Annotated in this window: 63 protein-coding genes and 1 tRNA gene (2 of these 64 only partly in view); 25 read left to right on the forward strand and 39 right to left on the reverse strand. The window is 41.4% G+C overall.

Going from position 1 to position 57,671, the window contains the following annotated elements:
- Positions 1-197, reverse strand: partial view of a 50S ribosomal protein P1 gene (gene rpl12p, locus CMAQ_RS08790; RefSeq protein WP_012186751.1) — the 5' portion only. Its footprint begins 130 nt before the window's first position; 197 of the gene's 327 nt are visible here — the first part of the coding sequence; its start codon is at positions 195-197; its stop codon lies off the left edge, out of view.
- A 139-nt stretch (positions 198-336) separates the two neighbouring features.
- Here rpl12p and CMAQ_RS08795 point away from each other — a divergent pair, with 139 nt between their 5' ends.
- Genes CMAQ_RS08795 through CMAQ_RS08815 form a run of 5 tightly spaced genes read left to right on the forward strand, consistent with a single transcriptional unit; the run spans position 337 to position 4,466 of the window.
- Positions 337-903: a 2-oxoacid:acceptor oxidoreductase family protein gene (locus CMAQ_RS08795; protein WP_012186752.1), complete on the forward strand. Its 567-nt coding sequence runs from the start codon at positions 337-339 to the stop codon at positions 901-903.
- A gap of 43 nt (positions 904-946) precedes the next feature.
- Positions 947-1,174, forward strand: coding sequence for a 4Fe-4S binding protein (locus CMAQ_RS08800; protein ID WP_048063062.1), 228 nt, complete (start codon positions 947-949; stop codon positions 1,172-1,174).
- Entirely contained in the window at positions 1,175-2,398 is a 1,224-nt protein-coding gene (locus tag CMAQ_RS08805; RefSeq protein ID WP_012186754.1) for a pyruvate ferredoxin oxidoreductase, read from the forward strand.
- Between the two features lie 2 nt (positions 2,399-2,400).
- Complete coding sequence (locus tag CMAQ_RS08810) at positions 2,401-3,315, forward strand: 3-methyl-2-oxobutanoate dehydrogenase subunit beta (protein ID WP_012186755.1); 915 nt, start codon at positions 2,401-2,403, stop codon at positions 3,313-3,315.
- 50 nt (positions 3,316-3,365) lie between these two features.
- Positions 3,366-4,466, forward strand: a complete 1,101-nt coding sequence (locus CMAQ_RS08815) for a glucose 1-dehydrogenase (protein ID WP_012186756.1) — start codon at positions 3,366-3,368, stop codon at positions 4,464-4,466.
- 2 nt (positions 4,467-4,468) lie between these two features.
- Here CMAQ_RS08815 and CMAQ_RS08820 read toward each other — a convergent pair whose 3' ends face one another.
- Positions 4,469-5,422: a DHH family phosphoesterase gene (locus tag CMAQ_RS08820; protein ID WP_012186757.1), complete on the reverse strand. Its 954-nt coding sequence runs from the start codon at positions 5,420-5,422 to the stop codon at positions 4,469-4,471.
- Positions 5,423-5,474: 52 nt separating this feature from the next.
- On the opposite strand from CMAQ_RS08820, the gene CMAQ_RS08825 reads away from it, so the two are divergent.
- Positions 5,475-5,846 (forward strand): hypothetical protein, encoded by a 372-nt coding sequence (locus CMAQ_RS08825; protein ID WP_012186758.1) that lies wholly within the window; start codon positions 5,475-5,477, stop codon positions 5,844-5,846.
- On the forward strand, positions 5,827-6,435 hold the full coding sequence (locus tag CMAQ_RS08830) for a hypothetical protein (RefSeq protein ID WP_012186759.1): 609 nt from the start codon (positions 5,827-5,829) through the stop codon (positions 6,433-6,435). The genes CMAQ_RS08825 and CMAQ_RS08830 overlap by 20 nt, the downstream gene beginning before the upstream one ends.
- Positions 6,436-6,464: 29 nt before the next feature.
- Here CMAQ_RS08830 and CMAQ_RS08835 read toward each other — a convergent pair whose 3' ends face one another.
- Positions 6,465-7,397 carry an Mrp/NBP35 family ATP-binding protein gene (locus CMAQ_RS08835; protein ID WP_012186760.1) on the reverse strand — a complete coding sequence of 311 codons (933 nt, stop codon included), beginning with the start codon at positions 7,395-7,397 and terminating at the stop codon, positions 6,465-6,467.
- Positions 7,398-7,560: 163 nt separating this feature from the next.
- Between CMAQ_RS08835 and CMAQ_RS08840 the strand changes: the two genes are divergently transcribed.
- Both CMAQ_RS08840 and CMAQ_RS08845 read left to right on the forward strand, forming a co-directional pair.
- A tRNA-Ile gene (locus tag CMAQ_RS08840) sits at positions 7,561-7,649 on the forward strand.
- Between the two features lie 386 nt (positions 7,650-8,035).
- Positions 8,036-9,070, forward strand: coding sequence for a zinc-binding dehydrogenase (locus tag CMAQ_RS08845; RefSeq protein WP_012186761.1), 1,035 nt, complete (start codon positions 8,036-8,038; stop codon positions 9,068-9,070).
- A 67-nt stretch (positions 9,071-9,137) separates the two neighbouring features.
- Here CMAQ_RS08845 and CMAQ_RS08850 read toward each other — a convergent pair whose 3' ends face one another.
- A complete protein-coding gene (locus tag CMAQ_RS08850) occupies positions 9,138-9,803 on the reverse strand; it encodes a helix-turn-helix domain-containing protein (RefSeq protein WP_198002073.1) in 666 nt (221 codons plus the stop codon).
- Positions 9,804-9,899: 96 nt separating this feature from the next.
- Between CMAQ_RS08850 and CMAQ_RS08855 the strand changes: the two genes are divergently transcribed.
- Positions 9,900-10,886 (forward strand): glycoside hydrolase family protein, encoded by a 987-nt coding sequence (locus CMAQ_RS08855; RefSeq protein WP_012186763.1) that lies wholly within the window; start codon positions 9,900-9,902, stop codon positions 10,884-10,886.
- 50 nt (positions 10,887-10,936) lie between these two features.
- Here CMAQ_RS08855 and CMAQ_RS08860 read toward each other — a convergent pair whose 3' ends face one another.
- Entirely contained in the window at positions 10,937-11,413 is a 477-nt protein-coding gene (locus tag CMAQ_RS08860) for a hypothetical protein (RefSeq protein ID WP_156769888.1), read from the reverse strand.
- 482 nt (positions 11,414-11,895) lie between these two features.
- Between CMAQ_RS08860 and CMAQ_RS08865 the strand changes: the two genes are divergently transcribed.
- The gene (locus tag CMAQ_RS08865) at positions 11,896-13,458 is read left to right on the forward strand and encodes an ATP-binding protein (RefSeq protein ID WP_198002074.1); all 1,563 of its coding nucleotides are present in this window, start codon (positions 11,896-11,898) and stop codon (positions 13,456-13,458) included.
- Here the strand turns inward: CMAQ_RS08865 and CMAQ_RS08870 are convergent, their stop codons facing one another.
- From CMAQ_RS08870 to CMAQ_RS08880, 3 genes are all read right to left on the reverse strand, one after another.
- Positions 13,459-14,427 carry a tRNA guanosine transglycosylase family protein gene (locus CMAQ_RS08870; protein WP_012186766.1) on the reverse strand — a complete coding sequence of 323 codons (969 nt, stop codon included), beginning with the start codon at positions 14,425-14,427 and terminating at the stop codon, positions 13,459-13,461.
- Positions 14,428-14,476: 49 nt separating this feature from the next.
- Positions 14,477-15,010 (reverse strand): NTP transferase domain-containing protein, encoded by a 534-nt coding sequence (locus CMAQ_RS08875; RefSeq protein ID WP_012186767.1) that lies wholly within the window; start codon positions 15,008-15,010, stop codon positions 14,477-14,479.
- Positions 15,011-15,132: 122 nt separating this feature from the next.
- Positions 15,133-16,368, reverse strand: a complete 1,236-nt coding sequence (locus CMAQ_RS08880) for a thioredoxin fold domain-containing protein (protein WP_012186768.1) — start codon at positions 16,366-16,368, stop codon at positions 15,133-15,135.
- 62 nt (positions 16,369-16,430) lie between these two features.
- Here CMAQ_RS08880 and CMAQ_RS08885 point away from each other — a divergent pair, with 62 nt between their 5' ends.
- Both CMAQ_RS08885 and CMAQ_RS08890 read left to right on the forward strand, forming a co-directional pair.
- Positions 16,431-16,862, forward strand: a complete 432-nt coding sequence (locus CMAQ_RS08885) for a DUF371 domain-containing protein (protein WP_012186769.1) — start codon at positions 16,431-16,433, stop codon at positions 16,860-16,862.
- Positions 16,837-17,571, forward strand: coding sequence for a diacylglycerol/polyprenol kinase family protein (locus tag CMAQ_RS08890; protein WP_012186770.1), 735 nt, complete (start codon positions 16,837-16,839; stop codon positions 17,569-17,571). Before CMAQ_RS08885 ends, CMAQ_RS08890 begins: the two co-directional genes overlap by 26 nt.
- A gap of 31 nt (positions 17,572-17,602) precedes the next feature.
- On the opposite strand, the gene rnhB is transcribed toward CMAQ_RS08890, so the two are convergent.
- The 8 genes from rnhB to CMAQ_RS08930 form a co-directional block, all read right to left on the reverse strand.
- Entirely contained in the window at positions 17,603-18,232 is a 630-nt protein-coding gene (gene rnhB, locus CMAQ_RS08895) for a ribonuclease HII (RefSeq protein WP_012186771.1), read from the reverse strand.
- The gene (locus tag CMAQ_RS08900) at positions 18,210-19,430 is read right to left on the reverse strand and encodes a glutamyl-tRNA reductase (protein ID WP_012186772.1); all 1,221 of its coding nucleotides are present in this window, start codon (positions 19,428-19,430) and stop codon (positions 18,210-18,212) included. Before CMAQ_RS08900 ends, rnhB begins: the two co-directional genes overlap by 23 nt.
- Positions 19,420-20,079, reverse strand: coding sequence for a precorrin-2 dehydrogenase/sirohydrochlorin ferrochelatase family protein (locus CMAQ_RS08905; protein ID WP_012186773.1), 660 nt, complete (start codon positions 20,077-20,079; stop codon positions 19,420-19,422). The genes CMAQ_RS08900 and CMAQ_RS08905 overlap by 11 nt, the downstream gene beginning before the upstream one ends.
- Positions 20,080-20,118: 39 nt before the next feature.
- Complete coding sequence (locus CMAQ_RS08910) at positions 20,119-21,324, reverse strand: hypothetical protein (RefSeq protein ID WP_012186774.1); 1,206 nt, start codon at positions 21,322-21,324, stop codon at positions 20,119-20,121.
- Between the two features lie 77 nt (positions 21,325-21,401).
- Positions 21,402-21,902, reverse strand: a complete 501-nt coding sequence (locus CMAQ_RS08915; protein ID WP_048062787.1) for a hypothetical protein — start codon at positions 21,900-21,902, stop codon at positions 21,402-21,404.
- Between the two features lie 69 nt (positions 21,903-21,971).
- Positions 21,972-22,526 carry a MogA/MoaB family molybdenum cofactor biosynthesis protein gene (locus CMAQ_RS08920; RefSeq protein ID WP_012186776.1) on the reverse strand — a complete coding sequence of 185 codons (555 nt, stop codon included), beginning with the start codon at positions 22,524-22,526 and terminating at the stop codon, positions 21,972-21,974.
- A gap of 172 nt (positions 22,527-22,698) precedes the next feature.
- Positions 22,699-25,872: a hypothetical protein gene (locus CMAQ_RS08925; RefSeq protein ID WP_156769889.1), complete on the reverse strand. Its 3,174-nt coding sequence runs from the start codon at positions 25,870-25,872 to the stop codon at positions 22,699-22,701.
- A 113-nt stretch (positions 25,873-25,985) separates the two neighbouring features.
- A complete protein-coding gene (locus CMAQ_RS08930) occupies positions 25,986-26,390 on the reverse strand; it encodes a hypothetical protein (protein WP_012186778.1) in 405 nt (134 codons plus the stop codon).
- 89 nt (positions 26,391-26,479) lie between these two features.
- On the opposite strand from CMAQ_RS08930, the gene CMAQ_RS08935 reads away from it, so the two are divergent.
- Positions 26,480-27,514, forward strand: coding sequence for a hypothetical protein (locus CMAQ_RS08935; protein ID WP_012186779.1), 1,035 nt, complete (start codon positions 26,480-26,482; stop codon positions 27,512-27,514).
- A gap of 54 nt (positions 27,515-27,568) precedes the next feature.
- Here the strand turns inward: CMAQ_RS08935 and CMAQ_RS08940 are convergent, their stop codons facing one another.
- Positions 27,569-28,819 carry an NADP-dependent isocitrate dehydrogenase gene (locus CMAQ_RS08940; protein ID WP_012186780.1) on the reverse strand — a complete coding sequence of 417 codons (1,251 nt, stop codon included), beginning with the start codon at positions 28,817-28,819 and terminating at the stop codon, positions 27,569-27,571.
- Between the two features lie 84 nt (positions 28,820-28,903).
- Positions 28,904-29,626 (reverse strand): exodeoxyribonuclease III, encoded by a 723-nt coding sequence (locus CMAQ_RS08945; RefSeq protein ID WP_048063065.1) that lies wholly within the window; start codon positions 29,624-29,626, stop codon positions 28,904-28,906.
- 182 nt (positions 29,627-29,808) lie between these two features.
- Between CMAQ_RS08945 and hemB the strand changes: the two genes are divergently transcribed.
- Positions 29,809-30,852: a porphobilinogen synthase gene (hemB, locus tag CMAQ_RS08950; RefSeq protein WP_012186782.1), complete on the forward strand. Its 1,044-nt coding sequence runs from the start codon at positions 29,809-29,811 to the stop codon at positions 30,850-30,852.
- A 48-nt stretch (positions 30,853-30,900) separates the two neighbouring features.
- On the opposite strand, the gene CMAQ_RS08955 is transcribed toward hemB, so the two are convergent.
- The 3 genes from CMAQ_RS08955 to CMAQ_RS08965 all read right to left on the reverse strand — a co-directional run bounded on the left by CMAQ_RS08955 (position 30,901) and on the right by CMAQ_RS08965 (position 33,436).
- Positions 30,901-31,737 carry a metallophosphoesterase gene (locus tag CMAQ_RS08955; protein WP_012186783.1) on the reverse strand — a complete coding sequence of 279 codons (837 nt, stop codon included), beginning with the start codon at positions 31,735-31,737 and terminating at the stop codon, positions 30,901-30,903.
- Positions 31,738-31,774: 37 nt separating this feature from the next.
- A complete protein-coding gene (gene psmA, locus CMAQ_RS08960; RefSeq protein ID WP_012186784.1) occupies positions 31,775-32,521 on the reverse strand; it encodes an archaeal proteasome endopeptidase complex subunit alpha in 747 nt (248 codons plus the stop codon).
- A gap of 165 nt (positions 32,522-32,686) precedes the next feature.
- On the reverse strand, positions 32,687-33,436 hold the full coding sequence (locus tag CMAQ_RS08965; RefSeq protein ID WP_012186785.1) for a hypothetical protein: 750 nt from the start codon (positions 33,434-33,436) through the stop codon (positions 32,687-32,689).
- 80 nt (positions 33,437-33,516) lie between these two features.
- Here CMAQ_RS08965 and CMAQ_RS08970 point away from each other — a divergent pair, with 80 nt between their 5' ends.
- A complete protein-coding gene (locus CMAQ_RS08970) occupies positions 33,517-34,572 on the forward strand; it encodes an aldo/keto reductase (RefSeq protein WP_012186786.1) in 1,056 nt (351 codons plus the stop codon).
- Between the two features lie 365 nt (positions 34,573-34,937).
- Here the strand turns inward: CMAQ_RS08970 and tuf are convergent, their stop codons facing one another.
- Together tuf and CMAQ_RS08980 are read right to left on the reverse strand one after the other, a co-directional pair.
- Positions 34,938-36,275 (reverse strand): translation elongation factor EF-1 subunit alpha, encoded by a 1,338-nt coding sequence (gene tuf, locus CMAQ_RS08975; protein ID WP_048062789.1) that lies wholly within the window; start codon positions 36,273-36,275, stop codon positions 34,938-34,940.
- 195 nt (positions 36,276-36,470) lie between these two features.
- Positions 36,471-37,517 carry a glycosyltransferase family 4 protein gene (locus CMAQ_RS08980; RefSeq protein WP_012186788.1) on the reverse strand — a complete coding sequence of 349 codons (1,047 nt, stop codon included), beginning with the start codon at positions 37,515-37,517 and terminating at the stop codon, positions 36,471-36,473.
- 163 nt (positions 37,518-37,680) lie between these two features.
- Between CMAQ_RS08980 and CMAQ_RS08985 the strand changes: the two genes are divergently transcribed.
- The 3 genes from CMAQ_RS08985 to CMAQ_RS08995 all read left to right on the forward strand — a co-directional run bounded on the left by CMAQ_RS08985 (position 37,681) and on the right by CMAQ_RS08995 (position 38,971).
- The gene (locus CMAQ_RS08985) at positions 37,681-38,235 is read left to right on the forward strand and encodes a tRNA intron endonuclease catalytic-like protein (RefSeq protein ID WP_012186789.1); all 555 of its coding nucleotides are present in this window, start codon (positions 37,681-37,683) and stop codon (positions 38,233-38,235) included.
- Positions 38,216-38,506, forward strand: a complete 291-nt coding sequence (locus CMAQ_RS08990) for a hypothetical protein (protein ID WP_012186790.1) — start codon at positions 38,216-38,218, stop codon at positions 38,504-38,506. The genes CMAQ_RS08985 and CMAQ_RS08990 overlap by 20 nt, the downstream gene beginning before the upstream one ends.
- Positions 38,507-38,578: 72 nt before the next feature.
- Positions 38,579-38,971 (forward strand): 30S ribosomal protein S8, encoded by a 393-nt coding sequence (locus tag CMAQ_RS08995; protein ID WP_012186791.1) that lies wholly within the window; start codon positions 38,579-38,581, stop codon positions 38,969-38,971.
- Here CMAQ_RS08995 and CMAQ_RS10785 read toward each other — a convergent pair.
- Positions 38,965-39,258 carry a hypothetical protein gene (locus CMAQ_RS10785; RefSeq protein WP_012186792.1) on the reverse strand — a complete coding sequence of 98 codons (294 nt, stop codon included), beginning with the start codon at positions 39,256-39,258 and terminating at the stop codon, positions 38,965-38,967. The two genes, CMAQ_RS08995 and CMAQ_RS10785, sit on opposite strands and share 7 nt — an antisense overlap.
- Before the next feature lie 6 nt (positions 39,259-39,264).
- Positions 39,265-40,440: a DUF1512 domain-containing protein gene (locus CMAQ_RS09005; RefSeq protein WP_232203748.1), complete on the reverse strand. Its 1,176-nt coding sequence runs from the start codon at positions 40,438-40,440 to the stop codon at positions 39,265-39,267.
- 200 nt (positions 40,441-40,640) lie between these two features.
- Here CMAQ_RS09005 and CMAQ_RS09010 point away from each other — a divergent pair, with 200 nt between their 5' ends.
- Entirely contained in the window at positions 40,641-41,231 is a 591-nt protein-coding gene (locus tag CMAQ_RS09010) for a metal-dependent transcriptional regulator (RefSeq protein WP_012186794.1), read from the forward strand.
- Between the two features lie 61 nt (positions 41,232-41,292).
- Positions 41,293-41,733, forward strand: a complete 441-nt coding sequence (locus CMAQ_RS09015; RefSeq protein WP_012186795.1) for a hypothetical protein — start codon at positions 41,293-41,295, stop codon at positions 41,731-41,733.
- Between the two features lies 1 nt (position 41,734).
- On the opposite strand, the gene CMAQ_RS09020 is transcribed toward CMAQ_RS09015, so the two are convergent.
- The 10 genes from CMAQ_RS09020 to CMAQ_RS09065 form a co-directional block, all read right to left on the reverse strand.
- A complete protein-coding gene (locus tag CMAQ_RS09020) occupies positions 41,735-42,646 on the reverse strand; it encodes a 50S ribosomal protein L10 (protein WP_012186796.1) in 912 nt (303 codons plus the stop codon).
- A 126-nt stretch (positions 42,647-42,772) separates the two neighbouring features.
- Positions 42,773-43,441 carry a 30S ribosomal protein S3ae gene (locus tag CMAQ_RS09025; protein ID WP_232203749.1) on the reverse strand — a complete coding sequence of 223 codons (669 nt, stop codon included), beginning with the start codon at positions 43,439-43,441 and terminating at the stop codon, positions 42,773-42,775.
- A gap of 44 nt (positions 43,442-43,485) precedes the next feature.
- Positions 43,486-43,833, reverse strand: a complete 348-nt coding sequence (locus CMAQ_RS09030) for an arcadin 1 (protein ID WP_012186798.1) — start codon at positions 43,831-43,833, stop codon at positions 43,486-43,488.
- A gap of 56 nt (positions 43,834-43,889) precedes the next feature.
- Entirely contained in the window at positions 43,890-44,798 is a 909-nt protein-coding gene (locus tag CMAQ_RS09035) for an SDR family oxidoreductase (RefSeq protein WP_012186799.1), read from the reverse strand.
- Positions 44,799-44,843: 45 nt separating this feature from the next.
- Positions 44,844-46,535: a dihydroxy-acid dehydratase gene (gene ilvD / locus CMAQ_RS09040; protein WP_012186800.1), complete on the reverse strand. Its 1,692-nt coding sequence runs from the start codon at positions 46,533-46,535 to the stop codon at positions 44,844-44,846.
- Between the two features lie 128 nt (positions 46,536-46,663).
- Complete coding sequence (locus CMAQ_RS09045; protein WP_048062791.1) at positions 46,664-47,023, reverse strand: hypothetical protein; 360 nt, start codon at positions 47,021-47,023, stop codon at positions 46,664-46,666.
- Positions 47,024-47,152: 129 nt separating this feature from the next.
- Positions 47,153-47,485, reverse strand: a complete 333-nt coding sequence (locus CMAQ_RS09050) for a hypothetical protein (protein ID WP_012186802.1) — start codon at positions 47,483-47,485, stop codon at positions 47,153-47,155.
- 53 nt (positions 47,486-47,538) lie between these two features.
- The gene (locus tag CMAQ_RS09055; RefSeq protein ID WP_083755308.1) at positions 47,539-48,495 is read right to left on the reverse strand and encodes a GNAT family N-acetyltransferase; all 957 of its coding nucleotides are present in this window, start codon (positions 48,493-48,495) and stop codon (positions 47,539-47,541) included.
- Positions 48,496-48,579: 84 nt separating this feature from the next.
- On the reverse strand, positions 48,580-50,013 hold the full coding sequence (locus CMAQ_RS09060; RefSeq protein ID WP_012186804.1) for an MFS transporter: 1,434 nt from the start codon (positions 50,011-50,013) through the stop codon (positions 48,580-48,582).
- A gap of 177 nt (positions 50,014-50,190) precedes the next feature.
- Positions 50,191-50,904, reverse strand: coding sequence for a hypothetical protein (locus CMAQ_RS09065; protein ID WP_012186805.1), 714 nt, complete (start codon positions 50,902-50,904; stop codon positions 50,191-50,193).
- Between the two features lie 147 nt (positions 50,905-51,051).
- Here CMAQ_RS09065 and CMAQ_RS09070 point away from each other — a divergent pair, with 147 nt between their 5' ends.
- Positions 51,052-51,774, forward strand: coding sequence for a hypothetical protein (locus tag CMAQ_RS09070; RefSeq protein ID WP_012186806.1), 723 nt, complete (start codon positions 51,052-51,054; stop codon positions 51,772-51,774).
- Here CMAQ_RS09070 and CMAQ_RS09075 read toward each other — a convergent pair.
- The 3 genes from CMAQ_RS09075 to CMAQ_RS09085 form a co-directional block, all read right to left on the reverse strand.
- Positions 51,742-52,674 (reverse strand): 60S ribosomal export protein NMD3, encoded by a 933-nt coding sequence (locus CMAQ_RS09075; RefSeq protein WP_012186807.1) that lies wholly within the window; start codon positions 52,672-52,674, stop codon positions 51,742-51,744. The two genes, CMAQ_RS09070 and CMAQ_RS09075, sit on opposite strands and share 33 nt — an antisense overlap.
- 86 nt (positions 52,675-52,760) lie before the next feature.
- Positions 52,761-54,101, reverse strand: coding sequence for a glutamine synthetase family protein (locus tag CMAQ_RS09080; RefSeq protein WP_012186808.1), 1,341 nt, complete (start codon positions 54,099-54,101; stop codon positions 52,761-52,763).
- 143 nt (positions 54,102-54,244) lie between these two features.
- Positions 54,245-54,874 carry an ABC transporter ATP-binding protein gene (locus tag CMAQ_RS09085; protein WP_012186809.1) on the reverse strand — a complete coding sequence of 210 codons (630 nt, stop codon included), beginning with the start codon at positions 54,872-54,874 and terminating at the stop codon, positions 54,245-54,247.
- A gap of 61 nt (positions 54,875-54,935) precedes the next feature.
- Between CMAQ_RS09085 and CMAQ_RS09090 the strand changes: the two genes are divergently transcribed.
- Both CMAQ_RS09090 and CMAQ_RS09095 read left to right on the forward strand, forming a co-directional pair.
- Positions 54,936-55,304: a hypothetical protein gene (locus CMAQ_RS09090; RefSeq protein ID WP_012186810.1), complete on the forward strand. Its 369-nt coding sequence runs from the start codon at positions 54,936-54,938 to the stop codon at positions 55,302-55,304.
- A gap of 37 nt (positions 55,305-55,341) precedes the next feature.
- On the forward strand, positions 55,342-56,055 hold the full coding sequence (locus CMAQ_RS09095; protein WP_012186811.1) for a prepilin peptidase: 714 nt from the start codon (positions 55,342-55,344) through the stop codon (positions 56,053-56,055).
- On the opposite strand, the gene CMAQ_RS09100 is transcribed toward CMAQ_RS09095, so the two are convergent.
- On the reverse strand, positions 56,044-57,138 hold the full coding sequence (locus tag CMAQ_RS09100; RefSeq protein WP_232203751.1) for a DEAD/DEAH box helicase: 1,095 nt from the start codon (positions 57,136-57,138) through the stop codon (positions 56,044-56,046). The two genes, CMAQ_RS09095 and CMAQ_RS09100, sit on opposite strands and share 12 nt — an antisense overlap.
- A 291-nt stretch (positions 57,139-57,429) precedes the next feature.
- On the opposite strand from CMAQ_RS09100, the gene thrC reads away from it, so the two are divergent.
- A protein-coding gene (gene thrC, locus CMAQ_RS09105) for a threonine synthase (RefSeq protein WP_012186813.1) crosses the window boundary here: on the forward strand, positions 57,430-57,671 show its 5' end (the start). The gene runs 934 nt beyond the window's last position; 242 of the gene's 1,176 nt are visible here — the first part of the coding sequence; the start codon lies at positions 57,430-57,432; its stop codon lies beyond the right edge, outside the window.

A 57,671-nucleotide genomic window follows, 5' to 3' on the forward strand; every position in this document is an offset into this window, starting at 1 on the left:
GAGGGAGCGGCAACAGGTAGTGCTGCAGCTGTCTTTATTGCCTCATCTATGTTAACCTCCTTAACCGCTGAGACTAATGCCTTAACCTTAACCTCATCTACCTGTATGCCAGCTGATTGAAGTATCTTAGTTACGTTATCCTCCGTTATTGGTTGCTTCGCATAGTGCAGTAGTAATGCTGCATACACGTACTCCATAACCACCTTTGCTGAAGAGCCTTTTTAAAGCTAACCACAATGATGCTCGATTACTATTTATTACTATATATTATATATTTAATTATATTAACTTGTGAGAAAGATTTATAAAACTTAGTAAGCCAGTCCCCTGATAGCTATGCAGATGCTAATTAGTGATACTAGGGAATTAATAATACTTGGTAGAGGGGGGCAGGGTGGGGTAACCGCCGCTAGGATAATAGTATCTGCAGCCACCAGGGATGGTAAATGGGGGCAAGCAATACCTGAATTCGGTGCTGAAAGGAGGGGTGCTATTGTTAAGTCATATGCAAGAATATCAAGTAAGCCAGTGATCTCGCATAGTGGGGTTAAGAAGGCCGACATACTACTTATACTATCTCCCGACATACTGAACCTCATTAACATTAGTGAATTAATGAAGGGGCGGGATTCAGTCATAATAATTAACTCCCCTACATCAATAAGGACAGGCTATAGAACGTATTGGGTGGATGCAACCGGGATAAGTGAGAAATTAGGTTTAGTGATGGCTGGTTGGCACATAGTGAGTACACCAATATTAGGTGCATTTGTAAGGGTTACTGAATTAGTTACACTGGATTCGGTAATATCATCTATAGGTGAATTCGTAGGGAGGGGTGATTACGTTAAATTGAACATAGAGGCTGTTAAGATGGGGTACAGTATGGTTAAGGGTGATTAATGTGAGTAATATTTACGTCAAGTACCTATTATCAAGGCCGGCCATGGGTGCCGGCGGTAAGACCGGCACGTGGAGAGTGCGTAAACCCATTGTTAACCTCGATAAATGCACTAAATGCGGCATATGTTGGCTTTACTGTCCGGAGAATGTAATAGATTGGCTTGAGGATAAGACTGTGGCAATTGATTACGATTACTGTAAAGGCTGTGGAATATGTGCTGATGTTTGTCCAGTTAAGGCTATTACAATGATTGATGAGAGGGTGGTTTAGGTGATTAATCGGCAGGACATGATTAGTAGAGGGGTTAGGAAGATAATGGTTGGTGATCACGCGGTTGCTGAGGCAGTTAAGATGGCTAGGGTTAACGTGGTTTCAGCATACCCAATAACACCCCAGACTCTAATAGTTGAGAGGCTAAGTGAGATTATTGATAAGGGGGAGTTGAAGGCCGACTTCATAAGAGTTGAAAGCGAGTTCGCAGCCCTAGCCTCGGTTTATGGTGCATCGGCTGCGGGGGCGAGGGCTTTTACCGCTACTTCAAGCCATGGATTATTCTACATGTATGAGATGCTTTGGTGGGCTGCAGCATCAAGACTACCTCTAGTCATGGCTGTGGTGACTAGGGCGCTTGGACCACCGTGGAATATTCATGATGAGCACACTGACCTATTGGCGATAAGGGATAGTGGATGGGTTATAGGTATGGCATCCAGTGTACAGGAGGCCTTCGACATGACTCTCACCGCCTTTAGGGTAAGTGAAGATGAGAGAGTCCTATTACCAGTGGCTGTGGGTCTTGATGGATTCGTGTTAAGCCACACAACGGAGCCAATCTACGTTCCTTATCAGGAGGATGTGGATGCTTGGTTACCGCCAAGGAACCCTAAGGTACCTTATGTTATTGAACCCGGTGGGGAACCGGTAACCTTAGGTAACTTGCCTAAGTCTGACCTGTACCATGAGCTTCATAAGGTTTACATGGATGAATCAATGAATGAGGCTAAGAAGGTGATTGCAGAGGCGTATAATGAGTACGGTAAATTAACTGGGAGGAATTATGAACCATTAATTGAGTGCCACAGGTGCAGTGATGCTAAGTACCTTGCAGTAACCATGGGTGCATGGAGTGGGGATGCGGAGATCGCCATTGATGAGTTAAGGAGAGAGGGCTACCAGGTAGGGTTAATTAGGATCAGGTACATTAGACCATTCCCTGATGATGAGGTTTCAGAACGCATTAATGGGGTTAAGGGGGTTATTGTGTTTGATAGGGATTACTCAATGGGCTTCGGTGGAATATTGGCTGGTGAATTAATGGGTCTAGTGCCGGGTAATGTATCGTTTAAGGGTGTTGTAGCAGGCTTAGCTGGTGTTGATATGTCGCCAAGTGAATTCAAATCCATTATAAGGGATTTCATAAATGAAACCGAGAGGAACGGCGTCATGAGGGTGAGGAAGTGGTGGTATATACCTAATACCAATGGGGGTGATTAATCATGGTCACTATGAGTGAACTTCACAAATATGGGAGAACTAAGGTAATAATGCCCGGTACAGCAGCATGCCCAGGTTGCCCACTTCAAATAGGCTTAAGGCAATTAATAATGGCATTGGAGGGGAAGTTAACCCTCGTCATACCTGCCGGGTGCTCAAGCGTAATACCTGGAGCAGCACCATACACATCATTCACAGTACCGGTTATGCATGTACCCTTCGCCTCAAGCCCCTCAGTGGCCAGTGGTTTAGTTAGGGCTCTTAGGGCTAGGGGTGTTGATGGCCACGTGGTTGTCTGGGCTGGCGACGGGGCAACAGCGGACATAGGTTTCGCTGCCTTAAGTGGGGCAGCCTATAGGAATGAGGACATTATCTATGTTTTAGCCGATAACGAGGCCTACATGAATACTGGTATTCAGGCTAGTGGAACTACGCCTAGGAAGGCTTGGACTACAACATCCCCAAGAGGTAAGACTGAGGGTAAGAAGGAGGTGGCGTTAATCATGCTTATGCATAAGGTACCCTACGTAGCCACAGCCAGTATAGCCTACCCAATAGATTTCATTGATAAGGTTAGGAGGGCGGCTTCAATAAGGGGTTTCAAGTTCATACACCTTCATGCACCATGTCCCCCTGGTTGGAAGTTCCCAGATGACTACACAGTTAAGGTAGCTAGGTTAGCCGTTGAGACTGGAATGTGGGTGCTTTGGGAGTATTACCAAGGTAAGTTAACTATTAGTCCACCCAGTGTCCCGTATAAGGATAAGAAGAGGCGTAAACCCATTGAGGAGTACCTTCGCATACAGGGTCGTTTCGCGCACTTAAGTAGGGATGATATTAATGAAATTGAGGCCATGGTTGATCAAGAGTGGGAAACATTAATGAGCTTAGCTAACATACTTAATAATCACGCTTAATTAAGTAATTAAGGCCTTTAAGCTTTTAAATCAGTAAAAGAGTAGTGCCTATGAAGGCTATTGTAGTTAAACCCCCGAAACCCGGAGTGGAGGTTAGGGATTTAAGTCAAGTGATTAGACATGGTTCAGGCACTGTTAAGGTGAGGATTCTTGAAAACGGCATATGTGGTTCTGACCGTGAAATAGTAAAGGGGGAGTTAACCACAGCTAGGCCGCCTGAGGGTAGGGATTGGCTTGTCCTGGGTCATGAAGCCCTAGGTATTGTTGAGGATTCAAGTGACCCAAGGTTTAAGCCAGGTGACTTAGTAATGCCTATTAATAGGAGGAGTTACCATGGTAAGTGCCTTAACTGCCTTGTGGGTAGACCGGATTTCTGTGAAGCCAATGAGTTTGTTGAGGCAGGCATGGTTGGGATGGATGGTTTCATGGTTGAGTACTGGTATGATGACCCCAAGTACCTTGTTAAAGTACCTAAGGACATAGCTGACATAGCTATTGTGGCTCAACCCCTTTCTGACCTTGAGAAGTCTGTTGAGGAGATACTTAATGTTCAGAGGAGATTCATTTGGACTTGTGATGATGGAACATACAACTGCAGGAGAAGCATAGTCTTCGGCACAGGCTCAACTGGGATACTGATTTCACTATTGCTTAGGACAGTAGGGTTTGAGGTTTATGTGGCTAATAGGAGGGATCCACTTGAGAGTGAGGCTAAGATCACTGAGGAGGCTGGTATAATTTACTATAATTACTCTAAGGATGGTTTAGATAAACTTAAGTCAATGGGCTTCGACCTAGTAGTGGATACCACTGGTGCATCAGCGTCATTAATTGGTCATGAGGTTGAGATGCTTAAGCCAAATGGTATACTAGGCCTATTTGGATTCCCATCCGAGGGGGAGTTAACGTTAAGGTATGATGTTATACAAAGGTTCATTTATAAATCCAATGCAATAGTGGGTTTAATAAATGGGCAGAAGCCACACTTCCAGCAGGCTCTCGCTCACCTGGCTCAATGGAAGGTTGTTTGGCCCACTGTGGCTAAGTCTTTAATAACTAGGGTTGTTGACGTTAATAATGATAAGGAGTTACTGCAGGTCCTTAACCATAAGGAGAGGGGGGAGATTAAGGTTAAGATTAAGTGGAGTTAAATTCACTTAATCTCCCTAAGCTTCTCACCCAGCATGCTCTCTAGGTTGCTTATTATTAGGTTAAGGACCTTAACGTATGGTTGCTTAACCTTAGTTACCAACATGCCGGCACCCTCATGACCACCACCCTCACCGTTTAATTCCCCAGCAATCTTACTTAGGAGTTCAGCAACATTAATTGTTCTTGACCTTGCAACAATCCTTAACTCATCATTATGATCAGACACCACGAAGGCTGCATCACAGCCAATGTCAAGGAGTTTACCAGCAATTAAGCCTTCATAGGCGTTTACATTAGTTACGCAAATTATCATTGACCCAGCCCTATAGGGTATAAGCCTTATTGAACCCTTAATTAACGCTATTTTAGCTGACTCATCAAGCTCCCTAACCAGTAATGCTAAGGTATCCCTATAATTGACTCCACTAAACTTAAGTAACCAAGCCACGGTTTCAAAGGTTCCTTGAGTAGCCCTACTGAACCTATTTGTTTCACTTAATATGGCTGCTAACGTTAACGTGGCCATTAATCCACTGGGTATGTAGCCTAATTCCCTTAATACATTAACCACGACCTCAATGGTTGATGATGATTCAGGGTCAATGAACTCCAAATCCCCCCTAATCCCCCTAACCTTATGATGATCAAACACCACAACCTTACTGTCCTGGCATATTTCAGTATCCAACTGAGCCTTATTAGCTACGTCAAAAAGTATTGTTAATTCACCGCAAGTGCAGGTTTGCGTGCAGTTAAGTTCAATACCCAGCTTACCAAGTACCTGCTTAGCCTCCTTATCTGCGTTGCAACTGGTGAGGCAACTTAACTTACCTAACTTATTTAAGTAATCTCTAAACAGTAATGCTGAGGCAAGTGAATCCAAGTCAGGGTTCCTATGTGTCATTAATGTTACTCTTTGCGAAGTGTCAATCAGTCTCTTAAGCTCATTTAACATTGATTGCGGTTCAGCTAAAGGCTTAAAAATCAAACCCCACAGTAATATAAGTGTGGTAGCCTTTATTGAATCCACGGTTAAGGATTACGTGAAACTACTTGATGATAGGATAAGTAAGCTAAGGGAACTCTCCAGTAGGTTGAGTGATAAGGTGTCTAATGCTAATGTTAATAACACTAGGTTAAGTATTTTAAGGTTTGAGAACAGTGAGGTGTTCATAGTTAATGGCAGTGATAATGAACAGCTAATGAACGCCTTAATGCTAATCCTGAAGATAGTTAACTTCCAGGAGAAACTATACACGTTGGTTAAGAATGATTTAAGTAAGTTATCTAATGATGATGTCAAGATCGCTGTAATCGAACCCCTAGGCCTACCCACTAGGATAATCCTGGTGCCTAATAATGCTGCCCCTGGTAGTTAACATTGATGAACTTAGGAAGCACAGGCAGATGATAGAGGAGTTGCACTCAGCAATAAAGGTTAAGCCAATAAGCATTAACTGGAGTATAGTGAATACTATTAGTAAGGCTCTTCCCACTAAGAGTGATGAGAAGAAGATTATTATTAAAGGCGGTAGGAGGTCATTTAAGGTAGATGACGTTGAGGTTATTATTGCGGATACTGTAAGCATAGTAAACAACTACATGAGCATATACAGTACATATGCAGTCAACGTGATGAGGATAAGTAGGGTTATTGAGAATATCGTTGATAGTAATAAATCCCTCATATACATTGATCCATTCGCAGGTACTGCAATAATAATACTGAATCACCCAACTAATGTAACATTAGCTGATGCGAAATCATTAAAGAACACCATTGATTCACTGACCATTCTCAATGCAGGTTACTCCGAAAAGAGTGAGGCGCCGGTTACTCAGTTTGATTTTAAGATTGATGTGATGCCGATATTAAAGTCATTATCAAGTAAATCGGATTCAGTCTACATTGATGTGGATGATGATGTCTACTACATTATTAAGAAGTACATGCGTCATGAGGGGTAATGAATCTTTAAATACTGTTAAGTTAATCATCACTTATCCTCCTCATTACCTGAGGATTCCTCCTCACCGGGTAGTTTCATTAACCTTATCTCCCTCTTAGTCTGTCCACTTAACTCATCCTTAAACCTACCCATAAGCGAATCAATCACAGTCATTAACTTCCTAGAGGCCTCAATATCAGGGTACTTTAATAGGAAGGGGACACCTGCATTATTAGCCTCACTTATGCGTGGATCAAGCGGTATCTCACCTAGGAATGATACATTAGCCTCCTCAGCCATGCGTTTCCCCTCAGGTTCACCAAACACGTAATATGTCTTGCCTGTGTCTGGGCATGTGAAGCAGCACATGTTCTCAATAACACCAATAACTGGTACTTTAACCTTCCTTGAGAAGTCAATAGCCTTCTTAACTATTCTACCTGAAACATCACCAGGGGCTGATACGATAATACTGCCTGTTAATTGACCACTGAGGGCTTGAGCTATGGTTAATGGTGCATCACCAGTACCTGGAGGTAGGTCAATCATCATTACGTCTAAGTCCCCCCAATCAGTCTTAGAGAGGAAGTCCTCAATAGCCTTAGACACCAATACCCCCCTCCATACTACTGCTGAATCCTCACTTGGGAGGAGGAAGTCAATGGAAACAACCTTAATGTTTAATGGCCCAGTGGCGGGTATTATTACGTCCCTCTTATCATCATAGTAAAGGGAACTACCTGCAAGCCCCAGTAGCTTAGGTATAGTGGGTCCGTAAATATCAGCGTCAAGAACCCCAACCTTTAATCCCCTTAAGGCGAAGCCAACAGCTAATGCCGCAGTTATAAGACTCTTACCAACCCCACCCTTACCACTCATGACCGCGATCTTAAGCTTAACATTACCTGCACTGAAGCCTAGCTTAATCTGCTGCTTCTGAGGCTGTTGAACTTTAACGTTAATATTAGGCTTATTACTCATTAATGATCAACCTAACTACCCCTTATAAATCCTTCCACATATCGAATCCATTAGTAACCGCACCCAGCGCAGTGGGTTAATTCACTTTATTAAAGGCGACTTTAAGCAATCTTAGGATTCTGGGAGAAAAACTTAAAAAATAATGTAACTGGCATGTTAATGAGGGCCCGTAGCTTAGCCTGGTCAAAGCGCCCGGCTGATAGCCCTGTGTTAGAGACCGGGAGAACGTGGGTTCGAATCCCACCGGGCCCACTAATCATGTTGATTTTTACATAATCTTGCATAATATGAGTATCAGGGAATTGAACCAACATTAAGTGGGATTATGCTTCAGGTAATAACTAGATTATGATGTAGTAAATGTAGCACTTAGACTCAGCGTCTCTAACAGTCCCTTAGTGAATTACAGGCTAATGCCGTAAGTCTTACTTAAGCAAATACTGAATATCTCTTCACCGGTAATTGCTGTGAAGCCACTAAGAATACCTTCCCTTAAGCTACCGGGTGCAACGATATCACTCATACCTTTAAGCACTATTGAGGCTTGAGTCTCCCCTGGATAAAATTGAGACTCCTTGAACCATACCTAAGTTACTGCATGAATAATATTTTTATAGTGCACCAATGCTTAAGTAATCATGAGGGCGGCCAGATTCCATGAATCAGGGAAACCATTAACCATAGAGGAGGTTCCTAAACCAGCACCAGGCCCAGGTGAGGTTATTGTTAAAGTAATGGCGGCCGGGGTGTGCCATACTGAGCTACACTTCATTGATGGTGTACTTAACCTAGGTGTCGCACCCATTACTCTTGGTCATGAAATAGCAGGGATCGTTGATGAAATTGGGCCAGGTGTAAGCAGTGTTAAACCGGGGGATAGGGTCATAGTTTATTACTATGTTGGATGTGGTAGATGTAGGTTCTGCCTTAGAGGTGAGGAGAACCTATGTGAGAATATTAAGGCTGAATACGGCTTCATAACAGATGGCGGCTTCGCTGAGTATGTTAAGGTTCCTGAAAGAAACCTTGTTAAATTACCCAGTAACTTAACCTTTGAGGAGGCTGCACCAATAGGCTGTAGTGTAACAACTGCTATACACGCCACTAGGAGGGCTTCACCTAACGTCGGTGACTACGTGGTTGTTTATGGTGTTGGCGCAGTTGGGTTTGCGTTAATACAGTATAATAAAATGATTGGTGCTAATGTTATAGCAGTGGGTAGGAGTCCAAGTAAGCTTAAGTTAGCTAAGGAACTTGGGGCTGATTACACTATAAATGCCGGTGAGGAGGATGTAGTTAAGAGGGTTATTGAATTAACCAATGGGAGGGGTGCCGATGTTGTGTATGAGCTTGTTGGTATTAGGGAGACTATGAATAATTCAGTTAGAATGCTTGCCAAGAGAGGTAGGTTAGTGCTAATAGGTTACTGGAGGGATAAGCTTGAGGTTAATCCACTGGACCTCGTTATTAAGGAGGCCACTATAACAGCATCAGTTGGTAATACGCTTAGTGAACTCATTGAGGCTGTTAAACTTGTGTCCGAGGGTAAGATAAAGATAAAGGTTGATGAGGTGGTGGGTTTAGAAAGTATTAATGATGCACTTGAGAAGCTTAGAATGGGTAAGGTTATTGGGAGAATTATAATTAACCCATGGTTGATTAAATCACATTAAATGCATAAATTACTCAATGCAGACTACCATTAATAATAGTCTCGGTTAAAGGTAGAATAACACCATGCTAACGGGTTTGGTTTAATAAATTATCCCTATATAACTCCATTTGAACCAGCTTCCTCTCTATGCTTCTTAACTCCTCAGCTAATGTTGCCTTACTAATGCTGAGTTTTGAGGCTAGTTGACTTAGGCTTATTCCCCTAGGCCAATTAAAGTACCCAGTCTCATAAGCTACCTTAAGTATTTGAGTTTCTCTTCTAGTTAATGGTGCATTGCTTAATAATGCATTAACATTAGTATTCTTAATGATTCTTAACCATGCTCTCTCCCTAAGCTCCCTAATTAAATTACTTAGATCACTGGCTACCACTAGCCAGTACTCTAAACCACTAGTTATAAGCTCCCTGTAGTAGTACACGTTGTTGTTTAGGAGTAATTCAAGGACACTATTGTTTAATACCCTAATTGTACTTAAGGTTACTGTAACGTTATTCCTTGATACGTGTTTATCCAATACATTCATGGCTTTAACTTGCCTAAACTCCTTAATCCTACGCATCAATTCCTTAACCTCACCAATGCTTGAGGCATTAATGTTCACCACAGACCTTTTAATGCCAAGGCTTGGTATTGGTATTGATGACTCAACGGTAGCCTTAACTCCAGTGTCCCTTGTAAATACTGACCAGTCATCATGCTCAATAACCATGACCGTGGTTTGAATGGGCATAGTTAATTGAATCATGGTGAGCATTAATAAGCATTATTATTAACCTAATCCCGTTAGGAATACTGCTTAAATAATGCCTATATCTGGGTTCAGTTAGTGGTTTGTGTGATTTGTCCACAGTGCGTGTTTAGGTTAAGGAGGTTTACTGGTGTTGCCCTGGATCCTCCAAGTTTTGAACCTGGCTCATGGAGGGGTGCTGGGGATTTGTTAATTGACCCGGTGAATCATGAGTATTGGTTAACCAGTAGGCCTAGGGTTGCTGGCCCTAGGGGTTATGGTGTTGAAATATGGTACTCAAATAATGGTGATCAGTATAGCCTAGTATCCTTAATACCCAAGGAGGAGGTTTCAAAGTGGGTCGGCATTAATGTACTTAGTATTGAGAATAATCAATTGGTTCAAGACCCATTAACTGGATTATACTACTTATACATGTCCCTTGATATTGGTGATGGCTGGGAGACATTTATGGCTAAGGCAGATGACCCAAGGGGGCCGTGGAATCCAGTTGGCTTAGTTATAAGGCGTGATAGGGATTATGATAGTGCCGAGTCCAGGGACTGCACTATAAATATTATTGATGGTAGGTACATAGCCCTATGCAAGGCCGTTAAGCGTGGTGATGGTCCTCATGCATATACTGAATTATTAACCAGTAGAGATGGGGTTAATTGGGTTAAATTAGGGTTACCGACAATTAATGGTCAACCCCAGAGGCCTCAACCGGATGCATTCCTACTTAACGGTGACATATTACCATCAACCTACGGCCCAATGTTCATTGGTACAGTGACCACATTCTTCAAGAACGCTCACATAACTAAGTACTTTGGGGCATACATCATAGACTTGAAGACTAACAACCTTGAGGAGGTTTTCACAGCTGAGTGGAAGCCTGGATCAATGTATGAGCACCCGGAATACCCAATACACACGTACTGTAATATTGTTAAGGATCCATTCACTGGGGATTGGAGGATACTTATTGAGGCTATTGACCCAAGGTACACTAAGGAGATTGGAGTAAACACTGAGGTGGATAGGGTTCTTCAATACAAGGCCAAGGTACCTGAGGCGGCTTGATCCGGGTTATAAGAAACCTTGCTTTAACTATTTTAATTAATTTGGATTATTTAACTTTGATTATTCTCAAAACTCACACTTATCAACGGCGCCTTAGATAATGTGACATTCACCGCAGTGGGGCTGACCGTGTAATAAACCACTATACTGACTGCGTATGTTCCTGGGTTCAAGTATAGTGAGTACTCGTTGTCCTCGGGTGTTAGGGTGAAGCTACTGTTGCCCACGGTTACTTTAACGGTGAAGTTTGAGAATTCCCTCGATAGGAGATCCTCATGACTCAATTCGAAGTTAAAGCGCCCACCAACATTAACCACAAGCATCCCACTACCCTTAACCGAGCCTGACTCACCTGCCGTTAAATTGCCTAGGCTTAGGGATGCAGGCTGTACGCTGAATTCACCCTCAGACCCGGGACCTATTATGGTGAAGCTCACGTAGGCTAAAGTATGGTCTATGGCTAATACTGTGGTTACCGCTAAGGCCGCGGATAGGGCTATTACCAGGGCAATTAGCTTATTCATCATGGTATCTTTCTCAATAGGGTTTAAAAATATTTTGTGCTTTTTATTTAGTGAATTACTATAAAGTTTCATAACTCTCTTAACCAACAGTTAATGGTTTATGTAGTTACCCCTACTTACGTACATGAGGGTTAATGCATAAAACATGGATCCATTAACACTAATCACCCTTATTAATGTTGAAACCTTAGCCTCAATGATTATTCTTAGTGCATATGGGATTACTGTTAATTAATGTGGACGTTGATTACGGCTAGGGTATTAACCGTGGGGTACGTTGGTATCCTTAATAATGCATAAGCATTATTAATTGATTGTAATGTATGGGTTACTTAATTCACAATTGATTATTGTTAAGACTAAGCATGCTTCCTCATTAAGGTTAATCAACATATCATACCCATTAACCCTTCTAATTCATATTAATTTAACTTAACCAATCCCCCTATTAACCTTAATACGCGTCTTAAACCATGGTTAACCCAGTGGGTATAATTCATGGCGTTGATGGGGTTAGGAGAATTAGATTCAGGGTCTTTGACGGTGCCTCAGTGTGGATTGGCCAGTACGTAGTCACCAGTGAGGGTTACTTATGTAGGGTTTCTAGGATTGAGAGGAGGAATTACCTAACTGATGATAGGATATTGGCTGAGATGAGTAGCTTTGAGAGGATTGAGAGGCTTAAGAAGTATGGCTTCAACCTGGAGTTCACATCAACGATAACGCTTGCTGAGGCTTTAATAATAGGTGTTGTTGAGGGTTCTGGGATAAGGCAACCAATGGCTCCACCCCACTTATACACTTATGTTAATGAGGCTCCCAGTGAATTAATAAGTAATTTAACGGTAATTAACAGTGCACCCATAACGATAGGTAAGGTTAAGGGCAGTGATACACCAGCTAGGTTAGATGCTGAGAAGTTAACCACGCATCACTGTGCAATACTGGCCTCCACGGGTTCAGGTAAATCATGGTTAGCCGGCGTAATTGCGGAGGAATTAGCCTTAACCATTAAGATGCCTGTGGTTATAATAGATCCCCATGGTGAATACTCAAGCATGCAGTACCCGGCTGTTGATGATCCTTTAGCTAATGAGGTAGCGAGTATGGTTAACATATATGTACCTGGTAGGGTTGATACCGGTGAAATAGATAAGTATTACATGGCTAAGTTCGGGGAACCCAGGAGATACATTAGGATTGGCGTTAACCCAAGGAATATGCCCCTAGGAGTCCTAATTAAGCTTCTCACCCATTACTATGGTTTAACAGACACCCAGAGGAGACTGCTGGAGGAGGGGTGGCCTTATGACCCATCGATAGATGCACCATTAACAACCATAGATGAACTGGTGGGTGAGGTCATTGAGAGGAGTCGGGGTTCAGCCCCTAAGGGTTATGCTGGTGAGTCATCAATATCATCGCTGGTTTCCAAGTTGAGGTCATTTCTTGAGAATAGGCCATTCTTCATAACAATGTACGGCGAACATTATGGTGATGAACCAATAAGGCTACTTGATGTTGAAAACATGCTTAATAAACCTGGCATAAACGTAATAGACTTATCCACACTTGATTTAATGGATCAACAGGCATTAGTGGCCTTAATGCTTGACTCCATGTTTAATTTAGCTAAGAGGAGGCGCATAATGCCGACCTTCGTGATAATTGAGGAGGCGCATAACTTCTCACCCTCGAAGGCATTATCCATTAGTAAGTCATCAATACTCAGGATTGCAAGGGAGGGTAGGAAGTTTGGGTTAGGTTTATGCATAGTGTCTCAAAGACCCTCAAGGATTGACCCAGACGTGCTTAGTCAATGCATGACCCAAATCTTCAAGAGAATAATTAATCCCCTTGATTTAAAGTACGTTGCCTCTGTTGCTGAGAATATTTCAAGCGATGAGTTAACAACCCTTAAGTCACTTAACCCTGATGAAGCATATGTAACGGGTATGGCTACACCAATACCACTCCTGGTTAGGGTTAAGGGTAGGTTAACTCACCATGGTGGTGTAACTAGGTGGATTAGTACCATTAATCCTTAATCACCTGTGCTCCAGCATGGCTTGAACCATCTCATACATCAACCTGAAGCCACTACCCCTGGGTTTGCTTCTACTCATTAGGGTTACCCATGCATTAACCAATGCCCTATACTCGAAACTCATGTAAAGGGAATCAGGGTATTTTTCAAGTAGGGGGAATTTGGTTTCCCTTAGGAATAAGTAAAGTTCCTCAAGTTCATCCTCCTTAATAACCCTCCTACCGAAGTTAACCCTCCGCCCAGTTACATGCCTCTCACCCCCACCTGGTAATATTACCTTCCCGTAGGCCGCCTTAATCCTCCATGTTGAGGAATCTGTTGAGTAAACACGCAGTAGTTCAAGTGTTGGTGTTATTGATGGGCTACCTAACCCAAGTACGTGAACCCTACCATTGAATTCCTCCACCACTTTAGCTATGAAGGATAATGCCCTCCACCTACTATTCTTAGGCACATTCCTGGTGACTAAAACGTAAGGTACCAGTCCCCCTATTGCAATCTCCTTAGGGTTATGGTCAATTATGCTCCTTAACGCCTCTAGGACTATCTCCTCATTCCTATAATAGTGGATTACAGGCATGACCTCTATGTTCTCCCTCTCCAGGACCTTGCTTAACTCATGGTACGCCTTAATGGTTTTACGGAACTTCCCGAATGCAGTATTAACGTCATCACTCGGTAATGGTGGGTAGTCAAGGGCTAGGTAAGTTGAGGCATCCCAAAAACGCGAATACACCTTAGCAACATCATCAATCCCTATTTCAACACCCCTGCTTAAGAATTGATAACCCCCTGAATCAACCCAAATCTCCCCACTATGCTGAAGCAGTGAATGCAATGGGGCGTCGCCGGGGGGTCTTACCTTAAGTAACTCAAAGGCACTCACTATGACTGGTACATTAATAACACCAGTGAAGTCGATCCAAGGCCTAGGCGTAGCCCTCGGCGGCGTCCCAAGTAAAATCTTCACTGGAAGTACTCAGGCCTGGACCTTAAAGTTTCACCCATTTATAAGTCAATTAGGTAAAGTTAAGTAATTTAAGGCACAGTAGATTAGCGGTATCAACATCACGTGGAGTATCAATATCCATGACTAGGGGTGAGTCGTAATTAACATCAACCCACTCACCCATTGATTCATTAAAGAGCGTAACCCCCACGTAGCCTTCCCTACCAATCATGTTGACTACTGGTTTACTTGATTCAATACCCCTTTTAATGAAGTCTAGTATTATATCCGGGGTTATTAATGGAGTATCAACAGGCATTACAAGCAGTGGCCTAGCCCTAATCAACTTAAGTGCGAAGGAAAGGTCAGTGACGTAATCAATACCACTGCTAATGTATACGTCACTGTGAACCTCCTTAAGTATTCTCAATGTATTATAATTACGCATTGATGCGGATGCTATTATCTTATCGATACCAGCATTAGTTAAGTTATCCAGCACCCACTTAATCATTGGTTTACCGCATATCCTTAATGAACCCTTATCAACATTACCTAACCTACTCCCCCTCCCCCCTGACATGATTAATGCCGTAATCCGCATTCACTTAGTTCACTATGAAAGGGCTTAAAGCGTGTTACGTACTTAAAATTCCCCTTCAGGAGACTATACGACCTTAATGGGGCTGCTTGAAATTAATCTATTGCGCATTACCAGGAGGCTTATTATAATGCCTCCATGAGTAGGTAGACTCCAAGAATAATCATGGCAATTCCAGCAGTCTTCTCAATTAATGATCCTATTGAGGCCACTTTACTAATATTTCTCCTACCTAGGTTAGCTAAGGTGAAGACTATTGAGGCCATGGTTACGAAACCCAGTGAGAAGGCTGCGGTGGTTAAGACACCCATTAGTATATTGTGTGTTAACTGCGAGGCTAGTATTGAACCCAAGGCCACACCTGCGAATATTGGACCAATGCAAGGTAACCATAGTCCCGTTAATACTAGGCCCATTGTTAAATCAGCTAAAAGACCACCGGGCTTCACTTTACCCCCCATGTTCTGAACCCTTGATGTGAAGGTTATGAAACCCCTGTATAGGGGTGGTATGAGGAATACTAGACCCATTAGAATTAATATAATTGAGGAGACTATGTATAGTGTTGACCTAGTTACTCCACTAAGCCCAATTAAACTGAGTAGTGAACCTAAGGCTATGTAGAATACTAGGAAGCCTCCGAATAGGGCTATTGGGTTTATCTTCCTGTTAAGGGCCATTAATGCAATGGATACTAAGGCTGGTAATGCACAGGGCATTATTGCTGAACCAAGGCCAGCTGCATAGGATAGGGCTAATGTATATATGTTTGTGAATGATGCGGTACCCTGCCTTTGCAGTGAAGTACCTATTACATTGGTGTGAACCAGTGATAAAATGTCCATTAATATTTGAGGCGGGTAGGCGCCAAGTATTATCTCCTTAACGATTAATGCACCATCATTATCGTAGGCTACTAGTAATGTTGGGGTTGCTTGAACTGAGAATGGTACTACTTGAGTCGTATTAGTTCTATACACTCTTACGGTCACCTCATTGTTAATTGGTTCAATTAAATAAACAGTCCCATTAATCATAATATTGATGTTAGTTAACGATACCGCTGCCTGGTAATCTAAGTCCACGTAAATTGGTACATAATGACTCTGAACATAGCTAGCTACCGTGGAGTTACTTAGTACATAGGATTTAAGGTAATTACAGGCAGGGCACTGTGAATCAGCGTATATTATGAGGAGGTACTTCCCATTACTATTCATGAGGATACTCTGGAAGGAGCTGGGATCCGTTACCAAGTATGCGTTCACTAAACCAAACCTAACTACTGATAAGGCATAGGTCAATAAAGCAACCCCTGTAAGCATAGTGAGAAGCATAATCACTACTATGCGTTTCTTCATGAATCATTAAGCAGGATAGGTTATTTAAAAGCTTTTTTTTCTCCGGAGGATTGACGTTGCGTATGATTATTGATGTAATTTGGGCTAGGGGTCATGGTAACGTGAAGGCTACTCATAGGAACACCATTGAGATTACTAAGGATGATTACATTACTGAGAGAGGCGACTGCATAATAGCCTGCTGTGCCGATAAGGCTGCCTCAGACTTGGATAATGACTTCAAGAAGTTGATTACCAGTGGTTACTCATTGGTTTTAATGATTATTGTAGCTGGTTCAAGCATAGATATTGTGACTGGATTAGGGTTAAGTGGGTTGAGGCTAACTGATGAGAGGAGGATTATAGTTAGGAGGAGTGGGTACATTGATAACGCCACTATTATGCTTCTTGCCAATAAGGCTGCTAAGGATTTGAATAGGGATCTTATTAATAAAGCCAGGGATAGTGAACCAATTGAGGTGATTTTAATTGGCTCAGAACTTGAGCAGGATTAATAGGGTTAGGGCATTGCTTTACAGGAAGCTTATTCACTTACTATTATCCATTCTACTGATAGTACCGTTGGTGATTGGGCTTGAGGAAAACTACACTGAGATATACTACACCATACTGTTGATAGGGGCAGCATTCCTATACATATACCAGGTTAAGAAACCCTTAATATCAGTGGTTATTAGAAGTACCCTTGAGGATGCTAGGAATAATGTTAAGTTAAACATACTGAGGGTTGCTGAAGTGCTAAATATGACTAGTGTTAAGGAGTTACTGGCTTCAATGGATAAGCTTGAGTACACCTTTACTGAATTCATTAAGAGTGTTGAGAGGGATTATGAGAGGAAGTGGGGGTATCTGGGGGTTTTAATGGGTATGGTTGGTGTTTACGTATCCTACGTAATGGTTAACACCTACGCATACTACGGGGTGTTGGCATTAATGTTCTATGATACGTTCAGCGCATTATTCGGCTCCCTCATTGGTAGGACTAGGATGCCCTATAGCAGTACGACAATTGAGGGTATTGTGATGGGTGCATTAGTTTTCTCACTGGTGGTGGGTGCATTAGTGGGTCTTAGTTACTTAACCTGGCTTTACTTAGTAGGTATAGCTCTCGGTATTGTTGAATCCTACAGTGGTGAGGATAATTTAGCAATCCCAGTGGCAGCATCATTATTAGCCTACTTCCTAAAATTCCCCAGAATCTAGGCTTAAGAACGATTCAACACTATGTGAGTCCCTAAAATAACCTACTATTAGTCATTCTCTTAATAGTCCTCCAACTCCTCCTAACTATTGGTGGTAAGGTGCCATTATTAATCCACCTCCTTAAGGCACTTATGGTCCTTGGGTCACTTGGGTAACCGCTCCCGAAGTCCCCGTAGGTTTCCTTAAGCCTACTTATTATAGTGTCCCTAATTACCTTAGCCACTATACTGGCTGCTGACACTAATGGTATTGACTCATCGGCGTGATTAAGCACTATTAACTCCACGTCCTTAACATTAATGAATCCCCTAAACCTGCTTGGGTTAGGATCAGGTGAATCCACGTAAACCCTAGTAACCCCGCTACATGCTTTAATAAGCTCACTCATCTTAATAGCCTCAAGCTCGTTCAGTAACCCCCTATTAACGTAATAATCTATTTCACTGGGCTCAACAATAACATGCCTAACGCATGGCGCCTTACTCACTATTAGCTTATATAATCTACTCCTTCCACTTGGGGTTAATTGTTTAGAGTCCTTAACCCCTATGCCCTCAGCCTCTGAATTACTCCAGCCCACTATTGCTATTACCATTGGTCCTATTACTGGGCCTCGCCCGGCTTCATCTATCCCTGCCTCAAGACTGTTTACCGTCCCCATTAAGCTTAGCCTTAATTCCACTTATTATTATTAATGCCTCATCAAACTTATCCTCCTCGGCTAATTCCTTTAAGTAAGTGAGGAGGGGCAGCATAATCTTCTTAACAGTGGATTTAACGGCTAACGCTGCGCCATCCTCCTCATTTTTTATTAAACCAGCCTTAACAGCCCTCTTAACCTCACTCTCCCCGATGCTTAACCCCCATTTAGTTAATTCACCTATCATACCTTCTATAACCCTCCTTGCAAACAATCTCCTGTACTCAATGAGCCTAAGTTCAATTAACCTACTTGCCTCATCTAAAGCCTTCCTCTTACCCTCCCTGATCTCATTCTCAATATTCTTCAACTCATCTATTGAAACCACGCCAGGTATTTCCGGATCAACATTCCTAGGTACCCCAACATCAATTATTATTGGTTTACCGCTTAATTCCTCTGCATCCCTTCTACGCAGTAGGGGATTTGTCGCTGATGTGGCGAAGATAACCACATCACTATCCCTTATTACGCTTCTCAGTGAGTCAATGGGCGCGTAGTTGAATCCATACCTTAACGCCGCAGCCTTAGCCTTATCAAGAGTCCTATTAACAATTATTACGTTTCTGAAACCCTTTTCAGCAAGTCTCCTAACTATATCGGATCCAATAGAGCCTGCCCCAATCACGGCGATCCTTGAGTTAAGTCCCCTAACCCTATGCACGTACTCAGCCACTAATGAGCCTATGCTTGCTAACCCTATTGAGATTTCCGGGAACCTGCTCCTAATCTCCTTCCCAGTCCTTATTGCCCTCTCAATGGTGAATCCCAGTAAACCACCCAATGCCCCCCTCTTCCTAGCATCATTGAATGCATCCTCAACCTGACCCAGTATTTCAGACTCCCCCACTGCCGCTGATTCAAGACCAGCGGCAACCCTGAAGATGTGGCGCACAGCATTCATCCCCACTAATTTATCCACATGATTTATGGTACCCTTAACCTTGTACATATCCTCTGCAACTGAATCATCATCACCGTAGACGTAAACCTCAACCCTATTACATGTCTGAAGTAGGAATACCTCATCGTAATAGTTCATTAATTTACCGTAAACCTCATCTCTATTGAAGTATGTTTCAGACAGGGTGATTGTGCTAACCCTCTTATGGTTAAGTGTTAAAGCCCTTATCTTACTCAAGTAATCATCAATACCCATGACTCCTAATCACCTCATTAACGTACTTAACCACATTACCCACATCCCCCTTCCTGGCAAGTTCAATGAAGTTCTCATCGTATTTAAGCTCAAAGTAAATGTTCATCCTAACATGCGGATCATTAACCCTCTTCTTTATTAACTCCTTAGCCTCATACCAAGCGTTTATTAATGGGTGAAGATCACTCTTAGCCAACTCAGCCTGCAGGTAATCCCTAACTATTGATGCCGCAACCCCACTCTTACCCTCCGTTGTTACTGCAAACCTTACCCCATTAACCTCACCCTCAAAGGGAACTACTACTTCTGTTTCATTGGCATTGGTCGTATCATTAAAGAGGACACGCCTATCCTTAATCATTCCCTTAAGCCTATTCTTAAGCTCAGTGTTAGTTGGTATTGCGTAAATTAGTAGGTTAATAATATTCATAACCCTACTGTAATCAAACATACCTGCATCCGCTATTATTAAATCAATGTTCCCTGTGGAATTAGCCTTAATAAGCTCACTCGATGGTTTAAGCGCTATAACCGTCACGTAGGCACCTGCCTCAGAGAACTTAAGGGCCCTCCTCGTACCAACGTAGCCACCACCAATGACCAGCACCCTCTTATCACTGAATTCCACGAATAATGGTACCCTAGCCACACTGGCCTATAGTTAATTAACTTATAAAACTCACCACCTTCAAATGCCTTTAGATTTGAACATGAGTAGTATTAATATAGTTAACCCAATAACCAGCACAATCACCATAACTACCTCACTCACAGTTACTGCACTCCCCCCAATTGAACTGAATTGAACACTGGGTGCTTGGAGTGCAGGGTTACTGATACCTATTGTGTAATTAACCCTCATCACGAATGGCTCACCTGACAGTGTTGTGACATTATAGATTACGTTTAAACCACCGCCAATCCAATTACCCAGCACTGCGAATATGGCGCCGTTTAAATTCACCGGTATTATAGTTGACCTGCAGTTATTAACATTAAGTATTGATAGGTATGGTTCCCAAGTGGCGTCATTAATAATACCTCCCCCGAGTAGGGCAGTAGTGGCGTTAACCCAATACACATCAAATATTACTGCACTTGGGTTTATGCAGTTTGTGTAATTAATTAATGTACCATTATTATAATATAGGAGTGAAGTACCCATGGTGTAGGCGTTACCTACTCCAGACAGGTACATGGTTGGTATTGTTGATGAGGATTGTCTAATAATCATTATTGGTATTAAGGCTTCATTATTAAATTGAAATAAACCAAGCGGTAAACCCTTAATCTGAGGCATGCTTAATGTCTTAATCCCATTACCATTAATTAAACCTAAAAGTGGCGTTAGGCTACTTGACATTGCCAGAATAAGCAGTGAGTCACCCTGCACTGCAGCTGATACTGGTGTTGATGATGACCAAACACCCTTAAATATACTTGTTAAATTAAATACGCTTCCCTTACTTAGATTTATTAGGAATGCTGATGCATAGCCATTAATCACCCCAAACACGTATACTGTATCATTAAGTACTGCTAGGGCATAGGGTTGCAGACTGATTGGTAGGTAACTTGATAAGTTGGTTACCTCTGTTATGTAATTACTTCCAAGCTTAAGCCTAATTAATAATGGACCACCACTACTGAAGCCGAGTAAATACAATTGATTACCATACTGATACGTGTTAGTCACCAATACACCCTGCCCATTACTAGGTATTACATTAACGTTAAACCAACCTGAGTCATTAACTACATAAACCTGTGAGTACTGGCTGGTTGAGGTGAAGTTCACTATAACTGCTAATAGGTAATTACCCCCACTATATAGGTAAACTACTGGTGCCTTAAGTAATCCCAATGTTAATATTACTAATGCTAAACTTAACATTAAACCCGCTCAGTATTGCTTAGTATTAAACCTTTCTATGTTAACGCTATTAGGAACCCAGCCGTGATGTACCTTTATTAAACACCAATAGCCACTAATGCTAAACCAATGAAGACTAAGGCTAAGCCAGCCACGAAGAGGTATAAGGCTTCAGGTAGTGTTCCAATTTGAACCTCCCATATGAGGTCTTTACCATAATACTGACACACACCGTAGTTAAGTATTGATACTTGACTACTGCTAATTATTGATGGGGATGATTGACCCCCATTAAGTATTGGCGGTATGTATGAACCATATGAGAATAATAATGTCCCATTTAAGGCGTACGCAGTTACCTTCATTGATACATGATATATCTTAGTGTAATTATTAATCATGCTCACTATACTTGATTTATTAACTAAATTCATTTCAGTTAAAGTACCTATGAATTCTAAGCATAATGTTGTTGCATTATGTTTACTAGATAATGATAAGTACACATGGGATAAGTACAATAGAATCCCCGCAGTTATAACTGCCGCTACACCTATTATGATCATGATCCTTTTAACACGGGCTGGTAGCTTAGGCACATGAATTAAGTGCACATGCGTTTAAAACTATTATTCCACTAAGTGGTGAATTGCATTGGTAAGGGTAATTTAACGGCTTAAACGCGCTATGTAGAGTATGTGTGATACCTGGTCAATAATTAGGTTAAGCCCGGTTTCAACAGCATCAGGTGATCCGGGTAGGCAAACAATCAACTTATTATTAATAATCCCTGCTGTTGCCCTACTTAACATTGCCGATGCCCCTATTTTCTGATAACTGATGAATCTGAATAATTCCCCAAAGCCCTCAATCTCCTTACTGAATAATGGCCTAACAGACTCAATGGTTACGTCACTTTTGGCTAAACCTGTACCACCTATTAGAACTATGACATCTACATTATCCTTATGAATTAATTCATTCAAGGCATTCTTAATCATGTACTCATCATCACTAACCAACAGCCTCCCCACTACTAAATGACCAGAGTTAGTTATTTTTAGGGAAGCTAAATCACCTGACTCATCCGTATACTGTTTACCAGCCTTCATTAACTCGTACCTTGACGTACTCACAGTAATTATGAAGAAGTTAACTTTACCTGGCCCCTTCTTCTCATGCTCCACGTGAGGTGACGTTGCATTACCCCTATTAATGCTCATGGATCCATAATTCCTAATCCCATTTTAAAACATTGCTTAACTCCTAAAGGCTTAAGGATTATTGCGTGATTAATTCACATAAACGTAACCATCAGCGCTATGGACCATCATCAATTAGGTCCTCAGCTAGGTAAGGCCCACCAATAGGCCTTATCCGTTGCTCATCACTGACTTAACTACGCTTAATACCACTTAAATATTTACCTCCAGTGAATCTGATGCTTCTTCTAATCCTGGTGATGCTTAGTAGTGTGGAGTACGTGGTTTTATCATTGGTGCTTAGCTTCATTATACCCCTCACTGTGTTTACCTTACTTAACTTTAATGCTGTCTTAAACTTCACATCACCAATATTTTTCTCAATATAAGACTCTGCGAATAAAGTAACCATGTGGTCAAGTTGATTCATTAAACCGCTTAACCATGCCTTATCACTAGCATTAACCGCACCCTCATAGAACCTACTCATTCTTATTAAGTAACGTACATAGAGTCTCCTGTATGCTGAGGAATTTGGATTAAGAGTTAACGCTGCTGTTAATTCCCTCTTTAAATCCTCATCCAGAATCCCCTGTCTAATAATACTCCTAACAGTGTTAACGGTTATTAATGGATCAAGTGTCATGAGCATTTCCTTAATTAACGTTGCGGGATGGAGTCCTAGGCTTGTAGAGATTAAGGCTATGTCTACGTTACCTTTACTGAATGCATGCTCCATAATGATGTTCATTAATGTGCTTCTACGTCTAATATTAAGTGTACCTGCACTTAAGTCCCTTAGGTAATTCATGAATAATGAGGGTATATTCGTTGAATCCCTTAGTAGGTAAACGGCTAAGTTGCTTATGTTTTTGGTGTTAATTAAACCCCTTAATGGTGTTAATCCATTTAAATTAACGTAATTGAATCTTACTCCCTTGATGTTTAATCTCACGTATTGCTTAATTAAATTCCTCCTTATACCTGATACTTTCCTTACACTGTTCATGATTATTCTATAGGTTTCCGCTGATACTTTCAATTTCTGTAACACCTCAGTAACCCTCCCAATGTAATTAATAACCCATGGTGATGTTAATTCCCTGTAAATACTCATTAATTCCATTAATTTACCCTTATCAACACTAGCAAGCCCAGACTTAACTAAGGCTACTATTGCTTCAGCATTAGGATTCATGGCTAATGATAATAAGGTGAAAACTGCTAATTTATCATTCCTATTAACCCTATGTTCCTTACCCAGTTTCACCTCATTACTAGCATCCACTAACCTGGATATAATGTCCTTAGAGTGACCGTGAGTTAAGTAGGTTAATGCCGTGTACGCACTCCTCTTATTACTAATAAGCCTTAACCTACTCCTATACTCCATAATACTCCTGAAGAACCAATACCTAATCCTCCTCTGAGCCTCCCTACTGCTTAATAACCCCCTTTCATAAAGTTCAAAAACAAGAGCCTCATTTCTAATGAGCCTCCTCGCTAGGAATTCCCTTGACTCCACCCACCTATTCCACTTATCTCCAAGCAGTATATTTTCCGTTAATTCAAGTGGACCAAGGGGTCTGGCTAACAGGTACCTAATCCTAATCCTACTTATTAACCCTGGATTACGCCTACTACCCACTGTCTCCCTTAATAGGCTTGATAAGTATGGATTACGCTTTGACTTAAGGTAGATGCCGAATAAACCGTGGTTACTCAAGTGGGTTAAGTAACCTTGCCTACTGTAAAGGGCTAGTAATCCACGTATCCTCTGTCTATTAGCTGGGTAATAACTGTAATTTTCCCCAGTAATACTGCTTAGATCCGTGATCCCGCCTTTTCCTCGTCTAATCCTCATTAAGCTAAGTATTAGTGACCTGGGGGATTGATTACTGATTAAGAATATGAGGTTCCTTAATTCACTGGTTAACCTAATTATTGGTGTATTTAAGGGGGTTGATTCACCTGTAAGTATTAGTAGTGCTTCAAGTAAACCCACTATTGATAATGGGTACATTAACCATGATAATGCGCTTGGAATCGCCATGAATTCACTTAGTAATGATCCGTGAAAGTCATTATTCATACTTCTAAAGTATTCATATAGATTACTAGTATATGCTAGTAGGTTACCCTCGTAACCCCATGTGCTTAATCTAGAGCCCACAATGGTGATGCTGCCTCCTATTGTTCCATTACCCCTGCAGGTTATATTAATTAAATACTGATTCAAGTCCCTTGGGGGATTAGGGGTTATTGGGTTAAATATGCTTTCATTCCTTAACCAAACCACACCATATGTTAATGATGAATTATAGTAGCTTAATGCATATTCCTCAAATTCATTGAACCGTGAGATTAATCCCCCATTAACAACACTACTATTAATACTCAACACTTCTCCACTACAATTACTTGTCTTCCCCAAGTGGACATTAACCTTACTTGCATATACCCAAAGCATTATAATTGAATTATTCATGGTTGTTTGATTGAAACGCAATACCACAGTGTCATTATTACTAGTGGCTAACCAAGCTGAGGGTTCCCTTATCCAACGCCAAAGTGCGATCACTTTACCGTTAGTAATTAATTCATTAACCATTGGATGAACATTAATGTAAGTGACTGGGATCATTGACTCATTTACAGTACTTACTGTAATGGCTGCAGGAACCTTGATCCAAGCCACGTACGTGGAGTTCAATGTTATTAAGCATCCTGGTTGATTCTCATTAATCATTATTGATTCATCATACGATATGAAACCTACACTGCATATACTTCCTGTAATTAATGCATTAGGGGAGTTAAACACATATACGTGAATACTACCATTATAGTTCACTAAGTCAAGTGTCCTATTAACTAATGTGACTAGGTTAATTAAATTCATGTTATTGTACCCTAATGGGGATGAGGCATATACTGGAATCATCATTAAAGATAAACCCACTGCAATTAATGGTACTATCAATGACCTAATGCCCCTAATCATCACTAATGGTGCAAGTAACGCAACCACTGGTTCAAATGCTTTAGCTATCACCCATATGACGTGAATCATGTGGTATATTATGTACATTAATTGAGAGTACGAGAAGACTATGTACAATACCTCTGATGCTAAGTCTATTAATCTTCCAAAAACTAGGTTTAACCCAATGTTACTTAGAATATACCCTAACCCAGTATTATATATGAATAATCCTAGAATATTAAGAACCATTAGCGCGATGCTCTTAGTAATCATTACTTTAGCCGTAGTATTAATTACTAAGCCCCAGTACTCCTCCATCCTCACTACGGCATTTATGCTACTGCCATTGAATAAGCTAATTACCGTGAGGGACAATGACACTACACCTATGAATAAGATTACGTCATTTAGAATACGCTGATTATCATTCCCCCATATTTTATAGATAATGATTAATAATGATTCAATAAACATCAGTAACAGGGTTGCGTTAATCATGGTGCTATACTTTTCCAAATCTCAATAAATGGGCTGAAAAACACCTTGTAGAGTAGTTCACTGGCGAAGCCCGCCGGGTTAACGATGCTTGATCCACTAATGTAATTGGCTATTAGTGCGAGTGAGTAGACAGTCACATATAAGCCCACTATGGTTACTATGAACCATTTAAAGTTACTGAATAAATCCCATAATGCAGCCGCCCTAGCCCATCCTGTTGGACCAAGTTTACTTTCAATTGCCTTAACCAACACACTAATTACCATTAACCATAGCGCTAAACCCCCGATAATGCTCAGTACCCTGAAGGTATCGTTCATTATGGGTATTACTAATTCGTTTTCAATTTCACTAACTATGTCGTAGATTAAAGTAATCATTAGATAGTAGTTGTTTTGCATAGCTTATCCTCAAACTATGTAGGGTAATGCTGCCAAGTGGTATGCCCTATATTAAATAAATGTTATAAGCATATAGGTATGTAGTAACTATGGGGGGAGGTAATTCTTCACAAATAACACTATATATGTATGCACCATCACTATTCCTCGACTTATACATAGGTTCAAGTTTATTGGCTAATCGTTACATTAATTGCTCAATACCATTAACATCATTGATTAATGATGCGTACTTCAGGAAAATACTCACCAACAATCTAACTAATTATGTAAAGGATGAGGAGGTAGGCAGGATTATTAAGAATTTGAAGCATGTCTCATTAATATCAATAATTAATCCAACTTACGTCGTTAAGAAGGCTGAGAATATGGTTAATTTAATTAAGAATTATGAGAATAGGTATAGGGATGATATTACGGAGTGGTATAGTAGGGTTACTAACCGTAGTAATTTACCTTATAGTAAAATGATCTACTCCCTGAAGCATACCATAAAGATTACTAGGGGAATGGTTAGGCATTACTTATATAAGAGGGCGCAGGGCTTAATAAGGAAGAGTACTATTGACTCATTAATGCTTTACATGTCAGTATTACCAAATACACTTGCTGAATACTTGAATGTAACCAGTAAGAGTGATGCAATGGCTGTAATCTTCATTACCTCCTTGATTGATAAGTATAGTGCAAGTTACCCCATACACCTCATATTTGAGGTGTCAAGGAGGGTGCTGGCCATGAACCCTCGGTTACTGAAGGATACGTTAAATGGTATACTCACCAGTCTATCCCCTAAATCCAATTACTATAATGCATTATTGGCTGAATTAACGAGAATCTACATCTATAATTATGGTTCACTTGATGATGTTCAGGTCAATTACCTGGTTTTTAATTCCACAGTGGCTGATAATTTATTAAGTGAACACAGTACCGAGCTTATTAAGTCTAGGTTACTAAGCTCCATGCTTTATGAATACATATATAGGTTAAGCCTATTATCTATAAATAACGACTTGAATTCACTTCATGAATTATCTAAAATACTTGGTAATACTAAGGAGAATTTAATTAAAGCTATTTTAAATGAATGGAGTAAATTGAATGATGAATTAACGACTTAAAATCATTAAATAAATGCTGATTTTAAAATTAAGCAGGAACCTGAATAACGTCACTTACTTAAGAGTTTCCATAATTTCCATTAACGCCTTCCCATACTCCCTAGTACCAAGTGGTGTGACACCCATGTATCTGGCTATATCCTGCGTAACCTTCCTCTGCCTTATAGCCTCAGTAATAGCCTTATCAAGTAGGTTAGCTGCCTCGGTCCAATTCATGAACCTTAGTAGAAGTTCAATGGCCCTAATTTCACTGGTTGGGTTAGCAACATTCTTACCAGCGTACTTGGGGGCGGTGCCATGCATTGCCTCAACCATAACTGCGGTATCACCAACATTAGCTGCACCAATCATGCCTACGTTACCCATTAATGATGCTGCTAATTCACTTATGTAGTCGCCGTTAACGTTTGGGGCTAGGACAACGTCATAGGATTCAGGCCTAGTAACCAATTGAGCGAACATGTTATCAGCCATCCTATCATTAACAAGTATCTTCCCAGCCGGTACTTTACCGCCATAGAGCTTATTGACCTCATCCTCAGTCACTACGTAATCCCTGAACTCCTTTAACGCAACCTCATAAGCCCACTCCCTGAAGGCGCCCTCAGTGTACTTCATTACATTACCCTTATGCATTATGGTGACTGACCTCCTCTTATTATTCAACGCAAACCTATAGGCAAACCTAGCAACCCTCTGGGTTCTCCAACGGCTTATCGGCTTAATACCAATACCACAGTCCTCATCAACCTCAACCTTAAGCTCCTCCCTAAGGAACTTCCTTAACTTAGCGGCCTCAGGACTGTCCCAAGTCCATTCAAGTCCCTTATATAAGTCATCAGTGTTCTCCCTCACTATGACCCAGTCAATCCTCTCAGGATTCTTTAATGGTGACTCAATACCTTGAACATACTTAATAGGCCTAACGTTAGCATAGGTGTCGAGCAGTAGCCTAATAGCCACGTTTATTGACCTCCAACCACCACCAACTGGTGTTTCTAAGGGGCCCTTTAACACTACCCTATACTTCTGAAGTGCATCAATGGTTTCCTGGGGAAGCCTATTGCCAGTAAGCTTCTCAGCCTTCTCACCTGCGTAAACCTCCATCCACTTTATCTGCCTTGATGAACCATAGGCTAATTCAACTGCCTTATCGGCAACCTCCATGGCTACACTAACGATTTCAGGCCCTATTCCATCACCAAGTATGTAGAGTACTATGGGCTTATTCGGAACCTTCTCAAATACCGCATTCCTAATTACTATGGGTTCACCATCCTCAGGTGGTTTGTATTGAACAGGCATTAAACCTAGTTCTAAGTCTAATGTTTTAAGTCTTACTCTAGGCCAGGTTATTGTTTAAAACTACATAATGAAATAATGCTCACGCTACTTAATCACCAGGAGAATTGGGTAATGGTCTGAACCCTCGGTATCAAGGATATCGGCGTCAACCACCCTATTGGTTAATTCACTTGAAACAAGGCAGTAATCAATCCTCATTGCCTTGCCCCTATCCCTATAACTCCTCCACGAGTACTTAATCTCATTAGGGTGAATTAACCTGAAGGTATCTGTGAAGCCTTTTCCAATGAATTCACTTAACCACTGCCTCTCCAATGGTGTTAAGCCTGGGTGATTATCATCCCAAAAACTTGAGTCACGCCTAGAGTACACTGCATTGAAGTCGCCGCAAATGATTACCGGCTTCCTCATCCTTAGTTCTAAGGTAAACTTCTCAATACTCCTATTGAAGACTAGTTTAAATGAGAGTCTACTAAGGTCATCACCGGCCCTCGGGAAGTAGGCGTTGATTACGTAGAAGTCAGGTAACTCAATTGATATTACCCTGCCCTCATCATCAAAGTCCTTCACCCCAATCCCCCTAATCACATTAATTGGTTCAACTCTACTTAGCGTTAATACACCACTATACCCCTTCCTCACTGCTGGGAATCCGTAGACATTAAAACCCATTGACAGTAAATCCAAGGGTAAGTCACTTGACCTAATTTCCTGAAGCAGAATAATGTCAAAATCATTAAACACCCTTAACGCACCCTTCCTTGATATACTCCTAATACCGTTTACGTTCCATGACATTAACCTCACGTGACTCACCCTAAAGGTACTTCAAGCCCTCAGTTTAATTTAATAAGCAATCGCAGTAACTATTGCTGGGAATTTAATTATGAACCATCTTTTAACCTAGGCATGGATGCTCTATTAATGGTGAGGTTAACGTTGATTCTTAAGTGGAAAAGATATTTATCCCCAGACTGGGGTTCATGAATATGTATTATAGGTTCCCAATCACGAGGCCGAGAAGATTAAGGAGTAGTAGGGTGATTAGGAACATGGTTTCTGAAACCTCACTGTCGCCTAGTAACTTGGTTTTACCAATCTTCGTTAAGGATGAGGGTTCCATTGAGCAAATAAACTCAATGCCCGGCCAGTACAGGTACCCTATTGGTGATGAGTTAATTAAGGCTATTAATGATGCTGTGGAATCGGGGGTTAGGGCGTTCCTGCTTTTTGGTGTTACTAAGAGTAAGGATCCCTTAGGCTCATTAGCCTATGATAAGAATGGGCCTGTGCCTAAGGCATTGAGACTGCTTAAGGAGAATTTCGGAGACTCAATAATACTTATGACTGATGTATGCTTATGCGATTACACTGAACATGGGCATTGCGGTGTTGTTGAATATAGGGATCCGGTTCAAGTCACTCAAACCACCAGTCAGCCTAAGTATGTTGTTAATAATGATGCAACCATAAGTATTTACGCTAAGATTGCGGTTAATTACGCTGAAGCTGGAGCTAACGTAGTGGCTCCCTCAGGTATGATGGATGGGCAGGTTAAGGCTATTAGGGAGGCGCTTGATAATAATGGGTTCACTGACGTAATAATAATGAGCTATAGCTCCAAATACGCAAGCACATTCTATGGTCCATTCAGGGAGGCTGCTGATAGCGCACCTAGGTTTGGGGATAGGCGTAGTTACCAGATGGATCCCAGAAACGCTTACGAAGCCTTAAAGGAGGTTTCAATGGATCTTGAGGAGGGGGCTGATATAGTTATGGTTAAGCCCGCGATGCCTTACCTAGACGTAATTAGGCTAGTTAAGCAGCATTACCCTGAGGTACCCTTAGCGGCTTACCAGGTGAGTGGTGAGTATTCTATGATTAAGGCCGCTGCATTAAACGGTTGGCTTAATGAAAAGATGGCTGTAATTGAGTCTCTAATAGCCATAAAGAGGGCTGGGGCCAATATAATAATAACCTACTACGCTAAGGAGGCTTCAAGGTGGATTAACGAGGTGGAGAGCATCCTCTAATAATGAGGCTTCACTTAAATTACACTAGTTACATTAATTAACCTAAGCTTAACTAAGAGTAATAGTGTCAACTGTTTTCCGGCTCTTAACATCAATTATCTTAAGCTCATTCCCTGAAAGGACCATTACCTTAGGTTTACTTAAACTATAGGGGCCTGAGGATGATGTGAATAATGAAATAACCTTACCATTGTGGAACCTCCAATAACCCTCAGTTATGTAACTATGCCCCCTCACTATGAGGTCTATGTTATTTCTCCTAGTGAAATTCATTGTAACGTCTGGACCAAATAAGTAGGTTCCAAGCCCTCTAGGGCTGTCCACGAATCCCTTAACCTCATCACTTGGGTCATTCCAAAGGATTTGGAATGCCACCGGGTTACTTGGCTCATCATCATGCTTACTTAACTTAAGTATATCATTAATAGTCTCCAAGCCCTTAGCTAAACCACCGTGCAGTAGCAGTATCCTGTTGTTAAGTAAGGCTGCGTAGGGTAATGCCGGGAATAACTCGTGCATTATGGTGTGCAGTAGGCTTTGTCCAAGTAATGGTAATGCCTCATCCATGAAGCCGTAGGTTTCATTCATAATGTATGACTCATGATTACCCCTTAACGGTATCATGCTTCCCTGCAGAAATAACCTAAGAACCCTCTCAAGTGTTTCAACCTGATACTCACCCCTATCCACGTAATCCCCTAAACCAATGTATAGCCAATCACTGGGTGGGTAATCATTAATCACCTTCTCTAATGAATCCAAGTCACCATGCAGGTCACCAAGTATAACCACCCTATTTGAATTAACCTTAACCAATGTCTCCAACTCACTTAACTTATCCAACACCTTATCCACCAACTCCTTAAAATTACTCCTATTAATCATTGTTACTTAGCCTTAATTACGAATCACTTTAATAAGATTACGCGCTTGGCCTCTGCGGAAGCCCCTCGTTCTTAGCCTCCTCGATTAATTTACTTAACTCATCAATGGTTAGCTTCCTGAATGACTTAGTCTTAGCATCTATTACACCGATCTCAAACCTATCTGCATCAAGGCTCTCAGCCACTAGGCTTAATGACTTAATGGTTAACTTAATGCAGGAGTTAATATCCATTTCATACTTGTAGTTCTTCTCAAGGTACTCAAGGATAAGTGTTGAACCACTCCCTAATGCTGTTGCATAGTAGCCGAAGTATATTCCACTTGGGTCGGTTTGGTAAAGCCTAGGACCATTCTTATCAACACCCCCTATTATTAACGCTATACCGAAGGGCCTGACACCACCATGTTGAGTATAGGCTTGCTCAAGGTCGCTAATCCTCTTAGTTATATACTCAACGTCAGCCTGCTCATCGTAAAGTAACCTATATACCTGGGCCTGCTCCCTAGCGTAATCTATTAGAATTCTGGCATCTGATAGTAATCCAGCTGAGGCTGCACCAATATGGGTATCGATCATGTATACCTTCTCTATTGAATTAAGGTCTATTAATGGGCCAAGCTTCCTTTTTTCAGCGGCAAGCACAACACCATCAGAGCACTTTAAGCCAACTGTAGCCCAGCCCCTCTTAACAGCTTCACCAGCGTACCTAACCTGGTATAATTCACCCTCCGGGCTAAATATTGTTATAGCCCGATCATACCCAGCCATCTGTGGACTGAACATACTAAAGACCTAACTAACCCGTGTTTTTAACCTTTAACTAATAGTTCACTTTAACCTTAATTTAACCCCTACCTAGTAACCGTAATGCTAACCCCCGTTTTAATGAACTTGATGACATTACTGCATCATTAGTCAAGGGCTTTATCCATTGGAGTGGAAAGTAAATTATTTTCTAACTACTAAATACCTGGTTAGTACAAGTAATGCTACTGCTGTTAGGATTAGTGAGATTATTGATAGGATTAATGATACGTTGATTAACTCCATTTGGCTATAACTCACTGTATTAGCCTCATTAATGGTGGTAGTTGACGTAATGGTGGTCAATAAGGTACTGTAAGATGTCGAGTAGATGGTGCTACTCACTGTACTAACCAGTGTAGTGACTGTGGTAATGGTCTTAGTTATGGTTGATGTTTCAGTTACTGTAATAGTCTTATTAACGAATATTGGGGTAACTGATGTGGTATTTGATGCAGTAACAGTATATATCCTGGTGGTTAATTGAGGTTCAACAGTTATGTTTACGGCTTTCTCATCAACGAGAACCCAGGTTCCATTAAGCAGGTAATAGAGGCTTATGTTTAACCTATTAACACCAACCTGCATTAAAGATACTGTGAAAACGAACTTAAGTATACCTGGTGCAGTATCTACTGGTAAACTCCCAAGTATTAATGATCCATTACTCAACACCACCATTATTGTTGACATACATGAGTTTGGGCTTGTTATAAGGCATGGAGGGGCATACTCAACTAGAACTGTTATATTAGTAGGCTGCCCCACCTCCACTGGGCTAGTGTAGTTAACCCCAATTATCTTAACGTAATTCTCATAGTTTCCCTGGGCCAATGAGCAGATTGACGCCACCAATACTGCAACCACCACACCCACTATTATTCTCCTATCCATAGCATAAGCTTCGTTAAGCCAATTATTATGCGTTTCGAGAACAATAAGTTAATAAGGTTTGGATAGAGGAGATTAAAATCATGAGGTATGTTAGGTTCGGTAATAGTGGACTACAGGTTTCGCAGTTATGTCTTGGTTTGTGGCATCTTCCTCCTTCTAGGGTTAGGGATGAGTATGGTGTTTATAAGGTTGATGAGGAGGAGTCTGTTAGGATAATTAGGAGGGCTATTGACCTGGGTATTAACTTCATTGATACAGCCAACGTATACCATGGAACAATGCAAGGGCCGGATTACATCCACGCCGGTAATGCTGAGAGGATACTAGGCAAGGCAATAAAAGGTTATGATAGAGAATCACTAGTCATAGCAACAAAAGTTAGGGGAAGGATGGCTCCTTGGCCTAATGGTGAGGGTTTATCTAGGAAGCACATTAGGTGGCAGATTAAGGAGTCGTTAAGGAGATTGGATACTAGTTACGTGGACATATACTTAATGCATAGGCCTGATCCATCTACACCAATCGAGGAAACCTTAGATACCTTAAAGGACTTGGTTAGTCAAGGTCTTGTTAATTATGTTGGTGAAAGCTACTTCCACCCTGAGGATATAGAGTATATTGTTAATTACTCAAGGCAAATTCACCTACCATTCATAGCAATGCAGGAGCCGTATAACCTCATTGAGAGGGATATTGAGAAGGATAAGATTCCATTAGCTAGTAAATATGGCTTAGGCATAATGGCCTACATTCCCTTAGCCCAAGGTGTATTAACTGGAAAGTACCTTAATGGTATACCTGAAATGTCTAGGGCAGGTTACGTTGATGAGATACGGTGGAGGTATTTAACCCCAGAGACATTGAAGGCTATGAGGGAGTTCCATGAATTGGCGATGGAATTAGGGGTTACTGATGCTCAATTAGCGTTGGCTTGGATTTTAAGGAAGTCGGAGGAAATGGGGGTTACTGTAATTCCAATAATAGGTGCCACAAGCGTAACTCAACTTGAAGACGATGTAGGGAGTATTAATGTTAAGTTAAGTGGCGATGTGATGAAGAGATTGGATGAGATTTCTAAAATGGCTAAGGTTAATTGGGAGGTTAAGTATGAGAGAGTAGTGAAACTAACTCAATGACCCCGCATTACTTAACCATTAAAATACTCCCCCATCCACGAATCAGACCAACCTCCTCCCATCCTAGGGACTAGGGGATGTGGACTATGCAGGGATACTGACACCCATATATAGACCAAAGCCCCTTACCCTAATTCCCTGTAAGATGCAGGACTTGCCTTATCTTCGTCATGCCGGGTTCAATTCATCACACAACTCAGAAGCACCCCTACTCACTAATCACCACTGGTGTTGGGTATCGGTGTTTTTATTAATTACCCGCATTAATAATGGTAGGAAGTAATACTATGCATAATGAAGCTTACTGGAAGGTATAATTTACGTTAATTTGATTTTTAAATGCTCAAGTGACGAAAAACTGCTCATTACCTCTTTATCTCAACTTTAGCTGGTTTAATCTCTATTATTTGCCCAGCCGCCACGGTTCTACCCATGTCTCTAAGCGAGAACCTGCCTAAGGCAGGTAGGTCTGAGAACCTTTCAACAACCACTGGCTTAAGTGGCTTAAGCCTAACCATTGCTACATCACCCCTCTTTATGAATTGAGGCTTCTGCTCAACAGTTTGCCCAGTGGCTGGGTCTAGCCTTGATATTAATTCTATTATTTGGGTTGGTACAGTGGCTGTGTGAACATGCATTACTGGAGTGTACCCAACGCCTATTGTGGTTGGGTGCTCTAGGACTGCTATTCTCGCCACTATCTCCTCGGCAACTGTTGGTGGGTTGTTTAGATGACCAACTACATCACCTCTCTTTAAGTCTTGTCTCTCAAAGCCCCTGACGTTAATACCCACGTTATCACCTGCCTTAGCCTCCTCAAGCTTCATATGGTGTGTTTCAATACTCCTCACGTCACCAACCTTAGCTGGTGGTAACGCTACTATGGTGTCACCAACCTTAACCACACCTGACTCAACTCTACCGGTTATTACCGTACCAGCACCTGTTATTGAGAATACGTCCTGGATAGGTAGCCTAAGTGGCTTATCAATTGGCCTTGGTGGTGGTTCAATTGCATCAAGAGCCTCCAGTAGGACTGGACCATTATACCAAGGCATGTTACTGCTCTTAACCTTAATATTATCACCTCTCACTGCGCTTACAGGTATGAAGGGTACTTTATTAACATCATACCTAAGTATCTTAAGTATCTTACTTAACTCACCCTTTATCTGCTCATACCTCTTTTGATCATAGTTAACAACATCCATCTTATTAACGGCAACTATTAGGTTCCTTATACCAAGTGTCCATGCTAGGAATAAGTGCTCCCTTGTCTGTCCCTGTGGACCAACACCAGACTCAAACTCACCTGGCCTTGCTGAAACAACTAATAATGCGGCATCAGCCTGGCTTGCACCAACTATCATGTTCTTTACGAAGTCCCTATGACCAGGTAGGTCTATTATTGTGAAGAAGTATTTAGGTGTTTCGAAGCCAACGTGCATGGCCTCAATTGTGACACCTCTCTCCCTCTCCTCCTTAAGCCTATCCATTATCCAGGCGTATTTGAAGTCCTCCTTACCTAATTTCTTAGCCTCAGCCTCAAGTTCAGCGAATGCCTTCTCATCAACATAACCTGTTTCAAGCAGTAGCCTACCCGTTAATGTTGACTTACCATGATCCACATGCCCTATTATAGCTAGGTTTAAGTGGGGCTTCTTCAATGCACTCTCAGTAGGGTTCTTTATTATGCTCATCAATAGAAGCCATTAATTTACTCTTTAAAAATTTAACTGAACGGATCCCTAATACACAATGCTTAAGCAGTAAATCCCCACTCATAACTAATAATACCCCACTGAAAGCCTGTCTACTCCTTATTCTACGTAGTGAGAATTATTAGCATTAAGTGCTTTGCAGCTTTCCTGTTAGCATTAATTAGTAATTCATTAAGGTTAAGGTTTAATTAATGACTTAACATAGCTTATTAGCCTACTTTTAAAGGCCTCATAGGTGAATAGTATTGAATGTTCCTTAACCCTCATACTGTAGGCGTTAAATAACTCCCCATTACTCAGCAGCCTGATTATTGATTCAACAGCCTCATTATTGCTTAAGTACCCTAACCCAAATTCACCATATCCAACTATGTCACTCCATAAGCCACCCGACTTATGCACAACAGGCACTACCCCAGCGTACTGGGCCTCAGCTGCAACAAGACCGAAATGCTCATTGATAGCAGTGTGGAGTAGTACCTTGGCTCTACATAAGTAATCCCACTTGGTTTCCTCACTGGCATCAAGTATGAATTCAACATGCTTAGCCTGCTCCTTAACAAGCCTAAAGTACTCCTGGTTGTAGGGTAGTCCAATTACGTAGAATGAGGCCTTAGGGTAATTAGCGTAGACTGCCTCCATTATCTTAACAGCATCTATAATCCTCTTATCAGGGGCTATTCTACCCACAGTAACCACCATTTCCTCTTTACTCACTGAACCGCATTGATGCGGCATTACTGGGGGATAAAGCACACCGCTTAACCTTGGTCTATAGGGTAATTGATTAAGAGTCCACTTTGAATTAGCCAGAAGTAGCCTAGGCCCTAGGATAGGTAATACTACTCTATTAAATTCTAGGAGAATTCTCCTCCTAAGCCTATAAGGTGGCATGTATGTTCCTGGGTTATTTAAGTAACCTATATCGAATGGCCAAATCATAACATGGTAAACAGTGTTTATTGTTAAATCATAGCCTAAACTCATTATTCCTGTTATAATGTTTCTACTTAACCCACGTATGGGTAGATTAGGATCATGATCAAAAGCACTTACTATCCTTCGGGCTGGTATATCATTGATCCTGCTGTCTATCCCCCCATTGAAGAGTAGGATAACATCCACTGTGAACCCACTTTCACTAAGAGCCTTAACCATGGCGTATGTTACTAATTCTTGTCCACCCCATCTACTTAAGGTATCATAGGTTACTGCTACATTCACCGGCTACTCACTGCACCGGTGGTATTAAGTATTAATAATTCTAGAAGACCCTAACTTGAATCAACAGCTTAAAGTAGCTGGGGACTTCATAATGCATTGAGCTTCACTTATAATCATTGAAAATGTTTTTAACCAGTTTAATAGATAGCTTACTCTGCTTACCATGAGGAGTGCTAAGATTCTTAGGGTTAAGAGTGTGGGGGATTTCTACATCATTGAAGATGAATTATCTAGGTTACTTCTCAATGATAAGAGGCCTCTTGACCCGGATAAAATAGATCCAATAGAATTAGCTTACTTAATATATATTGGCGACTTTAAGGTTTACGTTGATGGGAGGCAAGTCTCAATAAGTGATGTACTTCATTCAGGTGATTTAGAGAGATTCATGGTTTACCTGGATTTGAGGAATAGGGGATTGTACGTTAAGCCGGTTAGGGATGGTAAAATAGATATGCTTGTTTGGGATAAGAAGAAGAATGCCCTCTCATCAAATCCCCAATACATGATTAAGATACTTGATGAGGGTAGGGGAATTAAAACAACGGAATTACTTGAATTAACTGATTACGCTGAAAGGAATAGGATGAAGCTCATATTAGCTCTATTAAGTTCAGAGGGGACGTTAACCTACTATAGGGCGTTTACAATAGAGCCTACTCAAAGGGATGCGGAATGGTTGAGGGTGAGGCAGGTTGGTGAGCTTAAGGGACCTTGAACAGGTAATAGACGCATCAAGGACTAGGGGGATTAAGGTACTGGTGAGGTTTAGGGGGATTAGGAACTTCATCATGATTGATGGTGAAATTAAGGCGATTAATGTGGATGGTTTAAAGATACCTTGGAGTAGGGCCTTTCAGAAGCCACCACAGGTGGTGCTTGATACGTATCCTGTGGAGAGGATAGACGTAATGTGTGGTGATGAAGTGATTGCATCATACGGTAGCTTCAATGAACTGGTTAAATCATTGAATAGGCTTGAGTGCTAGTTTAACTAGGGGGTACTGGGTTAATGTATAGTACGGAAACGCTTATATAGAGGGGACTGGGGCTGAGGACTTATGGTCATGCTTGATGTCTTATCCAACGCCTTAATGAGCGTAAAGAACGCGGAGTCCAGGGGTGATAGGCAGGTTATTATTTGGCCATCTTCGAAGCTAATAGGGAATGTATTAAGGGTCATGCAGAGGTATGGTTATGTTGGTGAGTTTGAGTACGTGTACGATGGGAGAGGTGGGAAGTATGTTGTTCAACTACTGGGTAGGATAAATGATATCGGCGCCATTAAGCCCAGGTTCCATGTTAAGGTTGATGAACTACAGAAGTGGGAGGAGAAGTACCTACCGGCTAGGCAGGTAGGCATATTGATACTAACAACCTCTAAGGGCGTGGTATCTCACCTTGAGGCTAGGGAAAATAGGGTTGGAGGTATTTTAGTGGCTTATGTTTACTGATTAATTGAGGCTTCCTTACTAATACCCACTATTACTAGGTTTGATCCATCATTAGGGCACTTATCCTCCTCAACCTTACCGACATAGTCACCGGGCCTAAATTCCCTAACCTTAACATAACCACATGTTGGGCATCTAAGGGTTGCGTATTCACTTATTCTTTGGGTAACCGTCGTCGACATAATGTTCCTCAAGTCCTTTGATACTACGTAAAATAACGTTACCGCCACCGCAATGGCTATTATTACCGGGATTACCACTGTGTATAAATCAATGTTAACCAGCATTAATGATCACTGAGCTACACCAATAGTATTACCAACACCCACTATTATGACTTCATCATTGGGATCGGAGTATGAGTCAATTACCTTACCCAACCTTTCAACAACCTTGTTAACAGCCTCATCAATAGGCTTAGTCATGGCATTAAGGGCTTCAGGCATGCTCATCTTTATTAAAATAGCGTAAATAGGGGTATCGTACTTAGTTGCAATTGACTCTATGTTAAACTTCTCAACACCGATACCACCCATTGCTACACCAAGCCCCTCGGCTATTGAACCACTCTCCTCACCCTCCAGTTTTAAGGCGGCATCAATTGTTATCATTAACCTTGGCCTAGCATTAATGCTCTCGTAAATGTACCTTATTGCATCATCTAAGTGACCCACTGTTCCACCTGGCCCCTCAGCCTTAACTAAGTATATTTTCCTACCCTTAAAGTTGCATGAGGCTATGTAAGTATCCTTAATCGAATCACCTATTGGTTCCAGGTTGCTGCACAGGTTTTTGAATCTGAAGACTGTTAATGGCCCTGCTGAATCACCTATCGGTTGCCCCTTTAGGAAAGCTGGCACTGAGCCGTTTAATGCATCAATCTCCTCCTTTAGTAATGGTAATATTGCAGCTAATTGAATGAGCAAGTAGTAGCTCTTATACTTCATAGCTAACCTATAGTAATGATCAATGACCTTGTATATGAAATTCAACTCCCTTAATACATCAACAACATTGGTGAAATTCTGAATAATAGGCCTACTATTGCTTATGGAAGGCATAAGCCTTGAAACATCCTTCTCAAGCCTATCATTATAGGAGTTTATAAGTGCCTTATACTTCCTAACTAAACCCTCAGGCTCCATACTGGTCGGCTCTATTATGACCATTTCCATTAAATCCCTTATCCTACTCTCTATTAACTTCTTATCCTCATTAACCTTACTTGTTATGAAGTCTAGTACCTGCGTGATATTGTTATTCATTGAGACCCTTAACCTATTTAGGAAACCACTGACCTGTGACTGGTATCTCCATAGTTGGAACGTTTCATAAAACCATGGGAAGACCCCGAACCAAAGTACTAGGAGGATAATATTATATAGTATGTATTGTTGAGTACTCTGGCTACTCACTGGTGTTACTTGAAACACTTGAAGTATGCCTAAGGCAGTTAACGTATGCACCACACCCTAAAGACGTAGTGGGGTAATTAAACGTTTCACAGTGTTTAGGCAAGCACCCACCATGAATTAAGGATGGGGATTTAGCTTTTCCACTTTAATTAAAACTTTAGGGCATTATTTTTATAGGGTATAAAATTAAACTACAGTGGTGAAGTAATATTAGGGGGATTAGGAGCACTAAGATAGCTAAGGAGGATTACTTAATGGCCATTAAGGTGTTTAATGACTTCTATGGTGAAGCATCATTAACATTAGTAGCTAATGAACTCGGCGTAACCCCTGCCACAGCTCATAAGGTAATAGAGCATTTGGAGAATGAGCATTATGTTGTTAAATTAAGCAGAGGCATATACTCATTAACCAGTAATGGTGATGAAATAGCCAGCAAAATGCTTGCTAAGCACAGGATACTTGAAGTATTCTTAGGTATACTGGGCTTCAACATACTTGAAGTTCACGTGCATGCTCATGAATTAGAGCACGTTAATGATGTTGTAATTGACCGCATATACAATATGCTTGGTAGACCCATGACGTGCCCCCATGGAAACCCAATAATCGGTAAGCCAGAGGGAATGAGATTATCCAAGTCATATCCAGGCAACGTAATTATAACCAGTGTAGCTGAATCGAAAAATGTATTGAATTTCCTAATTCAACATAAGTTAAGCATTAATGATAGGCTAGCAGTTGTAAGAAGGAGGAAGGGTAATGTAACCATTGAGGTTAATGGTAAGAGAATCATCGTGGATGAATCCATAGCCTCAGGAATAATAGTGACTGAGGTAAAGTAATTACCTCTGGGTTAAGGTTAATACTAATAAATTAAAATAAATTAAAACCTGGAGGGGCAAAATGGAATGCATCGGTGAGTTAATTAATGCATTGGAGGGTTTACTTAAATTAATATGTAATGGTGTTGATGCTAATGAAGCATTGAAAATAATTTTAACCAATATTAAGAATAAGCAGTGCAGTAGCATGGTAAATAATGCCATAAGCAAAGTATTAAGGGGTGAAGTCGATGCCTTAAACGAACCACTACTGAATAATTACTTACTTTACTTTAAACCAAATGCAGATAGTAAGCTTAAGGGGGTTTTAACAGTGATACTAAGCATGGTTAATGAAGGCAAGATTAATGAAGCCTTAGGTTACTTAATGAGTAGTATATGTAATTTACCAGATTATGATAGGGTTTACGCCATTGACTTAGCCAGATTAATAACGCTGGCTAAACATGATAATGATATTATTAATTCTGTTAAATGCAGGATTAAGCTAATTCTCTCATGATTCACTTACTTAATTCAGGTGCCTTATTGGCTAGGACTGCGGCAAGAGCATTAGCCTGGGACTGAGCCTTAGCTAATATGAAGCCTATTGATTCGGCAGTGGGTATATTGGCGTTTATGGCTAGGTTACGTGCCTCAACCACCGCCCTACCTATTAGCACGCTTATTGTCTCTGGTATTAGTAATGCAGAGTTGACGGCAAGGTTGAATGCCCATGATGCGGCCTGCTTAAACATGTCCTCATAAGCCTTAACATCTATAGCTAACTCCTCACCCTTAATTATGTACTTAGCATTCAGTAGTACTGCCTTAACCTTAAGTGACTCGTAAACAGGCTTGACGTTAATTAACCTAAGTAAATCAGCTAACTCAGGGGTAACTGTATCACCAGGCTTAGCAACCTGAGTATCCCTGGCAACCCATATTTTACCATCCCTAATCTGCGTCGGTATCTTAAGCTTACTGAACCTACTTAACACAGGGCCTGGATTAATACCTGTGTTACCGGCTGGAACAATTATATCAGACTGGAGTACATCACCTGGTTTAGCGTATCTTCTAACTGAGTTATCTACAATAATCCTGTAGAGGTCAAATGGATTCTCATTAGTGAATATGAAGCCATTCTCACCGCTCAAGTACTTCTCAATTTCGGCGTTAACTGAATCACCGTAAATCCTCCTTAAGGCTATTAGGAATAATTTGTTTCTAAAAACCTTAACAACACCATGCCCCCTTAAAACCCTCCTATACTGGTGAAGCATTGATGCAGGTAACTCCCTTAAGTCAAATATCATTATTACACTATGCTTCTTGATTAATTCCTCAAGCTCCTTAAGAACCTTAACCTTCCACTCTGGATACGGCTTAGCCCTAACATACCTCTGCTGCCCAGCTGAAGTACTAGCCATCATTCACTCTCTGTAAGGATTATTATTAAAACTTTACTGCGGCTTAGGTTAATTAATTCCATTTGATTAAACACGCGCCACTGAATTAATGTTGATTGAGTTGAATGGTAAGCTTAACTTTTATGAAACCTACTGCTGTTGAGCAACCTCCTGGGTTACTTTAACAGCCTCCATTTCAGGCTTTGCCTCCGGCTTCCTTGGGTATTCAAGAACCTTAATCTTAATGATTTCAACCTTCCTAAGCGGGTATATCTTCTTGGCTACATTAAATAAATCAACCTGTATCTTACCCATTATTGAATCCCTAACTAATGAATCGAAGTCGGATTCCTGACCCACCTTATCTAACCTATCCATTATTGACTTCCTTATCAAATGCTTATGAGTCCTAGTGCATCTATACGTGGTTATGGCTAAAACCTCCATCCTTAATTTCCCACCATCCTTAGTGGTTACATCCTTAATAACCATTACCTTACTTGAACCCCTCCTAACAAGATTCCTAACGTAATCCCTCGTTAACTCCATTCCATTAAACTGGGTTAAAGCCCTACCATCATCAACACCATTAACCCTGAACCTCAACTTAACGTTAATGTGTGATAAATCCTTAGTTAAATCATATAGGGTTGTCTCAACATTCCTACCCACCGCCTTGGAGGGTTCATCAACTGGAATTTCAACTATAGCCTGACCCCCTAGGAAAGCTGGTGCATAGACTGTTAGCCACTTCTTAAACGCCCACTTCCCTAATGGTATCCTCTGCTGCGTAGCCGCTTGCTGGGCTTGAGCCATCATTTAACCTACATAGTCTTAGTTTAAAAACTTTACCATTAAGCGCATTACTGCTCCTTCTCAATGGTTATTTTCCCTCCCTGTATCTTAACGTAAACGTACTCGCCAACATCCATCTTCCCACCTAACTCATCCATCTCCTCCTCAGTTAACATCAACGTCACCCTGGGTATCGGTACTTTTCCACCAATCATTTGACCCAACATTGGTATTGATCTAAAGACATTCTGCATCATTTCCAACATATCCCTACTTAATCCTGATGATTCACCTGAACTGGCAGCAACTAATCCAGGGTTCTCCCTCTCCTCAACAATATCAATCTTAAACATCTTCCCACCGAAGGGATCCATTATCAATGTTTTACTAACCACGTAGCCTTTGAATCCAGCCATAATTAAGCAACATTAATTCACTTAATATACTTTCCGCGTAAGGTTTAATCATAATTTTATGAATTAAGCATTGTCTTAATCATTCTCTTTAATTCCGTTAACTTAGCTCCACCGCTCATTAATACCCTTATTATTAAGTCGCCTAATTCAGGGTCCTGAACCATTGTTCCTATTGAGTTTCCTAATACGTCTGGATCCATGTAAATCATCTTAACGGTCATTCCACCATCAATAGTGAAGTTAACGCCTGTTATCCATGATGCTTCATCTGATACTAGGAAGGCTATGAGGTTAGCTACATCCATTGGGTTACCAACCCTGCCCGCTGGGTGCTGGGCATGGTCAAGGGGGTTTAATGACGGCTTCCTAGGCGGGTACTGCCACTCCGAGGTGTCTATCCAACCCGGCGCTACTGATACTACCCTAATCTTATACTTCGAGAGACTAATGGCGAGGGAGTGGGTTAACGCAACTATGCCGCCCTTTGATGCTGAATACGGTTCAGTGTTGGGTTCTGATTGAAAAGCCCTCGTGGATGCAATATTAACTATAACTCCACCGCCGCGTTTAGCCATCTCTTGTCCAGCGTATTTTGAACATAACCATACGCCGGTTAGGTTAATTGATATTACCCTATTCCACTCATCCAGAGTCTGCTCGAATATTGACTTACCACTGAAGCCTATTCCGGCATTATTAATTAAAATATCAACACCGCCGAACCTCTTAACGGTTTCATTAACCATGTTTTTAACGTCACTCTCAATAGATACGTCAGTCTTAATGAAAAAGGCATCTACACCATTGCTCCTAAGCCACCCTTCCCTCCATTTACCTGCCTCCTCATGAACATCAGCAATAACTACCTTAGCACCCTCTAACCCTAATTTATAAGCCACAGCAGCCCCAATACCCCTAGCTCCCCCCGTTACTATGGCTACTTTACCACTTAACCTACCACTCATGGTATAAGGAATCCTTAACCTCCTTTTAACTATTCAATTAACCTACTAAATCCTCGGTAACGTAACCGCACCCATTGATGCTGAGGACACCAGTGAGGCGTACTTAGCCAGTAATCCACTCCTATACCTTGGTGGTGGGGGCTGCCACCTACTTAGCCTTCTCTTAATCTCCTCCTCAGGGAGCTTCAAGTCAAGTCTACCATTCTCAACATCTATTACAACCACATCACCCTCCTCAACAACCGCTATTGGGCCACCCACAGCCGCCTCCGGGGCAACGTGTCCAATCATTAATCCCCTGGTTGCTCCACTGAATCTTCCATCAGTGACTAGGGCAACGTCCTGCCCTAACCCAGCACCCACTATTGCTGAAGTAACCCTCAGCATTTCAGGCATACCGGGTCCACCCTTAGGCCCCTCATACCTTATTATAACAACATCCCCCGGCTTAATTTCACCCCTCCTTATTGCTTGGAATGCATCAACCTCACTATTAAATGGCTTAGCCTTACCCTCAAACCTCATTATATTGGTTGCAGCAACCTTAACAACAGCGCCCTCTGGTGCCAGTGAACCTTTAAGTATCCTTATACCACCCCATGGTTTAATGGGTGCTGATGGGTCCTTAACAATGTGACTATGCTCAACGTTAGGTATCTTGTAGTCCTTAAGGTTCTCCTCAAGGGTCTTGCCGGTTACTGTGATTACCTTACCATTAAGTAAGCCGGCCTTCAGCAACTTACTCATTACTAATGGTATTCCACCAACCTGATCCAACTCAGCTGGCACGTAGTCACCACCAGGTCTAAGGGCTGCTATGTAGGGTACCTTCCTTGATATTCTATCGAAGTCATCTAGGGTTAATTTCACCCCAGCCTCATATGCTATTGCCAGTAAGTGAAGTATAGCATTAGTTGACCCACCCACCGCCATTAGGACTGTTATGGCGTTTTCAAAGGCCTCATAAGTCATTATATCCCTTGGCTTAATACCCAGCTCGGCAACCTTCATTAGCGCTAAGCCGGTTTCACGGGCGTAGATAACTCTCCTAGCAGATGTTGCAGGGGGAGTTGCGCTCCCAGGTAAGGCCATACCCAAGGCCTCCGTTAACGCTGCCATAGTATTAGCTGTAAACATGCCTGCGCATGTACCATAGGTTGGGTGGGCGTTTAACTCAATATTATATAATTCATCCTCAGTAATCTTACCAACTATGAAGGCTCCCACGGCCTCATGAACATCCTCGATGGTTAACTTCCTACCACCATAGAAGCCGGGTTCAGCGGATCCACCGTAAAGGTATATTGAGGGTATGTTTAACCTAGCCATTGCCATTAACAATCCCGGCGTAGTCTTATCGCATCCTCCAATACCAACGAAACCATCGAAGGCGTGGGCATTAACCTGGGCCTCAATTGTATCGGCTATAACATCCCTACTAACTAAACTATACCTCATGCCCTCAGTACCCATACCAATATTATCATTAACAACTATTGTAGGTACAGTTAATGGGGCACCACCACCAGTCTTAATACCCTCCTTGACGTATGACGCCAATTGAAGGGTATGTATGTTGCATGGACCAGCCTCACTCCAGGCCACTGCCACAGCCATTAAGGGTTTGGCGATATCTTCATCAGTTAGGCCAATTGATCTTAGGAAGGCTCTATGGGTGGCATTTAAGACCCCATCATATCTCTCACTACTCCTGACCTTAACCTTTACAGATACCATATGTAACCCTGGTGGTTCACCGTTTTTATGTATTAAGTATTGTAATGAATTATTATGATCTTAAAATTAATTCACCACGACTAAAAGTCCATGTGATGGGATTATTGACTTTATGGAAATACCATTCACTACGGCTTCCAGGTTAAGGCCATTATTGAACCTATAAGCAGTAGCAGGAATCCTAACACGAATCCACCCATTAGGTTTGTGAAGAAGCTTATTATTGATATAATTAGGAGTACTGCGCCTACTGTATGAACCATGCCCTCATTCGTTAATCCCCCCAGCCTAGTGGATAGAACTAAGGCTACTACGGCAATTATTATTCCTATAATTGACAATATGACCATGGGTATGCCTAATAAACCGATAAATGGTATGAAGGTAAACACTGCTGAGAACACGAATTCAATAATAGCACTGACTAGGATTATTACACTACCAGCTAATGATAATATGTATGCTCCCCGTGGTGTTTTAGACTGCATTAAGCCTTCTCTTTCAGTGCCCATTAATAAATATTCTCATATCAACATCATCCACTTTTATAATTCATCGAGTTCAATGTATTACCCTTTACTACATGTGTTCATTATCCTAGAAGAATTTAAAGGATCCTACTTTATGCTGACCGCAGACTGGAGGTAAAGTACATTGTAGGTGTCTCTTCTTTTAATCACAGCGAAGGTGAATATGTGGTCTACCTGCCCATCATTAGCCACAGCCCTTACGTACTTAACCTCATCTGGGTTATTGGTTTCAACACCATCAAGGTTAAGTAACTTAACATCAGTAACACTTAACCCCACGTTACTCAACTGCCCCTTCACGCAGTTTACTATTGAGTCAAAGGCCACACCCTCACAGGAGCCGCTCATGAAGGCTTCCATTACCTTACCGTGAATTGATTGAACCCTCCTACGTAATCTCTCATCTATATCAGTACTCATAGTTTAATCCTTAAGCAACCCTGTTTTATGCTTAACCTAAACATTACTGGGAGTCACCATTGATCAAGCCTATATATGTATGGTTCCTTAATTTCTTCATAATTAAAGCCTCCTAGGCTCATTACCATGTATGTATTCGGTATTTTAAAGACCTGGGCATTAATACATTTGAGGACTTTAGGTGATGCATAGATCCTTAAACCCTTGGCTCTATTGGCTTTAACAATATAGTTGAGTAGGGTTAATGTTGATTCACAGTTAATTGAGGCAATCTCCTCCACCGTTACTACATCATCATTAATACCCGTGATTAAGGCGTAGGCCAGGGTGGTGGCGCCGTTAATTAATTTAAGTGCAGTAGCGTTGACGCCTCTTGTTAACCTTAACCAAGTAGCCTTAATAACATGGTCCCTAATGTAATTACTATCCCTAATCAACACTCCGTCAAGATCATTAGTCTCAGCATTATAAATCCTTAGGAGAGAGTCTGCGTCTGATTCATTAACATTACTAACACTTAACTCGCTACTGCTAACCTGCCTCATGTCAATGGCCGGTATTATGGCGTAATCCCTTATGTAAACATCCTTAAAACCAATCTTCCTGTAGATGGAGTAGGCTAAGCCACCGTAAGTCGTGAATAAGGCTAAGGCATCATACGCTCCCTTCAATTCACTAACAGCATACTTAAGTAAATTACTGGCATAACCCTTACCTCTATGCCTCATACTAGTACATACCCCGGCGACTCCGCCAATCCTAATTGCTTCACCATTAAACCTAATTAAACGATCAATAACATAAAGCGTGGAGACTAGTTCATTACCATCCTTCACCGCGAATACCCAGGTAGGCTTATAGTAAGGGTAATTGCTGAGTAATTCCATTAATCCCCCATTACATGCATAATTAACGAGACCGCAGGCATCACTAAAGCATTCGCAAAGTAACTTAAGTATGAGGCACTGTTCATCGCTTGAAGCATCTTTAGGCGAAATCTTAAGCATCATTGAATATAATTATGCAGCGTTTAGTGTAAAAACATTACCGTGACCATAATAGTTAGGGGTTAATTTCATTAAGCGTTTAAATGATTATTTATTAATTATCTCCCTCCGCTGAGTCATTGGTACCCTTGTTCTACTCCATGAAGTTGCTATGGCTATGATTATTAACGCCAAGGATACCTTAAAGGCCATGTGGAGACTATTAATGAATGGCTCCATGAGACTTGGGGTTAGTGCTGATGCCCCAACGAATATTTGGAAGGCTATACTCCTTGGTACTGCAGCTGATGACACTACTATAGCCACTATGAAGCTTAGGAGTATGCCTATGTTGCCTATGGTTCTATTAGTTCCCGAGGCAACCCCGTATAGGTTACTTGGAACCTCATGCATAACCATTTTACCGTTTGCTGCAAAGAACATAGCTGCACCCGTACCACTTACTGTGGTTATAACCACTATTAAGTAAAGTGGAGTATTCAGTGTTAGTAAGGTATCGTAGAGTATGTAGGCTACTGCCTGGAGGGTTAAGCCGGTTGAGGCTATAATCCTTGCATCAAACCTGTCGGCTAATCTACCGCTAAGGGTTGCTGATAATGAACCTATTAAGTAACCTGGTATTAACCATAGTGATGCCTCAAAGGGATTAAGACCCCTAACCCCCTGCAGGTACATTATTATTAGGAAGAGTATTGCGTTATTAGCCATGTATTGGAAGAAGTATGATAAGCTGGATAAAGTGAACATCCTTATTTTAAACAAGCTTAACCCAATTAAAGGGTACTTAGCCCTCATTTCAATGTACAGGAATAATACAAGCAGTACTGTAGCAGTCGCTAACATTAAACCAACCTCCTCAGTATAACCAATCCCTGAATACGTTATCCCAGCCATTGAGTAGAGGCCAAGGGATAACCCTAATGTGATTGAACCAGGGATATCAAAGCCCTGCCGTGTTCTAATCCCCCTATCCTTAAGGTATATTAAACCCATTATGAAGCCTATGATGGCTACTGGTACATTAATATAGAATATCCATCTCCAACCTATGAATGTTGTTATAACACCACCAGCCAATATGCCTGCCACAGCCCCTAGGTTCCAGCCCATGCTGGTTGTGCCGAATACAAAACCCCTACTGCTGGTTGGGAAGTAGTCACTGGCTATGGCCATTGTGTTACTGGACATTAGTGAACCACCAAAGGCTTGAACAGCCCTAAACCCAATTAACTCCACTGCATTAGTTGATAAGCCACATAATGCACTACCGATACCGAATAGGATTATGCCTAGGTTAAACATCATTGCCCTACCCTTTATGTCACCTAACTTACCTAACTGTGTTGAGAATATTGTTACAGATAATATGTATATTAAAATCACCCATATTAATGTGGATAAGTCGGTATGAAGGGCAGTGAGCATTACTGGAAGCGCAAGAATCACTATGGTGCTATCTAAAGCAACCATAAACGATGAAAGAGTCAATAATAGCAGTACAATGAATTGAACCTTATCCATGTATTATTCGACTTAAGCCTAGTCTTTTAAAGGTTACTCAATCACTCAATCAAACTGAACATACTGTAATGCTTCATTGCTTATTAATGGTTTCTATGGATTAGCCTACTCCAGTGGTTACGATTAATGGGGATCACATTCATGTAACACATGGAGAATAAACCCTAAAGGGAGGATTCACACATAGTAGTAATCCCACGGCTCCTCATCACTCTTGAACACTAAGCAGCCGTAATTATCACACTGTATTGAGGCGTAGGGGTTTCCTAAAGTCTTCTCCCTCACATCACTTACACTCGGTAGTCTAACACCTATAATGGTTCCAATCTCCCCAGCAACCTTATCCGTGTCCTCAACGCTAATAACCAAGTCATTTAACCTGAGTTCATGAAGCCTAAGGAGTAGGGTAGATAATTCACCATTAATTCTCCTAACTAATTCTAAGTCATCCAGGGTTGGTTCATCAATAGTCTTGTATATTGCAGTTAGTTTAACGGCGTGGTAGGCGTTGTTGAGGGCCCATGTTAAATTACCGAGGAGTAGGTTCTCGTAGAGCAATGCCATATTATTGAGTATTAATTGCTTAATTGTATCAATGGTCCATGTTGTTACATTAAACTTAAGCTCCGGCGATGAGCCGCAAATCACCTTAGAATCCTTAATTAACCATATGCATAATGGGTCACCGTAGTAGCACCTATTACTTAATGCATCTGCATCAGTTTGGATTAATGAAATGAAGCCATTAATCCCACTAACCCTTGAGCCCCCTAGTGCTAGGATATTAATGTCACTGAGGTATCTTGAGAAGTCCCTTGGCCTATTCACTGACCCAAACACTATGACTGTGGCTCCACTGTTGCATAATTCCTTAATGACGTTGTTTAACATGGATTACCGGCCTTAATGAGCATTAATTAACCTTACTAATATGCTAGAGGGCTAAGCCGTGTTGTTTTAAAGAATGGTGCAGTTATTTTAACGTATTATTATTTAAGTATTCAGTTTTGCTTTAAAAGATGAGGAGGTGATTCATGCATGAGGTTAACTGTCCAGAGGAGTATACCATTCCCCCGCATAAGCCTAAGTAGGCTCATTAACTATTTAACATACATTAAGGATAATGGGATTGTTAACATTAATGACCTAAGGGAAGCAGGCCTAGACTTCGGTAAGGGGAAGGGTGACATAACTAGGTTCTTTGAGAAGCTTGGATTAGTGACTGTTCATGGTGAAGCTGTTTCATTAACAAGCCGTGGGGAGGAATTGGTTAATGGTATTAAGGAACATGGGGTCATGGCTTTTCACGAGTACTTACTAAGTGAACTCCCACAGTATAGGTTGCTTATTGATGTTTTAAGGGATTTAGGTAAGGCTAAGGAGGATGATGTTTTAACGGAATTAAATAGGAGGATTGCATTAGAATCACCTGCAGCGTGGGTTAATAGGGTTGCATTAAGATCCATGCTTGGTTTACTTCAGGACCTTGGAGTTGTGGTTAAGGTTAATGGGGCAATAGCATACGTTAATAATGACTTCACAGACCCCTTGGAGTGTTTAAGTAGGGTTTCAGTGCAGGTTAATGGACAATACCTAGTTGGTGTTAGGGAATTGGGTAATTGCCTAGGTAGGGTTATTGACCCTTCATCACTCATTGAATGCGGAGTATTAATAACGGCCCCGAATAATACCCTATTAAGGTTCAGTAACATGGAGTGTGTGGCTCGGTTATTGAGGACATATCAAGTTAACGTTATTTAAGGTATATTGTAGCCCGTTAATACTAATTATTACTTTACCGTCACTGCATGATATTGAGTAATCCTTAACTTGACTTAATTTAGCTTGAGTTAACTTACTGTACTTAATACCCACTAATGAGCCATCACTTAACTTCACTAAATCCACGTGATCCTTATGAAGAGACTTAATTAAGTAGTCAGCACCATTAATATTAATCACCTCCCCCTTACTTAACCCGATTAGGTGAATTGAGATAGATCTCTTCTCAATCCTCTTATCACCCCTATAGCCCACTACCTTACTGGTCTCCTGCATGAAGCTCGGTAACTCCCTATGTACGTTTAATGCTATGGATCTCGCTAACCTCTGGTTAGTGATCTTTATGTCGAAACCACCGTTAACGTCCTCAATCTTAATCACCCTACCCCTATCCTCACCCTTAGCTAACGTCATTCTGACTATATCCATTACCTTAGCCTTGAATTCACTTAAATCACCACCAATAAGCCTTAGTTGAATAATAGCCTCCTCCTTCTCCATTAATTCAGCCCTACAGGATGGGCATAAATCCCTCTTAAACATTAACTTAACAGTGTACTCCTCCTCATAACTATTGGGCATTAATTCACTTGCCTTACCCTTAACCTTAATCTTAGCCTCATCTCTGAAAACCCTAATACTCATATCGCTAACAATGCCCTTAACCCTTATTTTCGATGATACTAGCTTCTCAAGACTCCTAATACCCCTACTCCATCTACCATTAATGAAGTATGCGCCGCAACTGTAGCACATGAGGACATTAACCTCATTAGGCACGTCAATTATCCTGTGGGTTAACCTATAGCAGTCTGGGCAAACACCCTCAATGAGTACATCAGTCTCCCTACCGCAGACCGGGCATATTTTCCTCAGCATTACGGTTAAACTTAGGTACCCTTGGCTTAAATAACTTTACTAAACATAAATTTTTAATGATTTAAATTAAAACCTAGGTTACGATTTTACGCAGCCTTTAAGTACCTCTCATACTCCCATGGGGTTATTACGTTCCAGGTCTCCTTCCAATTATAGACGGCTGAGTATTCACTCCACTCCTGGTTCTTAACCTCAACGTAAGCCTTAGCGGTTTCACTGGGTAAGAAATTGAAGGCCTCACTCTTGGCGAACTCCTCAACAGCTTCACCAAGGTTAACCGGTGTTTCCGGTACCCCCTTTAAGTCATAGGCTATGTCAGTTATTGGGGCTGGTGGCTCAACCTTATTCTTAATTCCGTAAACCGCAGCCTTAATCATTGCTGTGAAGGCTAAGTACGGGTTCATGCTTGGGTCAGGGTGCCTGTACTCAATTCTATTAACCCTCTTATTGTAATACGGTATCCTAATCATAGCTGACCTATTCGCGTAACCCCAAACTATCCTGGTTGGCGCCTCATGATGAGGTACAAGCCTCTTATATGAGTTAACGGTTGGGGCAACTAGTACGCTTATTGCCCTAGCGAACTTCAATATGCCCCCAATGGCATAGCGGCACTGCTCAGTGGCTTCCTCAGTCTTTGATTCAAAGAGATTAACCCCATCCTTCCATATGCTTATGTGAGTGTGTGCACCGCTACCGTTAATCCCCCAGAAGGGCTTAGGCATGAAGGTTGAGATTAGGTTAAATTCCCCAGCAACATCCCTAGCCATTAACTTATATATAGTCATCATGTCAGCTATCTTCAATGGGTCATTAACCGGAATATTTATCTCATATTGCGACGGAGCAACCTCATGGTGAACCTTACTCCAACCAATACCTAAGGCTTCAAGGTTCTCAAGTATCTTAGATATTGGGTTAAGTAACACGGCACTATTCCTACCCTCGAAGTACAAGCCGTCATCAGCCAACTCAGGTTTACCACCATTCTCCTTAACAATAAAGAACTCAACCTCAACACCCATTTTAACATACATGCCCTCAGCGGCTAATTCGGCAAGGGTCTGCATAAGTACATTGCGTGGGTCAAGTACATTGGGTTTACCTGAATCATCAAGAACACTGAGGAATACATCAACTATCTTCGCACTATTCCAGCTCTCAATAAATATTGACCTGAAGTCAGGCAGTGCAACGAAGTCACTCTTATTGACGGTGGCGTAGGCTGGTATTGATGAGCCATCGAAGGGCATTCCATCGGTGAGTATATCCTTTGCAGCATCTATGGGCATTAACTCAGCCCTGGGTCTACCATGTATATCCATTAGTATTGGTTTTACATACTTTACCCCCGCTGACTTCAGTATCCTCCATATGTCCAGCGGGTCTATTTTACTTAGGGTTTCCTTCACTGAACCCTGTGGCACGATACTCCTCTGGGCACCCCTTATAAACCTTTACTGTCGAGTTAACTAAAAAATACATTCAATATATTGCCTATTAGAGTAATTCATGCCTGCCATTGTAGTCGAGTTGCCTAGTATTTCACTTAGCATTAAGTTAATTTTCACTAGTATTTATGCAGTAATCCATTCCTCATTCCGTAAACTAAGTCAGAGTACTCTAGGAGTATTGGGTCATGGGTTGCAGCTATTATTAACCTACCTTGCCTTGACGCGGCCTTAAGTAATTCACCAACTCTACGTGCATTATCCTCGTCTAAACCCACAGTGGGTTCATCAATTAGGATTATCACCTGCCCCTTAATCAATGCAATAGCCAACTCAACCCTCCTCCTTTCGCCAGTGCTTAATTCAATTATCCTCCTATTGCCTAAACCACTTAAACCAAGCCACTCAAGTAAATCACCTACATTGTAACCATGGTTACTCATTGAGGCTAATTCAATGGATTCATTAACCGTTAAGTCACCGATAAGTACCTCACCCACCGGTAGATAGAATACTAGCCTACTAGCCTCCCTCCTATTATCCTTAACCTCAAGGCCCATTACCCTAATTGACCCTTCATAGGGGACTCTACCTGCAATAGCCTTAAGCAGCGTCGTCTTACCACTGCCACTGGGGCCCATAATGGTGACTAGAAGTGGTTTATCGAGTCTTAATGACACACCTCTTAATGCCTCAACTATGCTTCCCCTTACCTTATACTTAACCTTAACGTTAATAGCATCAAGCATCAGTGTAACCCTAGTGGGTTAAATAAAGCATTTAAATTTAGGATTAGGGGGTTTAACACATATGAGTCAAGGGGAGGGTGAGAAGAAGCCTGAGGAGAAGCCTAAGCTACTGATACCGTCCTTCCTAAGGCCTGATGTTTACGTTAAGGAGGAGAAGAAGACTACTAGGGAGAGGAGGCTTAGGGTTAGGAGGAGTAATGATGTTGAGGAGGGTAAGGCAATGCTTAATCCACAGGTTGCGTCGGAGCTTGGTATCGTGGATAGGGTTGAATTAGTGCTTGTGGGTGGTGGGTCAAGGGAGAGGAGGTATGTGATGAATGCTGTTGTTAATGATAAGGTTCCTAGAGGTGAGGTTTGGTGCAATGCGGAGGAGATGAGGAGGTACGGTATTGCGGATAACTCAATAGCTACCGTTAGGGCTCCAAGGTGAGTTTAAAGCTGAAGCACTTAACGGTGGTTTAGGAATTATGCTGATCCCCCGTTTACTCATCTACACTGCTTCATATGTGCTTGTTCTTTCATCATTAATGGTTGCCGGTATTGAGGATTATAGGAGTAGGTTAATTAATGATAAGTATTGGATACCGGCTATTGCGGCGGTGCCACTAACCATTTACCTAGTGGTTAATGACATAATTATTGAGAGCGGATACGTTATTAATGCTATGGTTGGTGTAATACTCGCTGCTTCAATATATGTGGGTAAATTCATGGGTGAGGCTGATTCAATAGCAGTACTACTCATATCAATCGCTACACCACCACCATTAATGCCTAATCCAGTACTCCTAATCCTTAACCTACCCATTATCTCAGTTTTAATAAACTCCTTTATTCCAACACTCGCCCTAATGCTGATTAACGTCTACACTAATGTTAAGAACCGCAGAAGATGCAGTGACTCAAGTTTAATTAAGCTGATACTACTAAGATGCTCCAGTGTTGAGTCAATACTCAAAACACCCCTGGCCTACTCAAGCCCAGGTAGTTCACTAATTAGGGCTGGTAGCGATGCTGAATCCTACGTGGCTAACTTGCCTAAGGATTCATGGATCTGGATGCAGTATAACTACCCCTACGTATTCATTCTGGCAGTATCCTACGTGATTTACCTAGTGGTTGGCGACATCATAGCCAATTACGCCCTAATGCATGCCTTAGTAATTCCCTTAATTAGCTAAAACGTAGCCTGAGCCCGTTAACTTAGTTACCTCATTCAATATCCTTAACTCATCCCTAGTGGCTAGGGTTATTGCCTTACCTCTCCTATTAAGCCTTGCAGTTCTCCCAATCCTGTGTATGTATGTTTCAGGATCCCTAGGTGCATCAAAGTTAAGTATTAGGTTTACATCAATTATATCGAGGCCCCTTGACGCTAAGTCAGTTGAGATTAATGAACCGGAGTCTAATTCCCTAAACCTACGGAGAGTACTCTCCCTAGTCTCCTGCCTCATGCCACCATGCAGTAGAAGCACCCTTAAACCATCATTACGCAACTGCCTATACAGCCTGTAGGCTCTTTCCCTAGTGTTAACGAATATTATTGACTTGCCTTCAAGCACCTTCCCAGTTAACCCATACTTACTCCTCCATGAGCCATCCACGAGGTAAACCAATTGATCAACCATAGGTAATTCATACTCATGATTACTCACCCTTATGAATAATGGATTCCTTAAAACCCTCTTAACAACATCATGAACCTCACTGGGTAATGTTGCCGTGGCCGCGTGGGTTTGCTTCCTATTACCAGTTAGGCTTGATATAGTGTATACATCCTTTATGAAACCCATGTCAAGCATCCTATCCACTTCATCAATAATGAGGTACTTAACATTGCTTAAATCCACAATCGACTTACCGGTAAGATCAAGCAATCTACCTGGGGTTGCCACTATTAGTGATGCATCCCTGAGGGCCTTAACTTGGCCACTATACCCAACACCACCATACACAACTGCACTGTTGAATTTAGTGTACTTATTGAAGATTAGGAATTGATTCATTATTTGAAGTGCAAGTTCACGTGTTGGTGAGATCACCAGTGCTTCACCTAGGTCGCCCTTCATCATACTCATGGTTGGAAGCAGGTACGCTGCAGTTTTACCGCTTCCAGTCCTGGCCTGCATGGCTACATTAAAGCCATCAAGTATCTTAGGGATGACACTCCTTTGAACCTCAGTGGGTTCATTGAAACCATACTCACTTATTGCTCGTCTAAGCTCCTCTTTAAGTAGGTTGAAAACCATGATTCCCCGAACCACTGAACCTAGGTGTTAATAAAACGGTCTCTTTAAACACTTTAAGGCATGTACAATAATGTTTTACTAGTATTGGGGATAACTAGCTAAATATATTATTATTATTTTACTTATATTAGTAAAATATACATTAAAACACCATGGGGTAATATTTATAAATAGGCTACTCTACTGTAATAACAGAGAGTTAAAACTCGGGTTTCGTTTAAAACCAAACGGCTTTTTGCCTTTTCAATGATTGAGCCGGTTTAACTTCACTATGATTAACTCTACTTAAGAGTCATCTTATTAGTAATGCTTATAAATAAGTTAAGTAAATCCCTTAGAGCAGGTGGGGGTTGTGGAGGAAACAGAATAGGGTTAGGTAAGTATGTTTTCAAATGCCCTAAGTGTGGGTATGAGACCCAACCTGAGGCAGGTAAATTCACATGCCCAAGATGCGGCTCATTAATGGAGGCTATTCTAGCCGAGTTGCCTAAGGATATTAAACTCAGGTACAGGAGAAGACTGGGTGTCTGGTCGTATTCACAGTTACT

The sequence above is a fragment of the Caldivirga maquilingensis IC-167 genome, assembly GCF_000018305.1.
GTDB lineage: Archaea > Thermoproteota > Thermoprotei > Thermoproteales > Thermocladiaceae > Caldivirga > Caldivirga maquilingensis.

Coding starts and splice junctions, on each gene's coding strand:
- CMAQ_RS08795 (WP_012186752.1), top strand. CDS start 337: ATGCAGATGCTAATTAGTGATACTAGGGAATTAATAATACTTGGTAGA.
- CMAQ_RS08800 (WP_048063062.1), top strand. CDS start 947: ATGGGTGCCGGCGGTAAGACCGGCACGTGGAGAGTGCGTAAACCCATT.
- CMAQ_RS08810 (WP_012186755.1), top strand. CDS start 2,401: ATGGTCACTATGAGTGAACTTCACAAATATGGGAGAACTAAGGTAATA.
- CMAQ_RS08815 (WP_012186756.1), top strand. CDS start 3,366: ATGAAGGCTATTGTAGTTAAACCCCCGAAACCCGGAGTGGAGGTTAGG.
- CMAQ_RS08820 (WP_012186757.1), bottom strand. CDS start 5,422: ATGTTAAATGAGCTTAAGAGACTGATTGACACTTCGCAAAGAGTAACA.
- CMAQ_RS08830 (WP_012186759.1), top strand. CDS start 5,827: ATGCTGCCCCTGGTAGTTAACATTGATGAACTTAGGAAGCACAGGCAG.
- CMAQ_RS08835 (WP_012186760.1), bottom strand. CDS start 7,397: ATGAGTAATAAGCCTAATATTAACGTTAAAGTTCAACAGCCTCAGAAG.
- CMAQ_RS08845 (WP_012186761.1), top strand. CDS start 8,036: ATGAGGGCGGCCAGATTCCATGAATCAGGGAAACCATTAACCATAGAG.
- CMAQ_RS08850 (WP_198002073.1), bottom strand. CDS start 9,803: ATGCCCATTCAAACCACGGTCATGGTTATTGAGCATGATGACTGGTCA.
- CMAQ_RS08860 (WP_156769888.1), bottom strand. CDS start 11,413: ATGATGAATAAGCTAATTGCCCTGGTAATAGCCCTATCCGCGGCCTTA.
- CMAQ_RS08875 (WP_012186767.1), bottom strand. CDS start 15,010: ATGCGGATTACGGCATTAATCATGTCAGGGGGGAGGGGGAGTAGGTTA.
- CMAQ_RS08880 (WP_012186768.1), bottom strand. CDS start 16,368: ATGAAGAAACGCATAGTAGTGATTATGCTTCTCACTATGCTTACAGGG.
- CMAQ_RS08885 (WP_012186769.1), top strand. CDS start 16,431: ATGATTATTGATGTAATTTGGGCTAGGGGTCATGGTAACGTGAAGGCT.
- rnhB (WP_012186771.1), bottom strand. CDS start 18,232: ATGGGGACGGTAAACAGTCTTGAGGCAGGGATAGATGAAGCCGGGCGA.
- CMAQ_RS08900 (WP_012186772.1), bottom strand. CDS start 19,430: ATGGGTATTGATGATTACTTGAGTAAGATAAGGGCTTTAACACTTAAC.
- CMAQ_RS08910 (WP_012186774.1), bottom strand. CDS start 21,324: ATGTTAAGTTTAGCATTAGTAATATTAACATTGGGATTACTTAAGGCA.
- CMAQ_RS08920 (WP_012186776.1), bottom strand. CDS start 22,526: ATGAGCATTAATAGGGGTAATGCAACGTCACCTCACGTGGAGCATGAG.
- CMAQ_RS08930 (WP_012186778.1), bottom strand. CDS start 26,390: ATGCAAAACAACTACTATCTAATGATTACTTTAATCTACGACATAGTT.
- CMAQ_RS08935 (WP_012186779.1), top strand. CDS start 26,480: ATGGGGGGAGGTAATTCTTCACAAATAACACTATATATGTATGCACCA.
- CMAQ_RS08940 (WP_012186780.1), bottom strand. CDS start 28,819: ATGCCTGTTCAATACAAACCACCTGAGGATGGTGAACCCATAGTAATT.
- hemB (WP_012186782.1), top strand. CDS start 29,809: ATGTATTATAGGTTCCCAATCACGAGGCCGAGAAGATTAAGGAGTAGT.
- CMAQ_RS08955 (WP_012186783.1), bottom strand. CDS start 31,737: ATGATTAATAGGAGTAATTTTAAGGAGTTGGTGGATAAGGTGTTGGAT.
- psmA (WP_012186784.1), bottom strand. CDS start 32,521: ATGTTCAGTCCACAGATGGCTGGGTATGATCGGGCTATAACAATATTT.
- CMAQ_RS08965 (WP_012186785.1), bottom strand. CDS start 33,436: ATGGATAGGAGAATAATAGTGGGTGTGGTGGTTGCAGTATTGGTGGCG.
- CMAQ_RS08970 (WP_012186786.1), top strand. CDS start 33,517: ATGAGGTATGTTAGGTTCGGTAATAGTGGACTACAGGTTTCGCAGTTA.
- CMAQ_RS08985 (WP_012186789.1), top strand. CDS start 37,681: ATGAGGAGTGCTAAGATTCTTAGGGTTAAGAGTGTGGGGGATTTCTAC.
- CMAQ_RS08995 (WP_012186791.1), top strand. CDS start 38,579: ATGGTCATGCTTGATGTCTTATCCAACGCCTTAATGAGCGTAAAGAAC.
- CMAQ_RS10785 (WP_012186792.1), bottom strand. CDS start 39,258: ATGCTGGTTAACATTGATTTATACACAGTGGTAATCCCGGTAATAATA.
- CMAQ_RS09010 (WP_012186794.1), top strand. CDS start 40,641: ATGGCCATTAAGGTGTTTAATGACTTCTATGGTGAAGCATCATTAACA.
- CMAQ_RS09015 (WP_012186795.1), top strand. CDS start 41,293: ATGGAATGCATCGGTGAGTTAATTAATGCATTGGAGGGTTTACTTAAA.
- CMAQ_RS09020 (WP_012186796.1), bottom strand. CDS start 42,646: ATGATGGCTAGTACTTCAGCTGGGCAGCAGAGGTATGTTAGGGCTAAG.
- CMAQ_RS09025 (WP_232203749.1), bottom strand. CDS start 43,441: ATGATGGCTCAAGCCCAGCAAGCGGCTACGCAGCAGAGGATACCATTA.
- CMAQ_RS09030 (WP_012186798.1), bottom strand. CDS start 43,833: ATGGCTGGATTCAAAGGCTACGTGGTTAGTAAAACATTGATAATGGAT.
- CMAQ_RS09035 (WP_012186799.1), bottom strand. CDS start 44,798: ATGAGTGGTAGGTTAAGTGGTAAAGTAGCCATAGTAACGGGGGGAGCT.
- ilvD (WP_012186800.1), bottom strand. CDS start 46,535: ATGGTATCTGTAAAGGTTAAGGTCAGGAGTAGTGAGAGATATGATGGG.
- CMAQ_RS09045 (WP_048062791.1), bottom strand. CDS start 47,023: ATGCAGTCTAAAACACCACGGGGAGCATACATATTATCATTAGCTGGT.
- CMAQ_RS09050 (WP_012186802.1), bottom strand. CDS start 47,485: ATGAGTACTGATATAGATGAGAGATTACGTAGGAGGGTTCAATCAATT.
- CMAQ_RS09055 (WP_083755308.1), bottom strand. CDS start 48,495: ATGATGCTTAAGATTTCGCCTAAAGATGCTTCAAGCGATGAACAGTGC.
- CMAQ_RS09060 (WP_012186804.1), bottom strand. CDS start 50,013: ATGGATAAGGTTCAATTCATTGTACTGCTATTATTGACTCTTTCATCG.
- CMAQ_RS09065 (WP_012186805.1), bottom strand. CDS start 50,904: ATGTTAAACAACGTCATTAAGGAATTATGCAACAGTGGAGCCACAGTC.
- CMAQ_RS09070 (WP_012186806.1), top strand. CDS start 51,052: ATGAGGTTAACTGTCCAGAGGAGTATACCATTCCCCCGCATAAGCCTA.
- CMAQ_RS09075 (WP_012186807.1), bottom strand. CDS start 52,674: ATGCTGAGGAAAATATGCCCGGTCTGCGGTAGGGAGACTGATGTACTC.
- CMAQ_RS09085 (WP_012186809.1), bottom strand. CDS start 54,874: ATGCTTGATGCTATTAACGTTAAGGTTAAGTATAAGGTAAGGGGAAGC.
- CMAQ_RS09090 (WP_012186810.1), top strand. CDS start 54,936: ATGAGTCAAGGGGAGGGTGAGAAGAAGCCTGAGGAGAAGCCTAAGCTA.
- CMAQ_RS09095 (WP_012186811.1), top strand. CDS start 55,342: ATGCTGATCCCCCGTTTACTCATCTACACTGCTTCATATGTGCTTGTT.